We start from the raw sequence: 46537 nt of genomic DNA, 5'->3' as shown, positions 1-46537 counted from the left end.
ACCTGAATCAGCGCCATGCGTCGTTACGGCCTCCTTGAGTGCGAAAGCACACGGCGTCGGCCGCGCCTAGCCTGGCGCTGATTCAGGTGCCGGCGCAGGCCCGTTTCTCTGCCGCCCAGGCTCCTAGCGCGTGTCACGTAGGACGAGGTGCCAGGGGAACCTGCGGCGCCGTCCTACATCCCATGGGCATGCGTTTTTTCCAACCGCCCGCTCCTGCCTCTGCCGTGCTGGCTCTGGCGCTCGTGGCACCGGCCGTGGCCAGTGCCGGAACCATGAAATTCAGCACGCCCTGCGAAGTGCCCGGCCTGCGTGAGGCCATCCTGCAGCAGGTCAACGCCGTGCGTGCGCGCGGCTCCAACTGCGGCGGACAGGTTTACGGCGCAGCCCGCGCCGTCGCCTGGAACGACCAACTGGTGTCGGCCGCCTCGGGCCACTCGCGCGACATGGCGGACCGCAACTACTTCGACCACCGCAGCCTCAGCGGCACCGAACCCGCGCATCGCGTGGATGCCGTCGGCTACAAATGGCGCGGCGTGGCCGAGAACATCGCAGCGGGCCAGTTCGACGCCCATTCGGTGATGCGCGGCTGGCTCAACAGCCCCGGTCATTGCAGCAACATCATGGACCCCAAGTTCACGGAGATCGGCGTGGCTTGCGCGGCGCGGGCCGGCACCGTCTACGGGGGTTACTGGACGATGGTGCTGGCGCGCCGTTAGGTTCAGCCTGCGGCCAGGCGCTCAGCTCGCTTCCAGCACCTGACCCTGGCCCCGGCCGCGGCCCAGCGCCTCCACCAGCTGGGGCAGCGCCTCCTTCAGTGCCGGCTTCAAGGTGTGGGGCGGATTCACCAGGAACACTCCGCTGGCCGTGAGGCCGGGGCGCGGCGCGTCGTCGCCGGGCAGGGCCTTGGCCCGCGCCTCCGACTGCCCGATGTTCAGCGTCGCGTGCAGCCAGGGCTTGCCGGCCTGGTTGGCCAGCGTCTTCAGCCGCTTCGGCAATGAGTGCGCCTCGGGCCGCGGGATCACCGGGTACCAGACCATGTAGGTGCCCGTCGCGAAGCGCGTCAGCGCCTCCTGCACCACGGCCGCGACACGGGCGTAGTCGGTCTTGATCTCGTAGCTCGGGTCCATCAGCACCAGGGCCCGCCGCGAAGGCGGCGGCAGCAGCTTGCGCAGGCTTTCGAAGCCGTCCGCGCGTTCCATGCTCACCATCCGCTTGGCTTCGATCTGTTCGATGTGGCCGGCCAGCGCCTTGCTGTCGGTCGGATGCAATTCGAACAGGCGCAGGCGGTCCCGGGCTTCGTCGCGCAGCACGGCCTGGGCCACGAAGGGCGAGCCCGGGTAGATCTTCAGCTTGCCCGACGGGTTGAAGCCGGCCACCAGCGCCAGGTAGTCGGCGATGAGGGGCGAGGCCGCAGCCGCCGTTGGGCTGGCGGCGAGTTTCAGGTAGCCGTCCGCGGCTTCCCCCGAGGTCCCCGCGAAGTCGCTGTCGAGGCGGTACAGCCCCGCGCCGGCATGGGTGTCGATGACCGTCAGCGCCGTCGGCTTGGCGGTCAGGTGCTTGAGGACGGCGATCAGCACCATGTGCTTCAGCACGTCCGCATGGTTGCCGGCGTGGAAACCGTGGCGATAGCTGAACATGCGGGCATGGTACAGCGGGCGGGCCGCCCGGACTTGCTAGGATGCCTCATGGAGGCCACCAGCATCCCCACCGAGCCGGGCAGCCGGCGCACTGTCCACGACCTGCTGGTGCCGGTCACCGTGGGTGCCCTGCTGGTGATTGCGCTGCTGCTGCGGCTGTTTTTCTGGCGCCACACCCAGCGCACCTGGGAAGACGCGCTCATCACCGTCCTGCACGTGGAGAACTTCTGGGCCGGGCTTGGCCTCACGCACGTGAAGCCCGGAGAGGCGCCGCTGCACGGCTTCACCAGCCCCCTGAGCGTGCTGGTGCCGCTGCTGTCGGGTCTGGTCGACGGTGTGGCGGCGCACGCGCTGGCGTTCCAGAAGGCGGCTTCCGCGCTGGCCGCCGTGGGTGTGGTCTGGCTGGCGCACCGGCTGATGCAGCGGGTCGAGGTGGAACCCGGCATGCGCCTCGCCTGGGTGATTTCGACGCTGGGCTACCTCGCCTTCGAGCACCACCAGGTCCTGTGGGGCATGGCGGGGATGGAGACCACGGTCGTCACGCTCGTGCTGTTCTTCAATTTCCACGCCTATGCCGTGCGCTCGCCGCGGCTGATCGCCGTGGGCATGGCGCTGGCGCTCTACGCGCGGCCCGACTTCCTGTTCCTCAACCTCCTGGGCCTGGGCTTTTGCCTCGCCTTCCTGCGCCGCGAGCTGCCGCGCATCCTGGCCATCGCGTTCATGCTGTACCTGCCGTGGCTGTTGTTCACGTCGCTGTACTACGGCTCGCCGATCCCCAACACCATCCTGGCGAAGTGGTTCGGCTATTCCTACGGCGGGCGCGACTTCCACAAGTTCCTGAGCTTGCTGGTGCCGCTGGGGCCCTCCTTCGCCGGCCACGGCATGGGGCACTGGCGCGAATGGGACAACGGCGCCATTTCCATCCTGGTCGGCGGTCTCTTCGTCGTGGGGGCCTGGCAGGCGGCCGTGCGCCGCGTGGACGCGCTTTACATGCCGGTCGCTTTCGTGCTCGCCTATTGGCTCTACTACCAGTTCGCCGTCGCGGGGGTCTTCGGCTGGTACCTGGCGCCGCTGTCCGCCGCCACCGTGCTGGTGGCCGGCTACGGGCTGGTGTGTGTCTTTCCGCGGCCGTCGGCGGCCACCGTGGTGGCGCTCGGCTACGCGGCGGCGCTGCTGGCCGTCCTGCCGGGCAACATCCGCGCCGAGCGCGGGATCCAGCGCTTCATCGAAACCCCGGTGCGCCAGCAGATGGGGCGATACCTCGGGCAGGTGCTGGGACCCACGGACTACGCCGGCATGGAACCGCTGGGCTACTCGGCCTACTACTCGCGCCGTGCCATCCTGGACTATCCGGGCCTGGCCAGCCGGCAGGTGACCGATTTCCTGCGCAAGAAACCCCGCACGCCCATGTGCGACGTGTTCGCCGAACTGCGCCCGCTCTACGTCGCCCTGCGCCCCTGGGAATGCAAGGACCACCCCTTCCTGGCGCGTGACTACCAGCTGGAGCGCGAGTTCAAGGCCGACCCGCAGGCCGCCAGGATCAAGCGCAACGACCTGAACGTCGACAAGCATTTCCTGGTCTACCGCCGCAAGCCGCCGGCGCCTCCGCCGCCCCCTCCCGTCCCGGCCGAATCGCCCAACGCGCCCTTTCCCTGATTCCTTTGTATAATGCCGGGCTCTGCAGCGCCTTGCGACTCCGCGGCAGAGACGTCGGGCAATTTGCATTGATCGACACATCCACCGCCTAAGAGATCCCCGCCAGAGGGACACCGACCGCGGAAAAGAGTCCTCCCAAACCAAGCTCGAGAGTCTTATGACCACCACTGTCAGCGCGAAACCCGCTGACGTGACGCACGAGTGGTTTGTGATTGACGCCACCGACAAGGTGCTCGGACGGGTAGCCAGCGAAGCTGCCCTCCGACTGCGCGGCAAGCACAAGGCCATTTACACGCCTCACGTCGACACCGGCGACTTCATCGTCGTCATCAACGCCTCCAAGCTCCGGGTCACCGGCGCGAAAGAGACCGACAAGATCTACTACCGCCACACCGGCTACCCGGGCGGCATCCGCCAGCAGACCTTCAAGGAAATGCAGGCCAAGCACCCCGGCCGCGCGCTGGAAAAGGCCGTCAAGGGCATGCTGCCCAAGGGCCCGCTGGGCTACGCCATGATCAAGAAGCTCAAGGTGTACGGCGGCGCCGAGCACCCGCATAGCGCCCAGCAGCCGAAGCTGCTCGAACTCCCTGGAGCCCCCAAATGATCGGTGACTGGAACAACGGCACCGGCCGGCGCAAGAGCAGCGTCGCCCGCGTGTTCATGAAGAAGGGCACCGGCAAGATCACGGTGAACGACAAGGACATCCAGGAGTTCTTCGGCCGCCAGACCTCGATCATGATCGCCAAGCAGCCCCTGATGCTGACGAACCATGCCGAGACGTTCGACATCATGTGCAACGTGCACGGTGGCGGCGAGTCCGGCCAGGCCGGCGCGGTGCGCCACGGCATCACGCGCGCGCTGATCGACTGGGACGCGACCCTGAAGCCGGCGCTGTCGGCTGCCGGTTTCGTCACCCGCGACGCCCGCGAAGTGGAACGCAAGAAGGTCGGCCTGCACTCCGCGCGCCGCCGCAAGCAGTTCTCGAAGCGTTAACCGTTTGATCCCCGACATCGGGGTTTCGTCCGACACAAAGCCGCACAAGTTCGCACTTGCTGCGGCTTTGTTGATTGGGCAGGATGCTCAACCATGCGTTTCAAACTGCTGAGGCGACGGCTCACGATCAGTGCCCCGCGGATGGTGCTGCGCAGCGCCATGCCCTGGCCGCTGCGCTGGGCCGGGGCGGCGGTCGTGCTGGGATTCTGCGGCGCCATCGGCTTGTGGGCCTTCGAGTTCGGCAAGGAAATCGCCGGGCTCGACTCGGGCGCCCGCGAGGAACTGCTCCGGCTGCGTGCCGACTTCGCCAAGCTGCAGGAAGAGCGCGACAAGGCGCAGTCCATCCTCAACACGTCCGGCAGCCTGATCACTGCGGAAAAGGCCGCGCAGGAGCGCCTGGCCCAGCAGATCAAGACGCTCGAATCCGAGAACCGCGCGCTGCGTGACGACCTCGGCTTTTTCGAGAAACTCATCCCGTCCAGCGGTGCCGAAGGCGTGGCCATCCGCGGCCTGCAGGCCGAGGTGCTGGCCGGCACCCAGCTCAAGTGGCAGGTGCTGGTGCTGCAGCCCGTCAAGAACGCGCCGGAATTCCGCGGCAAGCTGGAGCTCAGCGTGTCCGGCACCCTCGAAGGCAAGCCCTGGATGATGGCTTTGCCGGGCGGTCCACTGCCCCTGCAGTTCCGCCAATACCGGCGAATGGAGGGCATGATCGACCTGCCAGCCCATGCCGTGGTAAAAAACGTCTCTGCCAAGGTGGTGGAGGGCGCGGTCAGCCGCGCCGTGCAGAACGTGTCTTTGTAAATCGTTCGTTGAGGAGACCCTATGTTCGGCAAGAAAGCCCAGCCCCCCATCAAGAGCCTGATCGCGCAGGGCACGCGGATCGAAGGCAACATGAAGTTCCACGAAGGCCTGCGCATCGACGGCGAGGTCTTCGGCGACATCCGCGCCTCCGACCAGTCGAGCCTGCTCGTCATCTCCGAGGCGGCCGTGGTGCAGGGCGAGGTCCAGGCGGACCACGTCATCATCAACGGCACCGTGCGCGGGCCGGTGCACGCCCGCGAGCTGCTGGAACTGCAGCCGAAGGCGCGGATCGAGGGCGATGTCTCCTATGTCGCGCTTGAAATGCACCAGGGCGCCATCATCTCCGGGCAGATGCGCCCGCTCGTGATGGGCGCCGAGGACGAAAAGCCCCTACTGAAACTGGCATCGAAGAGCGCCTGATTGGCGCCGCGGACTCGCTGGGCTTACCATAGGGCCCAGCCGTCCCGTTTGCCGAAGGAATCTCCATGAGCGCAGTTGCAGAGAACGTCACCGCCGAAATGCCCCAGCCGCTGCTGTTCAGCGACAGCGCGGCCGCCAAGGTGGCGGACCTGATCGCCGAGGAGGGCAACCCCGACCTGAAGCTGCGCGTGTTCGTGCAGGGCGGCGGCTGCTCCGGCTTCCAGTACGGTTTCACCTTCGACGAAGTCACCAACGACGACGACACCGTGATGACCAAGAACGGCGTCTCGCTGCTCATCGACGCGATGAGCTACCAGTACCTGGTGGGCGCCGAGATCGACTACAAGGAAGACCTGCAGGGTGCTCAGTTCGTCATCAAGAACCCGAACGCCACGACCACCTGCGGTTGCGGTTCCAGTTTCTCGACCTGAGCAACTTCTGAAGTGATCAGCGGGGGTAGATTGCCCCCAGCACACGGGCGCCTTGGGCGCCCGTGGTGCTTTGGAGGTCCAGGTTTTCGCGGCGCACCGCCTTGCGGGCCAGCCAGGCGAATGCCGCGGCTTCCACTTGCAGGGGCGGCAGGCCGTGGGCGGCACTGGAAGCGACCCGCGTGCCCGGCAGCAAGGCCTGCAGGCGCTGCATCAGGTGCGTGTTGAGGGCGCCGCCGCCACAGACGATCACATCGCGCAGGGCGGGCGCGAGGCGCCGCGCATCCGCCGCGCAGGCGCGGGCGGTGAGCTCGGCCAGCGTCGCCTGCACGTCGGCCGGGGCGGAGCCGGCGAACGCGGCCAGCTGCGCGTCGAGCCAGGGGCGGTTGAACAGGTCGCGCCCGGTGCTCTTGGGCGGATCCAGCCGGAAGTAGGGCTCGGCCAGCAACGCCGCCAGCAAGGGCTCGATCACCCGGCCGGAAGCGGCCCAGGCGCCGCCGGCGTCATAGGGCTGCCCCGTGTGCTGCTGGCACCACGCGTCCATCAGGGCGTTGCCCGGCCCGCAGTCGAAACCCTGCATGGCGCCGCTGGCATGCAGCAGGGTCAGGTTCGAGATGCCGCCCAAGTTGAGCACGCCCACGGTCTTGCCAGGACGGCCGAACAGGGCCTGGTGGAAGAACGGCGCGAGCGGGGCGCCCTGGCCGCCCGCGGCCACGTCGCGGCTGCGGAAGTCCGCCACCACGTCGATGTGCGTCAGTTCGGCCAGCAAGGCGGGCTGGGCCAACTGGATCGTGTAGCCGGTGCCGTCGAACTGCTGCGGGCGATGCCGCACCGTCTGGCCATGGGCCCCGATGGCGTCCACGACGGTGGCGGCGACGCCGGCCTGGCTCAGCAGCTGCTGCACCACGTCGGCGTAGATGCGCATGAGGGCGTTGCCCGCCAGCCAGCCCCGGTGCAGCTCATCGGGCCCGCTGGTGTTGAGCGCCATCAGTTCCGTCCGCAGCGCGTCCGGCAGGGGGGCGCTGGCGTCCGCCAGGACCCGCAGCGGCGCGGCGGAGAAGTCGGCCAGCACGCCATCGACGCCGTCCATCGACGTGCCCGACATGAGGCCGATATAGAGCTCGGACATCGGGCGATGTTAGCCCGGAGCGTCCCGAAGAACGCTATTCGCCGAACGCCGATGAGCGGCCGGACAGGCTGGCCGCGGCGACCAGCTGGTGGCGCATGAAACCGGCGAGGCGGTTGAAGTCCGGCCGGGCGTCGGCCGCCAGCTCGGTGGGCGGCTGCCGCCGCGCGACCTCCAGGGGGTCCACGTGCACACCGTTCTCGCGGAACTCGAAGTGCAGGTGCGGCCCGGTGGCCCAGCCCGTCTGGCCGACCGCCCCCAGCCGCTGGCCGCGCGCCACCGCGGCCCCGGGGCGCACGTCGATGCGGCTCAAATGCGCGTACAGCGTGCTGTCGCCGCGGCCATGGTCGACCTGCACCACGTTGCCGTAGCCGCCCATCCAGCCGGCGAACTGCACCTTGCCTTCGCCGACACTGCGCACCGGGGTGCCGACGGGGCTGCCGTAGTCCACGCCCCGGTGCTGCGTCCACGCATGCCGGATCGGGTGGAAACGCATCTTGAAGCCGCTGGTGACGCGGGACACTTCCATCGGCGAGGCCAGGAAAGCGGTCTCCAGGCTCTTGCCGTCGAAGTCGAAATAGCCGCCCGCCGGCTTGCCCGGCGGCTGGAACCAGAGCGCCTGGTGCGTGCGCTTGCGGGTGGTGAATTCGGCCGTCAGCACGCGGCCCGCGCGCAGCGGCTCGCCGTCGGCTTCGAGCATCTCGTAGACCACGTGGAAGCGGTCGCCGCGCTGCAGTCCGCGGTGGAAGTCGATGTCACCGCCGAAGATGTCCACCAGCTGCGTGGCGACCGCATCGGGGATGCCGGCGTCGTCGACCGCCGCGAACAGCGAGGAGCGCAACACGCCCGTGCCCACGCGAACCGAGGTGGTGTAGGGCACGACCTCGACGCGCGAGGCGAAGCCGCCGCTGGCCGATCGCTCGACCACCAGCCGCTTGAACTGCGCGGTGTCGTCGCCGCTCCAGCGCAGGCTCAGGCGCACCAGGTTGCGGTCGTCGTCCGCTTCGGCATGGATCGTGCGTCCCGCCACACTGAGGAGGTAGGTGCGGGCCGCCGTGTCGCGCCGCAGCCAGGCGGCGGCCGCCGGGTCGTTGATCTGGAGGCGGGCCAGCAGCGATTCGACCGTGTCGGAGCCGCGGACCTGGTCGGTGGTGAACAGGTTGAAGCTGTGCACCCCCAGCGCGTCGCTCTGCTGTTGCAGCGGCAGGGGTTCGACCTCCTCCACCAGTTGCTGCACGGGCAGCGCCGAGGCGTCGGGACCGAGTTCGGCGACAGCGTAGGCGCCGCCTCCGCCTCCCAGCATCACGGCGGCCAGCAGCGCGGTGACCTGCTTCGGGTGGTGCTCCAGCGCATGGGCGGCGCGGTTCAGAAATCCATGAATCAAACTCGGTTCCTTCTTCGGGCCCTGTTTGTCCTACAAACAAGTAGGAGGTTCCCCGGCATGCGGCCGAGGTGACGGCCGATGGCGGAAAGCAGCAGGAGTGCCGCCACTTAGAATCGGCAGCGGAAAATCGTGGCGCGAGTATAGCCAGCCCGCAGGCGCCCGAATCTGTAAAAGTCCTTATGAATCAAGCCCTTGTTACAAAAAACCCCCCAGACCCGGCGCGCGTGGACGCGGCCATGGCGGTCACGCTGCGGGGCGTCGAGGAGCTGATCCCGCAGGACGAGTGGCGCAAGAAGCTGGAGCGGTCGGACGCCACGGGCGTGCCGCTGCGGATCAAGTTCGGCCTGGACCCGACGGCGCCGGACATCCACCTGGGCCACACCGTGGTGTTCAGCAAGATGCGCCAGCTGCAGGACCTGGGGCACACCGTGATTCCGCTGATCGGCGACTTCACCACCACCATCGGTGACCCGTCCGGGCGCAACAGCACGCGGCCGCCCTTGACCCGCGAGCAGATCGAGGCCAACGCCAAGACCTACTTCGACCAGCTGCGCACGGTTCTGGACGTCGACCGCGCCGAGGTCCGCTACAACAGCGAATGGTCCGACGCACTGGGCGCGCGCGGCATGATCCAGCTGGCGGGCAAGTACACGGTGGCGCGGATGATGGAGCGCAACGACTTCCACGAGCGGTTCAAGACCGGCTCCTCGATCAGCGTCCACGAATTCCTCTATCCGCTGGTCCAGGGCTACGACTCCGTTGCCCTGAAGAGCGACCTGGAACTCGGCGGCACCGACCAGAAGTTCAACCTGCTTGTGGGCCGGCACCTGCAGGCGGAGTACGGCCAGGAGCCGCAATGCATCCTGACCATGCCGCTGCTGGAAGGCCTGGACGGCGTCGAGAAGATGTCGAAGAGCAAGAACAACTACATCGGCGTCACCGAGGAGGCGAACACCATGTTCGCCAAGGTGCTGTCGATCGCCGACACGCTGATGTGGCGCTGGTTCACCCTGCTCAGCGCGCGGCCGGAGAGCGAGATCGCGAAGCTGAAGGCCGAAGTGGATGGCGGACGCAACCCGAAGGACGCGAAGGTGCTGCTGGCGAAGGAGATCACCGCGCGCTTCCACAGCGTGGCCGCGGCCGATGCGGCGGAGCAGGACTTCATCAACCGCAGCAAGGGCGGCGTGCCGGACGAGATCGCGCAAGTCACGCTGTCCGGCGCCCCGCTGGGCATCGCGCAATTGCTGAAGCAGGCCAACCTGGCGCCTTCCACCAGCGAAGCCAACCGGCTGATCGAGGGTGGCGGGGTGCGGGTAGACTCCGGCGTGGTGAGCGACAAGGGGCTGAAGCTCGGCGCGGGAACCTATGTCGTGCAGGTCGGCAAGCGGAAATTCGCGCGCGTCACCCTGTCATAGAAGGCGTGTTTCTGGGTTGTACAAGGCTTGTACAATCCAGGACATGATCACCAACATCGACATCGATGAAGACCTCGTCGCGGAAGCGATGAAGGTCTCGGGCGCCCGCACCAAGCGCGAGGTGGTGGACAAGGCGTTGCGCGACCTCGTGGCCCGCTCGCAGCGCACACGTTTTCGCGACATCTGGGGCACCCTCAAGGAAGAGGACTTCTGGCCGGACTATGACCCGAAGACGCAGCCAGGGGAGCCGCCCGGGATGTACCGCGTCGAGCAGCCGGTGGCCAGCTACAAGGCACGGCCGGCCGTGGCTGCGCAGGCCCGGCGAACGAAGAAATGATCCTGCTCCCCGACTCCTCGGTCTGGATCGATGCGAGCCGTGGTGCCACCACCAGCGCCACGCGCTTCATGGCGGATCGGGACGAGCAGGAGGAGATCGCCACCACGGGCATCATCTTCCAGGAGGTGCTGCAGGGGATCCGGCACGAAGCGCAATACGAAGTCATGCGCGAGAGGATGTGGTGCACGCTGATCCTGGAGCCCCGCGAGCTCTCGACCTACGAGATCGCGGCGCAACTGCACCGGCGGGCGCGCCAGAAGGGCCTGACCATCCGCAGCGCCAACGACTGCCTGATCGCAGCCATCGCCCTGGAGCACGGGGCACTGCTCGTCCACAACGACCGGGACTTCCTGGCACTGGCGGAGATCGAGCCTGCACTCCTGGTCTACCCAGGCCGCGCGCACTGACGCCCCTGCGAGGCGCTCACTTCGCCCCCGCCGCTTCCAGCATCTTCACCATCTCGCCATAGCCGCGCGACTTCGCCAGTTGCAGCGGCGTCTGGCCTTGCCGGTCTTTCAGCTGCAGGTTGGCCTTGGCATCGATCAGCGCCTTCAGCGTCGCCTGGTGGCGCGCACCGCCGTTGCCCAGCACGATGGATTCGATCACCGCCGTCCAGTGCAGGTTGTTGACGTGGTCCAGCGGCGCGCCGGCTGCGATCAACTGCCGCACCACGCCGTCGTGCCCCAGGTGCGCCGCCGCGATGAGCGCGGTGCCGTCGTAGCGGCTGGTCACCAGCCTGGCGCTGGCGCCCAGGGCCAGCAGCACGCGCAGCGTTTCCTCGTCATCGGCCACCGAGGCGATGGTGACCCCGTCGTAGCGGTCGTTCTCCAGCAGGTTCAGGTCGGCGCCGGCTTTCGCCAGAGCCTGGATGGCGGCGCGCTGCTTCGCGAACGCCGCCACGTGCAGCGGCGTGCGGCCGTTGCCATCGCGCGCGTTCAGGTCGGCCTTGGCCGCGGCAAGTTTCCCGATCTGCGCCACATCGCCGCGGTGAGCCGCGGCGTGCAGGCCCTGGTAGCGTGCGGCTTCGGCGGGCGTGGGACCGGTCTGGGCCGCGGTGGGCAAGGCGGCCAGTGCCGCGCAACCCAAGGCCACGGCCGCCAGGAGCTGGCGAGCGGGCTTCACTTGAGTTGGTCCTTGACCGTGTCCAATGCCGCGACCGCGCACTGCTCGTCCAGGTGACCACCGGGCGCGCCGCCCACGCCCACCGCGCCGATGGTCTCGTTGCCCACCTTGATCGGCACGCCGCCACCGAGCAGCAGGAAGCCGGGGATGTGCACCAGGTTCGCGGCGGCGGCGTTCTTCTGCGCCCCTTCCATCATCGCCAGCGTGTTGTTCTTCGCCGAGGCGGAGGTGAACGCCTTGTCGAGGCTGGCGGCCAGCGTGTGCGGGCCGGCATTGTCGGCGCGCTGGACCGAGCGGACGCCGCCCGCGCGGTCGACGACCGTGGCGGTCACGGCGTAGCCGGCCGCGCTGCAGGAGGCGACAGTCGCCGCGGCGATCTGGTTGGCGAGTGCGAGCGAGACGTTGCGCTCGGTGCGCACGCCCTGGGCGGACGCGCCGGCGGCGAGCAGGGACAGGGCGAGGGCGATGGAAGCTTGCTTGCGCATGATGGGTCTTTCCTGGAGTTCAACCGGTTCGATCAACCGTGACGCCACTGTAGAAATTCGCGTCGCGCCCGAACATTCGTAGCGCTACGCCCGTCCCTCCGTACAACTACGGAGCGGCTTCCACCAGCGCCGCGTAGTGCCGGATCAACTGGGCCAGCGACTCCGCCTGCAGCTTGCCGAAGATGTTCGCGCGGTGCGTCTCCACCGTGCGGGGCGACAGCGAGAGCGACCGCGCGACCTCCTTGTTGGTGAGCCCGGCGACGATCAGCCCCAGCACCTCGCGCTCGCGTTCGGAGAGCTGCGCATAGCGCTCGCGCGCGGTGCGGTCGGCCGCGTGGCGTTCGCGCGATTGGACGTGCTGCCGCACGGCGTTCTGCAGCGCTTCCAGCAGCACCTCGTCGTCGACCGGCTTCTCCAGGAACTCCGCCGCGCCGGACTTGAAGGCGCGCCGGCACATCTCGACCGTGCCATGGCCGGTGAGCATGATGACCGGCTGGTCCACGCCCTCTGCCTTCAGGGTGTCGAGCACGGTCAGGCCGCTGATGCCAGGCATGCGCACGTCGAGCACGATGGCGCCGATGTCCTGCCGGTCGAAGTCGCGCAGGAAGGCCTGCGGGTCGTCCCAGCCGTGCACGCGCAGGCCGACGGTGGAGATCAAAAGCGCCAGGGCGCTGCGCACCGCCGAATCGTCGTCGATCAGGTGGATCAGCGGCGACAGCGAAGGTGCGCTCATGCCGTTCCTGCCAACGGCAGTTGCAGGTGGAAGGCGGCGCCGCGCGGCGTCCCGTGCGCGGCCTGCAGGCGGCCGCCCATGCCGGTGGCCAGGCTCTCGCAAAGGCTCAGCCCCAAGCCCAGCCCCTGGTCGCGCGTGCTGTAGAACGGTTCGAAGACATGCGCCAGCGCGTCCGGCGCGATGCCCGGCCCGCTGTCGATCACGCTCAAGCGGCCTTCGTCCCCTTGCCGGCTCAGTTCCAGGCGCAGCGTGCGCTCCTCTTGCGGCACCTGGTCCAGTGCCTGCAGGGCATTCATCAACAGGTTGTGGATGATCTGCTCCAGCGCCACCGGCTCGGCGCGCACCGCGAACGCGGCGTCGGCCCCGTCCACGCGCGTGGCCACCTGGCGGCGCGCGATCTCGGGGTCCAGCAGGTCCAATGCCTTGCGCACCGCTTCAGCCAGCGACACCGACTGCACCGGTGTGCCCTGGCCGGGCCGCTCCACGGCGCGGCGCAGGCGGCCCAGCACGTCGGACGCGCGGCGCGCCTGGTCCGCCGCCTGCTGCATCGCGCCGCGCGCGGTGTCCAGCTCCGGCGGGTCTTCCGCCAGCAGGCGGCTGGCCGCCTGGGTGTTCGCCAGCAAAGCGGCGAGCGGCTGGTTCAGTTCGTGCGCCATGCCCGCGGCCAGTTCACCCAGCGTGTTCAGGCGCGCCACCTGGCCGAGCCGCAGCAGTTCCTCGGCCCGGCGGCGCGCGGCACGCTGGCGCTGCCAGGCCTGCAGCGCGGCGAGCAAGGCGGCCACACCCAGCGTCCAGGCCAGCATCTGGCCCCAGGGCAATTCGCCCCAGCCGACGGTGCGCACCGCGACCACGTCGAAAGGCTGGCTTTCGGCGGCGAGGTGCTTGCGGAATTCGTAGCGCCACCCGGTGGCGTCCGCGCGGCCTGGCTGCAGCACGAAGCGTTGGCCCGCGTGCTCCAGCGTCAGCTGGACGGGGCTGGTTTCGGGCGGCATCGGCCATTCGGACCACGGCACGACGGCCTTCAAGTCCATGCGCAAGGCGAAGCTGCCCGGTTCGGACGCCAGCACCAGTTCGTAACGGCCTTGCGGCAGGTCCACGCCCGCCAGCACGGCCCGCCGCAACTGGCGCGACTGGGCCTCGGCCGCGGCGAGGCGCGCCTCGGGCCATGCGGCCCCGGCATCGCGCCGCTGCACGGCGAGGATCTGCGGATAGAGTGCCGGCAGGCGCTGCTCGGCGGACTGCCCCGTGCCCGCAGGCTGCAACAGCGCCAGCGTGGCGAGCACCGCGTCGTGCTGCACCACACGCTGGCTGAGCAGGCGGTGCGCGATGCGGGCGTCGGTTTCGAAGGCATCGCGCGCCCGCGCCAATTCCGCGCGCGCCAGCAATACGCAGCCGGTACCCGCCAGCAGCAGGCCGAGCACGATCCACATGGCATGACGGACGAGCAGGCTGCGCATGGCTGCGATTCTGCACGCACAATCCCCGGCATGAACACCTGGTCGCCCGAGTCGCTGACGCCGCAGAAGCTGCTGCGGGCGTCCGTGGTTGTGGCGGCAGTGACGATCGCGCTGAAGTTCCTGGCCTGGTGGCTGACCGGCTCCGTCGGCCTGCTGTCGGACGCGATGGAGTCGATCGTCAACCTGGCCAGCGCGCTCTTCGCCCTGCTGATGGTGAACATCGCCATGCGGCCCGCCGACGCCGACCACCCCTACGGCCACCACAAGGCCGAATACTTCTCGGCGGGGTTCGAGGGCCTGCTGATCATCGTGGCGGCGGTGGGCATCGTCTGGGCCGCACTGCTGCGGTTCAATGACCCGCGGGGCCTCGAGCAGGTCGGGCTGGGGCTGGCGCTTGCCGTGGTGAGCTCCGCCTTGAACGGCGGCCTGGCCTGGCTGATGCTGCGCTCGGCGCGCGTGCACCGCTCGATGGCGCTCGAAGGCGATGCGCGCCACCTGCTCACCGACGTGTGGACGTCGGCCGGCGTGATCGTGGCGGTCGCGCTGGTGGCCCTCACGGGCTGGCTGTGGCTCGACCCCGCGATCGCCATCGCCGTCGCCATGAACATCATGCGCGAAGGCGTGCACCTGATGTGGCGGTCCAGCGAGGGCCTGATGGACCGGGCCGTGGAAGACGAGGTCATGGCCGAGATCGAGAAGACGCTGGCCCAGTTCGACCACCGCACGATCCGCTTCGACCACCTGACGACCCGCCGCTCCGGCCGGCGCCGCTTCGTGGACATGCACATGCACATGCCGGCCAGCTGGACGCTCGGCAGGGCGGCGGCCTTGCGGGGCTCGGTCGAACAGGCGCTCATGAGCGCGGTGCCGGGGCTGCGCGCCACCATCCAGCTGCTGCCCAGTGATGTCGAGGCCCACTTCGACGACGAGAAGGACTTGATCTGATGCTGGCCGTCGCGCAACGGGTGAGTGAAGCGAAAGTGCTGGTGGACGGGCGCGTGACCGGGGAGATCGGTCATGGCTTCCTCGTGCTGGTGTGCGCCGAACGCGGCGACAGCGAGGCGCAGGCCGACAAGCTGCTCGCCAAGATCCTGAAGCTGCGCGTCTTCAGCGACGACGCCGGCAAGATGAACCGCAGCGTGCAGGACGTGGCGGGTGGCCTGCTGCTGGTCAGCCAGTTCACGCTGGCGGCCGACACCAGCGGTGGCAACCGGCCGAGCTTCACGAATGCCGCCGCGCCGGAGGAGGGCCGGCGGCTCTACGATTACTTCGTGGCGCAGGCGCGGGCCGCGCATCCGGTGGTGCAGACCGGTGAGTTCGCGGCCGACATGAAGGTGCACCTGGTCAACGACGGGCCGGTGACGATCCCGTTGACGGTGCGCTAGTACGGATTCTCGAAGCCCAGCGCCCCCAGCAGCAGGATCTCCAGCGCCTCCATCTCGAGCGCATCCCGTTCGCCGCTCTCGTGGTCATAACCCTGCGCATGCAACGTGCCGTGCACCAGCAGGTGCGCGTAGTGCGCTTCCAGCGTCTTGCCCTGCGCACGGGCTTCGGCGGCCACCACGGGGCCGCACAGCACGAGGTCCGCGGCCACCTGCGGTTCGCGCGTGTAGTCGAAGGTCAGCACGTTGGTCGCGTAGTCCTTGCCGCGGTACTGAAGGTTGAGCGCACGCCCTTCGTCCTCGCCGACGATGCGGACCGCGATCTCCCCGGGCCGCAGCAAGGCCTGCGCGATCCAGGTTTTCACCTTGGGCGTCTTCAACACCGAACGATGCACCGCCGCGTCGGCGAAGCGGCCGAACTGCAAAGTGAGATCCAATGGAAGCCCTGGATTCCCGCCCGAGCCTGCCCTCCGCGAAGGCGGGGGGCGGGAATGACGGCTTGTCATGCGTCCTTGCCGCGGGCGGCGTCGTATGCATCGACGATGCGTGCCACCAATGGATGCCGCACCACGTCGGCGCTGGTGAACCGCGTGTGGGCGATGCCCTTCACGCGCCGCAGCACGCGTTCGGCATCGACCAGCCCCGACAGGTGGCCCTTGGGGAGGTCGATCTGGCTGATGTCACCCGTCACCACGCACTTGCTGCCGAAGCCGATGCGGGTGAGGAACATCTTCATCTGCTCCGGCGTGGTGTTCTGCGCTTCGTCGAGGATGACGAAGGCATTGTTCAAGGTGCGGCCGCGCATGAAGGCGAGCGGCGCGACTTCCAGCGCGTTGCGCTCGAAAGCCTTCACCACACGCTCCATGCCCATCAGCTCGTACAGCGCGTCGTAGAGCGGCCGCAGGTAAGGGTCCACCTTCTGCGACAGGTCGCCCGGCAGGAAGCCGAGCTTCTCGCCGGCCTCGACCGCGGGACGCGTGAGCACGATGCGCTGCACCGCGCTGCGCTCCAGCGCATCGACCGCGCACGCGACCGCCAGGTAGGTCTTGCCGGTGCCGGCGGGGCCGATGCCGAAGGTGATGTCGTGGCTGGCGATGTTCTCGAGGTACACGCTCTGGTTCGGCGTGCGCGCCTTCAGGTCGCTGCGCCGCGTCTGCAGGACCATCGCACCGTCTTCGTCCTCCTGCAGTGGCGCATCGCCGGCCACCATCAGCTGCACGCGCTCGCGGGGGATCGTGCGGCCGGCCATCTCGTACATCGCCTGCAGCACGTTCATCGCGCGCTCCGCCTTGGCCTTGGGACCCTCGACGCGAAAGTGCTCCTGGCGGTGGCCGATGCGGACCTGCAGGGCTTCCTCGATGGTGCGCAGGTGCTCGTCGAGCGGTCCGCACAGGTGGGACAGGCGGGTGTTGCTGGCCGGGGTGAAGCTGTGACGGAGAATCATGGGCATGCTTTGGGTCTTGCGAAGGATTGTCGCCGTTCTCTGCCTGCTGGTGGCCGGCGGTGCGCCGGCCGCCGTGCTGGAACTGAACCAGGCGCAAGCGGCGATCGGCACCCCGGCGGGGCCCACCGGCGAATGGCAGCCGGTCGCCCTGCCGCACAACTGGGAAACCACCTTCCCGGGCCATACCGGCGACGTCTGGTATCGCCTGCGCTTCGAGGCGCCCCTGGACGCCGGGCTGCTGGGTGTCTACGTGCAGCGCGCCTGCACCAACCTGGAGGTCTCGCTCAACGGCGAACTGGTGGGCAGTGGCGGCCTGATGTCCGCGCCCGTCGCCCGCAACTGCTACTACCCGCACTTGCTTCCCTTGCCGCGCGCGCTGCTGCGGCCCGGCACGAACGAACTGGTGGTGCGGGTGACCGGCTTTGCCGCGCGCGAGGTTTCGGCTCGCCAGCGGGCCGCCGGCTTGTCGGCCCTGCAGATCGGGCCCCGGGAGGAACTGCAGCCGGCCTACGACCGCCAGCTGTTCTGGAACATCACCGTGGCGCAGATCATCGCTGCCACCATCGGCGCGCTCGGCGTGTCCATGCTCGGCCTGGCGGCGCTGCGGCGCAAGGACACGTACCTGTTCTACTTCGGCCTGTTCTCGATCGGCTGGAGCCTGCTCAGCGCGCGGCTCTTCGTGCAGAACGTGCCATTGGGACACCTGCAGACGGAGATCCTGATCTGCAGCGCGTTCCCGCCCATCCTGGCGTGCGCCTATCTGTTCCTGATGCGCTACCTGGAGCGGCGGAGGCCGTGGGTCGACGCCCTCCTCTGGCTGCAGGCGCTGGTGGTCCCCGTGGTCCTGGCCCTGGCCGGGCGCGAGCACCTGCTGCGCGCCGCGAGCACGGTCTACAACCTGACGGCGGTCGAATTCGCAGCTTGCGTGATCTGGTTCTTCGTGGTCGCCTGGCGCCGCCGCCGCCGCGAGTTCTGGCTCATGGGCGGCGTGCTGGCCGTGGCCCTGGTGCTGGTGGCTCTGGAGATCGCGCTGCAGAACGACCTGCTGCCGCTGCCCAAGATCCACCTGATCCACTTCGCGATGCCGTTCGTGTTTGCGGTGATCGGCGTGCGCCTGATCCAGCTGTTCGTGCAGGCGCTGCACCAGGCGGAAACCGCCAACGTGGTGCTGGAGCAGCGCGTGGCGGAAAAGTCCCGCGAGCTGGAGCGCAACTACGAGCAGCTGACCACGCTGCGCGCGGCGCAAGCCGCGCAGACGGAGCGCCAGCGCATCGCGTCCGACCTGCACGATGACCTGGGCGCCAAGCTGCTCACCATCGCGCAGGCCAGCCTGCATGTGGACGACCGGGAGCGCGTCGCCGGCATGGCCCGGCAGGCGCTGGACGAGATGCGCCTGTCCGTGCGCGGCCTGACCGGCGAGCCGTCGCTGGCGGCCGACGTGCTGGCCGACTGGCGGGCCGAGACGGTGACCCGGCTGGTGGCCGCCGGCATCGAGGCGCATTGGGAAGCGGGTGAGCCGCCGGACGGCCTGGTGCTGCCCGCCCGCACCCACGTGCAACTGACGCGCGTGCTGCGCGAAGCGATCTCCAACACCATCCGGCACAGCCGTGCTCGCCACTGTGCCGTGCGCATCGCCCTGGTAGGCGCAGCCCTGCGCATGGAGGTGGAAGACGATGGGGCCGGCCTGCCGCCGGGGGTGGCCCAGGCCGGCCGGGGCCATGGCCTGTTGAGCATCGAACGGCGCATCCGCCAGTTGCGCGGTGAGTACACGCTGGGCGGCGGCGCGGCGGGCGGCACCCGCCTGTCCCTGACGGTACCGCTCGCGCAATCCGCTAACATCGATCGCACATGAAGCACGCCCTGATCGTCGAAGACCTGCCCGACATCCGCGCCTGGCTGGGAGAAGTGGCGATCAGTGCGTTCCCCGAACTCCAGGTGACCAGCGCCGCGCGCCGGGACGAGGCGCTGCGATGCATCCAGGGCGGCCGGTTCGACCTGGCCCTGATCGACCTGGGCCTGCCGGACGGCAGCGGGCTGGACGTCGTCGCCGCCCTGCGCCGCGCGCAGCCGCAGGCGCTGCCGGTGGTGGTGACCATCTACGACGACGACGACCACCTGTTCCCCGCTTTGCAGGCTGGCGCTTTCGGTTACCTCCTGAAGGAGCAACCGCGCGAAACCCTGGTGGCCCAGCTGCTGCGCATGGTCGATGGCGAACCGCCGCTCTCGCCACCGATCGCGCGCCGCGTGCTGGCGTATTTCGCCACCGCGGCCGAAATGCGGCAGGCGGCCATGCGCCAGCTCGAGGAACAGGTGCACCTGACCGACCGAGAGACGGAGGTGCTGCAACGCGTCGCGAAGGGCTACACCCTGCCCGAAATCGCGCAGCAGTTCGGCCTGTCGCGCCACACCATCGCGGACTACATCAAGCAGATCTACCGCAAGCTCAACGTGTCCTCCCGCGCCGAAGCCGCGCTCGAAGCCGCACGGCGCGGCCTGGTCCGCCCATGATCGGCCGCCTGAACGGCGTGCTGGCCGACAAGAACCCGCCGCAGGTGCTGGTGGATTGCAGCGGTGTCGGCTACGAGGTCGACGTGCCCATGAGCACTTTCTACAACCTGCCGGGGCTGGGCGAGAAGGTCACGCTGCTCACCCATTTCGTCGTGCGCGAAGACGCGCAGGTTCTCTTCGGCTTCGGCACCGCCGGCGAGCGCGAGGCTTTCCGCCAGCTCATCAAGATTTCCGGTGTGGGTCCGCGCACCGCGCTGGGCCTGCTGAGCGGCATGAGCGTGGGCGACATCGCGCAGGCGGTGACGGCGCAGGACGCCAGCCGCCTCGTCAAGGTGCCGGGCATCGGCAAGAAGACGGCGGAGCGGCTGCTGCTCGAACTGAAGGGCAAGTTCGGCGCGGACCTGGGCAATGCCGCGCTCGGCGGCGCCAGTGACGCCCAGGCCGACATCCTGCAGGCCCTGCTGGCGCTGGGCTACAGCGACAAGGAAGCGGCGGCCACGCTCAAGTCGCTGCCGAAGGACATCGGCGTCAGCGACGGCATCAAGCAGGCGCTGAAGGCGCTGGCGCGCTAGGCCCGCAGCCGTGGCGATCCACACCGACGATTTCGCGCCCGCGCCCGACAAGCGCGTGGTCTCGGCGGCGCCCGCGTCACCGGCCGAAGAGGCCATCGAGCGCGCGCTGCGCCCCAAAGGCCTGGCGGAGTACGTGGGGCAGGCCAAGACCCGCGAGCAGCTGGAGATCTTCATCGGGGCGGCGCGCAAGCGCGGCGAGGCGCTCGACCACGTGCTGCTGTTCGGCCCGCCCGGCCTGGGCAAGACGACGCTGTCGCACATCATCGCCAACGAGCTGGGCGTCAACCTGCGCTCGACCTCGGGGCCGGTGCTGGAGAAGCCGAAGGACCTGGCGGCGCTGCTGACCAACCTCGAGAAGAACGACGTCCTGTTCATCGACGAGATCCACCGGCTCTCGCCGGTCGTCGAGGAAATCCTCTACCCGGCGCTGGAGGACTACCAGATCGACATCATGATCGGCGAGGGCCCCGCCGCCCGCTCGATCAAGCTCGACCTGCAGCCGTTCACGCTGGTGGGCGCGACCACGCGGGCCGGCATGCTCACGAATCCGCTGCGCGACCGCTTCGGCATCGTCGCGCGGCTGGAGTTCTACACGCCGGAGGAGCTCGCGCGCATCGTCACGCGCAGCGCGGGATTGCTGAAAGCCCCGCTGGACGCCGAGGGCGGCGCGGAGATCGCGCGCCGCTCGCGCGGCACCCCGCGCATCGCCAACCGGCTGCTGCGCCGCGTGCGCGACTACGCCGACGTCAAGGGCACGGGCCACATCAGCCGGGAGATCGCGCACAAGGCACTGGCCATGCTCGACGTCGACCCGCAGGGCTTCGACGTGATGGACCGCAAGCTGCTGGAAGCCGTGATCCACCGCTTCGACGGCGGACCGGTCGGGCTCGACAACGTGGCGGCCTCCATCGGCGAGGAACGCGACACCATCGAAGACGTGATCGAGCCCTACCTCATCCAGCAGGGCTACCTGCAGCGCACGCCGCGCGGGCGCATCGCCACGCTCGCGGCGTACCGGCACCTGGGCGTGGTGCCGCCGAAGAGCGCGGGAGAGCTGTTCGGCAGTTGAGTCGCGCGAAAGCGACGCGGCTTGTTGCCCGCGTGCTGCCGCGGTAAAGCCGGTTGGAACATTTGTGAAGTCTGGCAAAGGCGTTGGCCCGCTGTATTCCTCCTGGCCATGATTGCGTTCCATGACGAACCCCCCGGATCACTCCCTCACGCGCCGCGGCTTCGCCGCGGGCATCGGCGGCTCCGCGCTGCTCGCCCTGGCGGGCTGCGGCGGCGGCGGCTCGGACCCCGCGCCGGCACCCACTCCCGCGCCGACCCCGGCGCCCACGTCCGCGCCGACACCGGCCCCGACGCCCGCGCCTTCCGCCGCCGGCATCGCCTTGCTGGCTGGCGGATTGGGCGGCCCCGGTTCGCTCGAAGGCCACGGTGCGGACGCCCGCCTCTCGCGGCCCCAATGGCTGGCGGTGGCGCCTTCCGGTGATGTGTACTTCGCCGATGGCATCATGGTCGGCAAGGTCACGGCCGCCGGGGACGTGCGCTACCTGGCCCAGTTCCCGTACATCTCGATGAGCGGCATGGCGGTCGACGCCCAGGGCACGCTCTATGCCGCGGCGGGCGGCATGGGTGCCATCTACCGTCTCGTGGAGCGCACCGGGGAAGCGTCCGTGTTCGAGCTCGTGGCGGGGCTGCCCCAACCCTTTCCCAATGGCGGCTTCGTCGATGGCGACGGCGCCACCGCGCGCATGAAGCTGCCGGGGAGGCTGGTCTACGACGGCCAGGATTTCTATTTCATCGATGCAGGCAATCTCGCCGTCCGGAAGATGGCGCCCGACGGCAGGGTCACGTCCGTGGCTGGCGGCCCCACCAACACCGCATCGGTGGACGGGACGGGCGCGGCAGCGGGCTTCTCGGCGTTGCACGGCCTGGTGCGGCTCGCCGGCGGAGATTTCCTCGTGCTGGATGGCGACCGCTGGCGCCGCATGACCCCCCAGGGCCAAGTGACGACCCTGCCGGGGACGGTCCCCGAATACGCGCGCAGGGCGACCGTTGCCGCCGGTGCCGACGCCGTCTATGCCCTGCGCGAGGCCAGCGTCGTGCGGCTTGGGCTGGACGGCTCGGTGCGCACCGTCGCCGGCGTCTGGGACGCCGCCGGCTACGACGAAAACCCGGGGACCGGCGCCCGCTTCAATACCCTGACAGGGCTGGCGGTGCTGGCCAACGGTGACCTGGTGCTCGCGGACACCGGCAATGCGGTCATCCGCCGCATCACCGCTGGGGAGGGAGCCCACGTGGCGGTCATCGGCCGCGCGCCGCGGAATGGCCGCGCCGACGGCACCGGCGCGGCCGCGCGGTTCGACCAGCTGAACGGGTCGATGGCCCTGGATGCCGCCGGCAATCTGTATCTGCTGGACGTGCAACGGGAAAACGTACGCAAGGTGACGCCGCAAGGCATCGTTTCCACGCTCTTCTCCGGCTTCCCATCGCAAGGCGGACTGGCGATCGACGCGGCCGGCAACTTGTATGGCGTGCGCAACCGCGCCATCGTGCGCGTCGCGCCGGATGGCTCGCAGAGCATTTTCGCGGGGCAGCCCGGGGTGCTGGGCTTTGCCGACGGGCCGGCGCTGGAAGCCACCTTCGCCCGACCGCAGGGGCTGGCATTCGACCTGCAAGGCAACCTGTTCGTCGGTGACGCGCCCGACATCACGTCCACCGGCTGGTTTGCGCACACGTCCAGCTACAAGTACGGCAACACGATCCGCAAGATCACGCCGGCCGGCGTGGTGTCGACCTTCTCCGGTGCGCGCGGCCGAGAATTCATCTTCGGCGCGGGCACGCCAGGCGACCTGTCTGCGGATTACCACGCGCCATCGGTGCTGGCCGTCGATGCGACCGGCCGTGTCCACGTGCTCGACACGCGGCTGGGCAATGTCCGGCGCATCGGACCGGAAGGTGGCGCGCCGACGCTGCTCGCGCCGGTGGCCGGCGCCGGAACGACGGGCGCGTTGACGGCGATGGCGGTGCGCCCCAACGGCGAAGTGTTCTTCACGCTCACCAATTCCGATGGCGTGACGGGGTTCTCGCGCGTCACCCTGTTCAAGCTGGACGCTGCCGGTGGCGCGCCCCGGCTGGTCGCGGGCCAGGCGCAGGCGTTCCGGCACGGCGTCCGTCTTGGCGCCTTGCCGGGCGCGCTGAACTTCGTCCAGGGCCTGATGGCCTCGGGCGACGTGATCTACGCGCTGAGCGAGAACTCGGTGCTCACCCTCCGGGAGGGTTGATCCAACGAGTACCACGAACCCTCGCTCCTCGCCTTCGACGGCCGGGCACGTTGCACCATGTCATGGTCGTGCTGGCCGCGCCGGACGGCGCGCTCTACGTGATGAGCGAGAACGCGGTGCTGCGGGTCCAGCCGCCAGCGGTGTAAGAGCGACGCGCCTGGGACGACTACCGGCATGCAACGCCGTCAAGCCATGAAACGCATCACCCTGTTCGGCCTGGGCGCCGCCCCGGCCCTTGCCGCTGCCGCGCCCCCGCCCAAGCTGCACCTGCCGGAGGAGGAATGGCGCCGCCGCCTGACGCCCGCGCAATACGACGTGCTGCGCCGCGCCGGGACCGAAACGGCCCGCTCCAGCCCGCTGAACCACGAGCATCGCAAGGGCACCTACCACTGCGCCGGCTGCGAACTCCCGCTGTTCTCGTCGGAGACCAAGTACGACAGCGGCACCGGGTGGCCGAGCTTCTACGCGCCGCTGCCCGATGCGCTGGAGACGTCGATCGACTTCTGGCTGATCATTCCGCGCACCGAATACCACTGCGCGAAGTGCGGTGGCCACCATGGCCACGTGTTCGGCGATGGGCCCAAGCCGACTGGCAAGCGCTATTGCAGCAACGGGGTCGCGCTGAAGTTCATCCCCGGCGCGGCCTGAGCTCCGGCTTCACCAGCTGTTGCGCAGCTCGCGCAAGCGCGTGAAGACGGTCTTGGCGTCGGGTTGCTCCGGCAGATCCGGAAACTTCTCGCGCAGCGCGGCGATCACCTTGGGGCTGTCCAGCCGCATGAAGGTGTTGATGCGCTTCTCCTCGGCCAGCGTGGTGACGATGGACTGTGCCGGGTCGTGGCCCACCACCTGCGGCAGCAGCGCCTGCGCCGCTTCGTTGCCCGGCTCGCGCGCGAGGGTGAACCTCAGGTTGTTCTCGATGTAGTCGTGGCCGGGATAGACCCGCGTGTTGTCGGGCAGGCGCGTGATCTGGTCGGCGAAGGTTTGGAACAGCGCGTCCACGCTGCCGCCGTTGTGCACGTTGCCGGCGCCGGCATTGAACAGCGTGTCGCCGGAGAAGAGGGCCGGCTCGTCCGTGTGCGAGCGCAGGCAGATGTGGCAGAAGGTGTGGCCGGGCGTGTCCAGGCATTCCAGCTCGACGCGCTTGCCGACCTTGATCACGTCGCCGGCGCGCACGCCGCGGTCGACACCGGGGATCAGCTTGGCCGCCTTTTCATGCGCGATCACCTTGGCGCCGGTGGCGGCGACCACGGCCGCGTTCCCGCCCACATGGTCATGGTGCTCGTGGGTGTTGAGCACCTGGGTGATCTGCCAGCCCTTGACCTTGGCGGTGGCCAACGTCTTCTCATGGTCCAGCGGATCGATGGCCAGCGCTTCCCCGGTGTCGGGGCACGCCACCAGGTAGTTGAAGTTGCGCAACGCGTTGCCGGTCCAGATTCGTTCGACGATCAATTGCTGCTCCTGGGCATGTCCTGCCACGCATGGTAGCGTGCTGCCCCATGAGCGCGAATGACCCTGCCGGCCATTTCTTCGACGTCGTCATCGTCGGCGCCGGCCTGTCGGGCATTGCGGCCGCGCACTACCTGCAGGCACTTTGCCCCGGGCGCAGCTACGTCATCCTGGAAGGCCGGCAGGCGATCGGCGGCACCTGGGACCTGTTCCGTTATCCCGGCGTGCGGTCCGACTCCGACATGTTCACGCTGGGCTACAGCTTCCGGCCGTGGGCGAGCAACGCCAGCTTCGCGCCCGGCCCGGCGATCCGCGACTACGTGCGGGACACGGCGCGGGAAGAAGGAATCGACCGGCACATCCGGTTCGGTCACCGCGTCACCGGCGCGGCATGTGGTTCGGAGGCGGCGCGCTGGACCGTGACTGCGAAGACGGATGGCGAGTCCGCGGGTGAAGCGCGCTTCACCTGCCGCTTCCTCTTCTTCTGCAGCGGCTACTACGACTACGAGCAGCCCCACGACCCGCCGTGGCCCGGCCGCGAGACGTTTCAGGGACGGATCGTGCATCCGCAGCACTGGCCCGCCGACCTGGATCACGCGGGCCGCCGGGTGGTGGTCATCGGCAGCGGGGCGACGGCGGTCACCCTGGTGCCGGACATGGCGCGCACCGCGGCGCACGTGACCATGCTGCAGCGCTCCCCCAGCTACATCGTCCCGCTGCCCACGCGCGATCGCATCGGCGCGGTACTGCGCCAAGTGTTGCCGGCCGGGCTCTCGCATCCGCTCATCCGTTGGAAGAACATCCTGCTGAGCACCGCCTTCTACCAATACTCGCGGCTGCGGCCGGCGGGGGTGAAGCGCGCGGTGCTGCGGATCGCGCGGAAGTTCCTGGGCCCGGTCTTCGATGTCGAGCGCCACCTCTCGCCGAGCTACGACCCCTGGGACCAGCGCCTGTGCATCGCGCCGGACGCCGACATCTTCCACGCCATCCGCGGCGGCAAGGCGGACATCGTGACCGGCGAGATCGCCTGCTTCACGCCCGGTGGCATCCGCCTGGTTTCCGGCGAGGAGCTGCCGGCCGACGTGATCGTCACGGCCACCGGGCTCACGCTCAAGGTGATGGGCGGCGCGGCGCTGACCATCGACGGTGTGCCGCTGGACCCCGCAGGGACGATCGTCTACCGCGGCGCCCTCTACAGCGGCGTGCCCAACATGGCCGTGGCTTCTGGCTACACCAATGCCTCATGGACGTTGAAGTGCGAACTCGTCGCCCGCTATGTCTGCCGCCTGTTGAACGAGATGGAAGCGAAGCAGCTCGACGTCTGCGTGGCCGTCAACGACGATCCGGCGCTGCCGCTGCAGCCGTTCCTGAACCTCAGCTCGGGTTATGTGCAACGCTCGGCGCACTTGCTGGCCAAGCAGGGCCAGCGGCGGCCCTGGCGCCTTTACCAGAACTACTTCCTGGACCTGATGGCGCTGAAGTTCTCGCCGCTGCGCGATGGCGTCATGCGGTTCTCGAAGCGGAAGGCTCCAGCGGCTGCGCCAGTGGAGCCGGCCCCGCGCTGACCGGCGTCCCGGGCTGCGCATGGCGCGCGATCAGCACCTGCGCCGTGTAGTAGGTGGCCAGCACCCAGAACTGCGCCAGCGGCAACGGCATGGCGAACTTGTTGATGGCCAGCAGCGAATCGCTCAGCATGAAGAACACGGCACCGATCGCGACACCGAGCGACGCACCATCGCGCAGCACCGTCGCCCGGCCGATCGCTTGCGCGGCCATGAGTGCAATCACGACGGCGTAGCAAGCCACCGCCACCTGCAGCACGGCGTTGAGTGACGGGAACAGGAAGGCGTACATCGCGCCGGCCGCGGCCAGCGTGGCGGCGAGCGCGGGCTTGCTGGCGAACCAGGGCGCGTCCTGGCGGAACAATGCGATGTAGCAAAGATGCGCGAGCAGGAAGGCGACGAGGCCGGGGATGAAGAGGCCGGGCAGCATCAGCAGCACGTCGCCGACCAGGGAGAAGGCGAGGCCGGCGATGAGCAGACCCTTGAACCGGGGCGAGGAAGAGCCACGCCGCCACACGAACGCGATCGCCAGCACCATCGCCAGCGGCTTGAAGACGCGGTACAGGTCGATCAAGCCGGCGGCAGCGGTCGCGGTGGCGAGCGCCGCCACTTCGATCAGCACGGCCTCCAGCATCGTGATCCGCCCTTGCATCACCGCCCCGATGGCCCACAGGCCGGCGGTCAAGGCCGCAAGCCAGACGGCGGCCTGCGACAACGCCATTTGGTCCACGTGCCAAAGGAACACCGCGACGCCCTGCAGCAGCACCACGAACTGGATCCCGCCGAACCAAGCCACCGCAGAAGTCATGGGTGGGTCATAGCGTTCCATCCGCTCCAGGTCGAACGCAGGCTTCGGAAACCTTGCGGCCACGTCCGCGGGGCGCCAGCCGGGCGGCTTGAACCAGACCCGCAGCTTGTCCAGCCAGTTGCGGGCATGCCAGCTGTCCTTCGCCAGGCCCCAATAGACTTCGGCATTCGACCAGAGGGGGTCCCAGCTGTTCAATGGCGCCCGGGTGCCGTACACGCATTTGGTCCCTTCTTCCTTGAAGCTTCCGAACATGCGGTCCCAGATGATCAGGATGGCGCCGTAGTTGCGATCGAGATATTCGTCGTTCACCGCGTGGTGCACCCGGTGGTTCGAGGGCGAACAGAACCAGCGGTCGAACCAGCCGAGCTTGGGCACGTGCTCGGTGTGGACCCAGAACTGGTACAGCAGATCGACCAGCGCCACCACGCCGAACACCAGGGGTGGCACGCCGGCCAGCGCCATCGGCAGGTAGAAGATCCACCCGAACAACACGCCGGAACTCGTCTGGCGCAATGCCGTGGAGAGGTTGTACTCCTGGCTCTGGTGGTGCACCACATGCGCCGCCCAGAACAAGGCGGTTTCGTGGCCGGCCCGGTGCAGCCAGTAGTAGCAGAAATCGTAGAAGACAAGGGCCAGCAGCCAGCCCGCTGGCGACATCCAGAACGCGTCGTTGCGCCACAGCGCCGCCGAGGAGAACACGACGGTGTAGATGCCGAGCCGGAACAGCACCTTGCTGATCTCGCTCAGCATGCCCAGGCTGATGCTGTTGATGGCGTCGTTCAGCCGGTAGGTGTTGCGGCCCTTGTGGACGCCCCAGGCGAACTCGAGCGCGATGAGCAGGAAGAAAACAGGGGTCGCCAGGACGATGACCTGGCTCGGCGAGAGCTGCATGCCCCGATTTTCCTTGTCTTCAGGTCAGCGCGCCTCTGGCATCAACCCGGATGATCCGCTCCACCTTGCCGTTGGCCAGCCCCCCGCCCACGCCCACCAGGTGGTTGTGCAGGTTGACTGTCGGGTCGCAGTGGCCCGGGATCAGCCAGATGTCGTCGCCGATCTGCGGCACGCGCTGGTTCTTGCCGGTGGGGCGCAGGATGCCGTGCTCGTCGCCGCCGTTCGCGTATTTCAGCTCGCCGGTCTCGTCCACCGTCAGCACCGTCGGCAGGCCGGAATCGACGGCGTGGCTCTTGTGGCCGGCGTCGCAGACGGCATGCCGCACGCCGGAGCTGACCACCTGCGATTTGACGAACAGCGCATGCTCGAACGCCGGCTGCGCCGGGTCGCGCTCGTTCGCGGCGTAGTCGCCGTCCATGAAGAGGAAGGAGCCGGGCTGCAGTTCGCCGAAGGCGCCGCTCGCGGCTTCGCAGACCATGCTGCCGGTGCCCGCGCCGGTGATCAGGTCCACCGGCACGCCTTCGCTTTCGATCAGCTTGCGGGTGAACAGGACGTCCTGCACGACCACGCTGATGGCGTCGCGGCGTTCGGCTGGCGTGCGCATGTGCTGCGCCTTGCCGTGGTACGCCTGCAGGCCCGCGAAGCGCAACGCGGGGTGCTTGCGGACCTCCAGGGCCAGTTCCACGGCTTGCCGGCCGGGGGTGACGCCGCAGCGGCCCTGGCCGACGTCGAGTTCCACATACACGTCGATCACCGCCGCGCCGCCGCCGTTGCGCCGCTCGTTCATCGCCTGCGACAGGCGGCGCACGCCCTCCACGCTGTCGACGGCGATGGCGAGTTGCCCGTGCTCCACGGTGAGGCGGTGCGCCAGGTCGGCCACGCGCGCCAGCTTCTGCGGCGCGATCACCACGTTGCTGATGAAGATCTGCGTGACGCCGCCGGCCGCCATGGCCTCGGCTTCGCTGGTCTTCTGCACGCAGATGCCCGAGGCGCCTGCCTGCATCGCCAGCTTGGCGAGGGCCGAGCTCTTGTGCGTCTTCGCGTGGGCCCGCCAGCGGATGTCGTGCTTGCGCGCGAACTCCGCCATGCGGCTCAGGTTGCGCTGCATCGCGTCGATGTCGACGACGAGCGACGGGGTGTCGATGGCGCTGACCGGCTGCCCGATCAGGCGGCGGAGGTCTTCAGAAAGAGGTGTTTTCGTCGTGGGCTGCATGGTCCAGGTGCTGGGTGTCCGACCAGCCCACGAGAGTAAACCCCTCGGGCGTCCACAGCAACCTGTTAATGGCCCCGTTGGGCAACTGCCACGTGCGCGGTGAATTCACTTCCTGCCCCGTCGCGACGCGGTAGAGCGTGTCGAGCACCCCGCCATGCGCCACCACGGCGATCTGCTCCCCGCCGTGCCGCGCCGCCAGGTCGCTGATGGTGCGCGTCACCCGCTCGCGCAGCTGCAGCAGCGATTCACCGCCTTGGGGCGGCTCCCATTCGGGGATCCGCTTCTTCCAGTTCTGGGCGTGGTCGGGCCAGGTCTGGTGGATCTCGTCGAATGTCTTGCCTTCGAACATGCCGAAGCGGCGCTCGCGCAGGCCGGGGTGGGCCACCACCGGGATGCCGGCGGCGTCGGCGATGGCGCGCGCCGTTTCATGGGCCCGGCCCAGGTCGCTGGAGTAGACGGCGCTGAGGTCTTCGCCGGAGAGGGCGTCGCCCACTCGGCGGGCCTGCCAGCGGCCGGTGTCGTTCAGCTGGATGTCCAGCTGGCCCTGGATGCGCGCGTCCACGTTCCAGGAGGTTTCTCCATGCCGGACGGCAATGATGCGCGTGGCTTCCATAACGCCACATTGTATGGAGCGCGCTTTACATGAGACGACCAATCGGTTGCGAGTTGTTAGCGTCAGCGGGCGGCGGCGCCCACCTGGATGTCGACCCGCCGCGGACCGGTTGGCGGGTTGGGGAAGCCCTGCAGCGCAGCCTCGAACATGGCCGGTAGTACGGATCGGTTATCGAGCCAGGGCCCGTCGTTGGCGGCATGGCTCTCGAACACGACGCGGTTGGCCGGCAGCTCGCGCACGACGACGCTCACTTCGCGCTGGAACCACGGTTGCTCCATGTACGGGAAGGGGCGGTGGAAGCCCCAGCCGCGCCCACCGATGCCGAAGCCCCAGCCCCAGGGCTGCCAGGGGTCGGCCCAGGGCGACAGGGTGCGCTGGATGCGAGCGGACACTTGCACGCTGTAGCGCGGCGCCGCGTCGTCACGCTGCAGTCCCGCCTTGTGCAAGGCAGGATCGGCGTAGGCCTCCAGCGTGGCCTGCGAAGGCTCCGCGAGCTGCGACGGCAGGCGATCGAAGCGGTAGCTGAACGGCGGCGTGGCGGCAGCGCCCGCCGTGGTGAACGACTGCACCCGGTTGTCGAGCAGGTAGCCCGTGGCGCAGCCGCCGAGCAAGGCCGTGGCCGCGAACGCGATGAGCAGCAGGCGGACGATGCGTGCCATGAAGCGCCTCCCGAGCGCGCGAGGCGCACCCCTGGCGTGCCTCAGAGTTGGATGACTTGCAGGCTGGGCAGGCCGGCGGCGGCGGGAAACTCCTCGCTGTCGAACGCCTTGTCGCCGTCGTCGCTGGCCACGCCCGTGGCGGTGAGACCCTTGAAATCGTGCAGTGTTCCGTCGGCCAGGTGGGACGGCACCACGTTCTGCAGGGCGTGCAGCATGTTGTCCAGCCGCCCGGGATGCTTGCGCTCCCATTCGCGCAGCATCTGCCCGACCTGCTTGCGCTGCAGGTTCTCCTGGCTGCCGCACAGGGTGCAGGGGATGATGGGGAATTCCCGCAGCTCGGCCCAGCGGGCCAAGTCCTTTTCGGCGACGTACGCCAGCGGGCGGATCACCACATGCCGGCCGTCGTCGCTCTGCAGCTTGGGCGGCATCCCTTTCAGCTTGCCGCCGAAGAACATGTTCAGGAACAGCGTCTGCAGCAGGTCGTCGCGGTGGTGGCCCAGGGCGATCTTCGTTGCGCCGAGTTCGGTCGCCACGCGGTACAGGATGCCGCGGCGCAGCCGGCTGCACAGGCTGCACATGGTCTTGCCGGCCGGGATCTTGTCCTTGACGATCGAGTAGGTGTCCTGGTTCTCGATGTGGAAGGGGACGCCCAGCGCCTCGAGGTAGTCCGGCAGCACGTGTTCCGGGAAGCCCGGCTGCTTCTGGTCGAGGTTGACGGCCACCAGGCTGAAATTGACCGGCGCGCGCGCCTGCAGCTTGAGCAGGATGTCGAGCAAGCCGTAGCTGTCCTTGCCACCCGACAGGCAGACCATCACCTTGTCGCCCTCGCCGATCATCCCGTAGTCGGTGATGGCCTGGCCGGCCAGCCGGCACAGGCGCTTTTCGAGCTTGTGGTTCTCGCGCTCGATCTTGCGTTCCGCCGGCAGGGGCGGGGTCTCATGGTCGATCCAGACGGCACTCATGGAGCCATTTTCGCATCCGGGCGCAAGCGGCGCCGGATGACGGACCGGCGGGCGATTGTCCTGCGCCGGGATCCGGCCACTGCACTTACGGTCGAGTCACAACTTTTTGTTGGAGACCCCATGTTCAAACAGCTCTTGCTCGCCGCCGTTGTCGCGGCGTCGTTCGGCACGATCAGCGCTCCGGCGCTGGCGCGCGACATCATCGTGCAGGTCGCGCCCCCGCCGCCGCGGAATGAAGTCGCGCCGAAACCGCGCCGCGGCTCGGTCTGGGTTCCCGGCCACTGGGAATGGAACGGCCGCCGTCACGTCTGGGCGCAAGGCCACTGGGTGCGCGAGCGCCGCGGCTATGCCTACAGCGAGCCGCGCTGGGAAGAGCGCAATGGCCGCTGGCACTACCAGGCCGGCAACTGGCGCCGGGGCGACCGCGACGGTGACGGCATCTCCAACCGCAATGACCGGGACAAGGACGGCGACGGCGTGCGCAACTCGCGCGACCGCAACCCGAACAACCCGAACAAGAGCTGACCCCGCGCCGCCCGCGAGGGCGGCCTGAGCGCTACTTGCGGGGCGGTGCCACGGCGGCGCCCTCGATCCGGTGCCGTTGCAGTGCGGCGGCGACGAAGCCTGACGCCTTCATCTCCTCGATGAAGGCGCTCAGCCACGCCTGCGCCGCCAGCCGGCCCTTGGGCACGCCCATGGCCTGCTCGATCACCATGAAGCGCCCCGGCAGCAGCCGCACGCCGCCGACCCGCTTCGCATCCGCCTCCAGTTGCTGCTTCACCCCCGCAGCCACTTCGAGGTTCTGCGCCATGAACAGGTTGGTGACCTCGGGCGACGTCGGCGCGCGCACGAGCGTGGCTGCCTTGAGTTCGCGCGTGAGGTACAGGTCGTAGGCACTGCCGCGTCCCACCGCCACGCGGTTGCCGGCGCGGTCGACGTCCTCGTTGCGGCGCAGCGGCGAAGCCTCGCGCACGAGGTACGCGCCTTCGATGATCACGTAGGGCGCTGTGTAGTCCATGTCGGCCCCGCGTACCGGGTCGATCGCCACGAACGCGAGATCCACCTGCCGCGATTTGATGGCCTCCACGACGTTGCCCGCGGAATTGAACAGCACCAGTTCGACCGGGATGCCCAGGCGGCGCGCGGCTTCGCGCGCGAGGTCGATGGAGACACCCACGGGTTCACCTCCCGGTCCCCGATTGGCGAGGATCGGATTGCCGAAATTGATCGCAGCGCGCAGCTTGCCCGTGGAAGAGAGTTCAGCGGCGGCAGCCGCCGCGGACGGCGACGAGCTTGTGCTGGCGCAGCCGGCCAGCAACAGGACGCCGCCCGCGCAGAAGGCGCGGCGGTCGATGGCGGAATCGCGGTTCATGTGGTTCTCCATGGCATTCATTCCACCTTGACGTTGGCGCTCTTGACCAGATTCACCCAGAACTTGCTGTCCTCGGTGAGAAAGGACTTGAACTGTTCCGGCCCGGGCGAGATGGACACTTCGGTGCCTTCGCGCGCCAATGCGGCTTTCACTGAAGGCTGCTGCATCGCGGCGATCGTCGCGTCGTAGATCTTCTTCACCACGGCGGGCGGCGTGCCGGCCGGCACGAACATGCCGTACCAGAACTCCAGGTTGTACTCCGGCAGGCCCGCTTCCTTCATGCCGGGCAGATCTGGCACGAGGGGTGAACGCTCGGTGGTGCTGACCGCGATGGCGCGCAGGCGGCCGCCGCTCACCTGCGGCAGCACCGAAGGCGAGGTGCCGAAGGTCACCTGCGTGTCGCCCGCCATCACCGACTGGATCGCCGGCGCGCCGCCACGGTACGGCACGTGCGTCATCTGCGCGCCGGTGAGCATGGTGAAGAGCGCGGCGCCCAGGTGCGGCGCGGAGCCGTTGCCCGAGGTCGAATAGTTGAGCTTGCCCGGATCCTTCTTCGCGGCCGCGATCAGTTCGGCCACGGTGCGGATGCCGGTGGCCGGATTCACCGCCAGCACCAGGGGCGACGTTGTCATCTTCGTCACCGGCGCCAGTTCCGCGGGTGTGTACCCGAGCTTCGGATTGAGCGCGGGATTCACCGAGATGCTGCTCGGGCTGGCAATCAGCAAGGTGTAGCCGTCCGCGGGCGCCTTCGCCACGAGTTCGGCGGCGACGCTGGAGCCGTTGCCCGGTTTGTTGTCCACCACCACGGTCTGGCCCAGGGCCTTGCCGAAGGCGTCGCTCATCGCGCGGGCGACGTAGTCGGCGGCCCCGCCCGGCGCGAAGCCGATCACCAGGCGCACCGGTTTGCTCGGGTAGGGCGCGGGCTGCGCCCAGGAAACGCAGGCGCACGCGGCGAGGGCGAGCGCGAGCACGAAAGGCCTTCTTTTCATCGTGGGTCTCCCTGGATCCTGAGGACGATCTTGCCGACATGGCCGCCGTCTTCCATGCGTGCCTTCGCTTCGGGCAGTCGGGCGAAGTCGAAGACCTGGTCGATCTGCGGCGTGATGCGTCCGGCCGCGAAGTGCGGCAGGATTTCGGCCACGAAGCGCGGGACCGCGGCCGAACGCTGCTCCTTGGTCCGCAATTTGTTGGAGACGCCGAACAGGGTCAGCCGCTTTGCATGCAGGGCTTCGAGGTCAATGTCCGCGTGCACCACACCATCGACATAGCCGACGGTGGCCAGGCGGCCCTCGAACGCCAGCGTGCGCACGCTCTCTGTGAACACCGTGCCGCCGACCGTGTTGACCACGAGGTCCGCGCCCTGGCCCCTGGTGGCTGCCATCACGGCCGGAGCGAAGTCGGGCTGGCGCGTGCACAGCCCGACGTCCAGCCCCAGGTCTCGCAGGGCGTCCAGCTTCGTCTGCGAGCCGGATGTGCCGATCACCTGCGCGCCCAGCACCTTGCCCAGTTGCAGCGAGGCCACGCCCACGCCCGACGAAGCGCCGTTGATCAACAGCCATTCGCCGGCCTGCAAGCGGCCCTGCAGCACCAGCATGTCGAACGCCACCAGGAACGTCAGCGGGATGCTCGAAGCCTGCTCCCAGTTCAGCGTGGGCGGGATCGCCATGGCTTCGCCGGCTTCCATCAGGGCGTATTCCGAGAACGCGCCGGCACAGCGGCCCATCACCCGGTCGCCGGGGGCGAAGCCGCTGACCTCGGCGCCCACGCTGACGACCTCGCCGGCGCCCTCGCCGCCGATGGCCTTCCAGCTGCCCGGCTTGCCATGCAGGCCGTGCCCGAGCAGGAACTCGCCGCGGTTCAGCGAGGCCGCGCGCAGGCGCACCAGCAATTGCTTGGCGCCCGATACCGGAACAGGCGTGTCACGCCGCTCCAGCACCGTGGCCGTGTCTGTCATCTGCATCCACCAGGACTGCATGATCTTCCTTCCTAGCGGCCGGTGAACACCGGCTTGCGCTTTTCCATGAAGGCCTTGCGGCCCTCGGCGTAGTCGGCGCTTTCGAAGCAGCCCTTGATCAACGAGGCGCAGAGTTCGTTGTCGACTTCCGGCGAGACCTTGAGGATCTCGCGCGTGATCGCCTTGCCGGCCATCACGGTCAGCGGCGCGTTCTCGGCCAGGGCCGCGCTGTACTCCGCCAGCAGGCCCGGCAAGCCGTCGGGTGGGCAGGCCCGCGACACCAGGCCCAGCGCCTTGGCTTCCACGCCGTCGATGCGCCGCGCCGTGAAGAACAGGTCCTTGGCAGCGCCCGGGCCGATCAGGTCCACCAGGTTCTTCATCGCCGAATAGCGGTAACCCAGGCCGAGCCGCGCCGCCGGGATGGAGAACACCGAGTCGGTCGAGGCGATGCGGATGTCGCAGCTGATCGCCACATTGACGCCGCCACCGATGCAGAAGCCGCGGATGCAGGCCAGCGTCGGCTTCGGAAAGTCGTGGATGCCCATCAGCGTGGTCTCGGCCATCTTCTCGTAGTACGCGACGGCTTCGCGCGCGGCGCGCATGTCCTCGAACTGCGAGATGTCGGCGCCGGAGACGAAGGCCTTGTCACCGGCGCCGGAGAACACGACCAGCCGCACGCGGTCGTCGTCGCGCGCGATTGCCAGCAGAGGGGGCACGGCCTCCCACATGTCGACCGACAGCGCGTTGTGCTTCGCCGGGTTGTTGAAGCGGATATGCAGCGTGCGGCCTTCGAGCCAGGTCTGCACGCGCTCGGTGCTGGAGGTGTAGATGTTTTCGACTGTGGGTTCGGCCATCAATAGACTCCGGCGGCTTTCATGCGGGTGAGGTCGTCCTGGCCGAGCCCGAGCTCGCGCAGGATCTCCTCGGAGTGCTCACCACGGCGCGGCGCCGCGCGGGCCACGGTGCCGGGCGTGCGCTCCAGCTGCACCGGCTGGCCGACCAGGCGCTGCGGACCGTGCCACTTCGACACGATGTCCTTCACCATGCCCAGGTGCCGCACCTGCGGCTCGTCGAACACTTCGCGCATGTCGTTGATCAGGCCGCAAGCGACGCCGCCTTCGTTGAGCTGTGTGATCCAGTGGCTGCGGTCCTGTTGCGCGAGCCGCTGGTTGATCTCTGCATTCAGCGCATCGCGGTTGACCGAACGCGAGGGCTTGTCGTGATAGCGCTCGTCCGTGATCCATTCCGGCGCGCCCAGGATGTTGCAGAAGCGCTCCCAGATCTTGGAGCCGAACACGGCGATGTTCATGTAGCCGTCGCGCGCCTTGTAGACGCCCGTCGGAATGCTGGTGGGGTGGAAATTGCCGGCCTGGGTGGCGACCTCGCCATCGATGAGATAGCGCGAGGTCTGGAAGTCCATCATGTAGACCATGGCTTCCAGCAGCGAGGTGTGCAGCCATTGGCCTTTGCCTGAAGCTTCGCGTTCCAGCAGCGCCACCAGGATGCCTTGCGCAGCGAAGATGCCCGCGCAAAGGTCGGCGATGGGGATGCCGACGCGCATCGGCGCCTGGCCCGGCTCGCCCGTCACCGACATCAGCCCGCCCATGCCTTGCGCGATCTGGTCGAAGCCGGGCCGCGTGGCCAGCGGCCCGGTCTGGCCGAAGCCGGAGATGCTGGCGTAAACCAGGCGCGGGTGGTCCGCGGCGAGCGACTCGTAGTCGATGCCGAGGCGGTACTTCACGTCCGGACGGAAGTTTTCCACCACGACGTCGGCGCCGGCGATCAGCCGCTTCAGCGTCGCGATGCCTTCGGCCTGCTTGAGGTCGAGCGTGATCGAGCGCTTGTTGCGGTGCGTGTACTGGTAGTCGGAGCCATCCTGGCCGCCCAGGGTGTCGTCGCCGCGCATGTGTTCGGGCATCTGGACCTGGATGACGTCGGCGCCCCAGTCGGCCAGTTGCCGGCAGGCCGTCGGGCCGGCCCGCACTTGCGTGAGGTCGATCACGCGGAAGCGTTGCAGCGCGGCGGAAGCAGGCAGGTGCGGCATGCTCAGGGCCGGCACAACGCCGTCAAGGCGCGGACATCCGCCATCGCGGCCAAGCCGCGCCATTGCGCCGTGATGTCGCGGCTGCGAGTTCCACCCAGCACGGGCACCACCAGGTCCGCGAATTTCGCTTCGAGCTGCGCGTCGGACAAGGGGTTCTCGAGCGAGCCGATGGCGTGTTCGACCTGGACTTCGACACGCCGGCCGTCATGCAGCACCGCGGCCACCTGGACGGAAGCTTCGTCGACCGAATCGTCCACCGTGGCGCGCACCTTGTTGCGCAGCGCGACCACTGCCGGATCGTTGACGACGGCGTCCGAGAACTCTTCTTCGCCCGCCCGGCCATGGATCAACCCGACCGCGCAGCCGTGGTACACGCTGAACTTGCCCTGCAAGCCGTCCTTGGGTTCCTTCTTGCCCGTGAGTTCCAGCACCAGCGAATGCACCCGCAGTTCGATGCGCTCGACCTGGTCGGCCGTGACTCCGCGGTCGCGCAGCTGGACGCAGGCGTCGATGCTCGGGTGGATGACGATGCCGCAGGCGAAAGGCTTGTAGGTGTTGAAGGAGATCTCGAAGCGCTCACCCAGCTCGTCGGTCACTTCGTTCCACGCGCGCTTGTCCGAAGCCACCTGCACGAAGCCGCGCGGTGCCTCCAGCGCTCGCGGGCTGGCGGTGAAGCCCTGGCTGGCGAGCAGGGCCGACATCAGGCCGGCGCGCGCCGCGCCCCCGGGGTGAAACGGCTTGGTCATCGTGCCGAACTGCTCGCGCAGGCCGACGGGTTGCGAGGCGGCGATGCCGAGCGCCATCGCGGCCTGCTGCTCGTCCAGCCGCAGCAGGCGCGCGCAGCCGGCCGCCGCGCCCAGCATGCCGGTGGAGCCGGTGATGTGCCAGCCGCGGTCGTAGTGGTCGGGGTACATCGTGTTGCCGATGCGGCAGGCGACGTCGATGCCCAGCACGAGCGCGTCGATCACGTCCCGGCCGGACGCGCCGCGGTGCTCGGCCAGCGCCAGCACGGCCGAGGCCACGGGCCCCGCCGGGTGGATGATGGTCTTCAGGTGCGTGTCGTCGAAATCGAAGGTGTGCGAGGTGATGCCGTTGACGAGGGCGGCGCTGGCCATGTCGACTTTTTCCGCGCGGCCGAGCACGGAGGCCTGGGGCGCGGGGGCGAGCATCTGCACGGCGGCGATCGCCGCGTCGGCGGCTTCGTGGCGGGCCGCGCCGATCGCGCAGCCGAGCCAGTTGTAGAAGGTGCGATGCGCTTCATGCTCCACGGCATCGGTCCAGCCGCGCGAGGCATGGCCGGCGACGAAGCGCGCGAGGATGGACGTGATGGGCGGGGCCGCCGTGTCGGCGGCGACTTGGGTATTGCGGGCCAAGGGGATCTTTTCAGGAAGTGATGGGTGAACTACTCGTCGAGCCGGATGTTGCGGGCCTTGGCCAGCGCCGTCCAGCGGGCGATGTCGGCGCGCATGTACTGGCCGAACTGCTCCGGCGTCATCGGCCAGGGATCGACCGCTTCGCCGGCGAGCTTCTCGGCCAGGTCCGGCGCTTTCAGCACGGCCACCTGGGTTTCGTTCAGGCGCCGCACGATGTCGGCGGGCATGCCGGCCGGGCCGACCGAGCCGTACCACTGCATCGCGTCGAAGCCCTTGAAGCCGACTTCGTCCATGGTCGGGATGTCCTTCAGCTGCGGACTGCGCTGCGTGCCGGTGACGCAGAGCGCGCGCATGCGGCCCGAACGCAGGTGCGGCAGCGCCGCGGCAAGACCGGGGAACATGGCCTGCGTCTGGCCGCCCAGCACGTCGTTGATGGCGGGGGCGATGCCGCGGTAGGGGATGTGCAGCATGAACGCCCCCGTCTCCTGCTTGAACAGCTCCATGGTCAGGTGGGTGAGCGAGCCGGGCCCGGCCGAGCCATAGCTGAGCTTGCCTGGATTGCGCTTGACGTAGTCGATGAACTCCTTGACGTCCTTCGCCGGCACGTTGGCGTTGATGGCCAGCACGTTGGGCGTGGCGCCGATCATGCCGATGGGCGTGAAGTCCTTGACGGCGTCGTAGGGCACGCGACGGGTGGCCGGCGTCGTGCCGTGCGTTGCCACGTAGCCTTGCAGCAAGGTGTAGCCGTCGGGCGCCGCGCGTGACGCGGTCTGGCACGCCACCACGCCGCCACCACCGCCCTGGTTGTCCACCGTGAAGGGCTGGCCGAGCGCCTTGCCCCAGCGTTCGGTGACGACGCGGGCGATCATGTCGCTGCCCCCGCCAGGCGCGACCGGCACGATGTAGCGGATGGGTTTGGCGGGATACGACTGCGCGAGCGCGAGGCCGGGCAGGGCGACGGCGGCCGATGCGGCCTGCAGCAATTGGCGGCGCTTCATTCGGGATGTCTCCTTGTTGGAATGTGGGCATCATCCGCGCGCGCGCGCATGCTGTAAATTGCAAGTTTCTGAGCTTTTGGTGCATTTGCCGGACGAATGCGCCGGTCCCATGATCAAGCCTTCGCTCGCCGACCTCCGCGCCTTCGTCACCGTCGGCGAACTGCAGAGCTTCGCCGCCGCGGCGAAAGCACTCCACCTTTCGCCGCCGGCACTGTCCCGGCGCATCAGCCACCTGGAAGAGCTGCTCGGCGTGCGCCTGTTCGACCGCACCACGCGCAGCGTGGCGCTCACGGTGCTGGGCCAGCGCTTCCTCGGCGAGGTGCGCGGCCTGGTGGAGGACCTCGACCGGTCCGTCTTCAGCCTGCGCGACGCGGCGGAGCTGGAGGCCGGCGACGTCACGATCGGCTGCGTCTTCTCGGCCGTCCACCACTTTCTGCCGCCGGTGATCCGCGCCTTCCGCGCGCAGCATCCGCGCGTGCTGGTCCGCATCATCGAGGAGGGCGCCGACGAGGTGCTGGCCAGCGTGAAGCACGGCGAGGCCGACTTCGCGGTGAACTACATCGGCATGCAGGACCCGGAGGTGGAGTTCACGCCGCTGCTGAAGGAGCCCTATGTGCTGGCGGTGCCGGCGGGACACCCGCTGGCCAAGCGGCGTTCGGTCCGCTGGCAGGAGCTCGCAGAGTATCCGCACGCGCGCGTTTCGCATGCGTCGCGCAACCGCCTGCTGATCGACCAGGCGCTGGCCGAGCTGCCGCCCCTGCCGCGCCCCATCATCGAAGTGCGCCACGTCTCCACGCTGATCGGGCTGGTGGAAAGCGGGCTGGGCCTGGCCGTCGTGCCCAAGCTCACGCTGCCGCAACGGCCGGCTTCGGTCGTCGGCGTGAAGCTGGAACAGCCCGAGATCAGCCGCACGCTGGCCATCGTGCGGCGCAGTGGCCGGGGGCTCTCACCGGCGGCCGCCGCCTTCGCGAAACTGCTCACGGACGCCGGCCGTGGCAAGCGGAAAACCATCCGGCGCGACTGACGCCATTCATGCCTGGACTGCATGAATCCGTCCAAAAGTTGCAATATACAGAGCGGGCGGCCGCCTCCAAGATGCGCGGCAAAAGGAGACAAGCCCATGCTCAGAAGTCTGCTGCAGGCCGCTGGCTGCTCGCTGTGCGTGATGGCCGCCGCGGCGCAAGCCGAGGTCGTCCGCTTCGAAGTGCTGGAGAGCGTTCCGGTGTTCGAGGGGCGCAGCTTCGGTGCCGTCGGCCCCTACGTGCGGGTCACGGGGCGCGCCACCATCGCGCTGGACCCGGCGGACCGCCGCAATGCCGTCATTGCCGACATCGACAAGGCACCCCGCAACGCGGCCGGCAAGGTCGAAGCGACCACGGACGTGGTGCTGCTGCGGCCCGCGGACCCCGCGCGCGGCAACGGCACCTTGTTCGTCGACGTTCCCAACCGGGGCCGCAAACGGGCCCCGCAGCTCTTCGACGACGCGAGCGATGCGGGCTCGAACGCGATCGACAAGGCGGCGGACGCCGGGCTCGGCTTCATGCATGGCCAGGGCTACACCATCGCGTGGGTCGGGTGGCAGGCGGACATTCCCTCGCAGCCGCGCCAGATCGCGCTGGCGGCGCCGGTGCTGCAGGGTGTGACCGGGGCGGTGCGCGACGAGTTCATCTTCGACCACATGCGCAGCCCGGCGCAGCAGACCCTGTCCTACCCGGTGGCGGACCCCGGCTCGCTCGCGGTCACCGTGCGGGCGCGCTGGGACGCGCCACGAGAGAAGCCCGCCGGCCTCGCCATTCGCGCGACCGGGGCCCAGACGGTCGAGATCACGCGGCCGGCGACCGGCTTCGATGCCGGTGCGCTCTATGAAGTCACCTACACCGGCCGCGACGCCATCGTGCTGGGGCTGGGCTTCGCCGCGACCCGCGACGTGGTGGCGTTCCTGCGCAAGGACACGAGCGCCGCCAATCCGCTGGCGGCCCGCCTGCCGCAGCGCGCCATCGGTTTCGGCGTGTCGCAGTCGGGCCGCTTCCTGCGCGACTTCCTGCATCTCGGCTTCAACGAAGACCTGCAGGGCGCCAAGGTGTTCGACGGGTTGATGCCCCATATTGCCGGCGCCCGCCGCATGGCGACCAACGTCCGCTTCGGCAACCCTGGGCGCAACGCGCGGCACCCGCAGGACCCGTCCTGGCAGGCCGACACCTTCCCCTTCACCTACGAGCCGCTGGCCGACCCTTTGAGCGGCAAGCGCGACGGCATCCTGCAGCGCTGCCGCGCCAACAACACGTGCCCGCGCATCATCCACACCGACAGCGAGCACGAATGGTGGGCGTCCCGGGCGTCGCTGGTGGTCACGGACGCGGCGGGCAACCACCTCGACCTGCCGGCGGACGTGCGCGCCTACATGATCACCGGCACACCGCACTTCACGGAAGCGACGGACAAGGTGCGCCGCGCGCCCACGATGGCGCTGCCCGTCAATCCGATGCACGCGGGTGCGCCGATGCGCGCACTGCTGGTTGCCATGCAAGGCTGGATCACGACCGGCACGGAGCCGCCCGCCAGCCGGGTGCCGATGCGTGCCCACGGGACTTTGGTCGCGGCCGCGGACGCCGTCCCCACGAACATCCCGGGCCTGCCGTATGCCGCGATCTACACCGGCGCGGCGTTCACGGATCCCAACGTGTTCCCGGCCAAGGTGCTGGGCAGCTACCCCGTGTTCGTGCCGCGGGCCGATGCCGATGGCATGGCCATCGCCGGCATTCGCCTGCCGGCACTGGCCGCGCCACGCGCGACGTACACCGGCTGGAACCCGCGGCCCGAAGGCTATGGCGCGGGCACGCTGTTCGCGCTGCAAGGGGCCGTCGTGCCCTTCGCGACGACGCGCGCCGAGCGCGAGGCCGCGCGCGATCCGCGGCCTTCACTGGCGGAGCGCTACCCCGACGATGCGGCCTATGTGGCGGCGGTGCGAGCAGCGACCGCGCAGATGGTCGCGGAACGGTTGCTGCTGCCGGAAGATGCGCAGCGCGCCGTGGAGGCAGCTGCGCGTGACGGGCTGTCCAAGTTGCGCTGAGCTTTGACTTTCAACGAGCCATGAGGAGCACCATGAAACACCTGAAACGCTGGGCCGCGGCCACCGCTTTCGCGGCGCTGCTGGCCGCGCCGTCCTTTGCCCAAGTCGTCAAGGTCACGCCGCTCGGCGGCATCGAAGGCGAGTTCTGTCCGCAGGACCGCGCCCTGATCTTCGAAGACCCCAACGGCACGCGCATCCTTTACGACCCGGGCCGCACCGTGGCCGGCGCGAACGACCCGCGTCTTGGCAAGATCGACGTCGTCCTGGTGAGCCACATGCATGGCGACCACGCCGGCAATGCGCACATCAAGGAGCCCAACGCCGGCACCTGCGAGCGGCCCGACATCAGTGTTTCGGCGGCGCCCAACACCAGCGTGGTCAACATCGCACTGGCCAAGAAGGCCAAGATCGTGACCGGCAGCGAGATGCCCGCGTTCTTTGCGGCCAAGCTGCGGGCCAATGGCGGCAACGCCGCTGATTCCATGCTGGCCCGGTTCGGTGGCAGCGTGACCGTGGGCGCCGTCCGCATCGCCACGGTGACGGCCCTGCACAGCAACGGCGTGGACCCCGACTACATCGGCGGGCCCTTCGGCCAGTTCCTGAAGGACGCGGGCATCGCGGGGGACGTGGGCCCCGCCACCGGTTACGTGCTGCGTTTCAGCAACGGGCTCGTCGCCTGGCTGTCGGGCGACACGGGCATCACCGCCGATCACGAGATCGTGCGGACCCACTACAACGCGAAGCTGGCCGTCATGAACATCGGCGACGGCTTCACGACCGGGCCTGCCGAAGCGGCGTTCGTGGTGAACGACATGGTGAGGCCCGCCGCCGTGATCGCGTCGCATGCCAACGAGGTCGGCACCGTGGGCGGCAAGGTGCGCGCCGGCAGCAAGACCGAGGCGTTTGCCCGGGCGGCGAAGATGCCGGTGCACATCCCGCTGTCGGGCCGGACGATGGAGTTCGACGCCGCCGGGAAGTGCACTGCGGGCTGCTGATCGTCCGGCGGCCGGTGGATCAGCCCAGCGCGATGCGGCGCCGCCAGGGCAGGCGCTCGTCCGCCTCGTAGTCGGCGACCACCCACGTCCGGGTCGGGTGGTCAGCCATGTCTGCGAGGAATTCGCGAATGATCCGGGCCGACGCCGCATCCAGCGCGGCGAACGGCTGGTCCAGGCAGGTCACCGTGGCACCGCTGGCCAGCAGGCCTGCGAGAGCCACCTTGCGCCGGCTGCCGGTCGAGAGCATGAAGAGGCGCTTGTCGCGATGGTCGCTGAGGTCCAGTGCGGCGATCAGTTCCTCCAGCAGCTCCGCGTTCCAGCGAGCGCATCGCGCCGCCAGGGCTTGCCACACCTGCGCGGGCGTCAGTTCGTCTTGCCCGGGCAGGAACAGGTCGAGCCAGAGCACGTCGCCGCCGAGCGCCCGCAGCCAGCGCGTCTTGCCGGACCCTTCGTCACCGGTCACGGCGACCAGTCCGGGCGGAAGGGCGGGGTCCGTCGCTGATGCCATCCGCCAATGATGCCGTGAGTTGACAGGGGCGATTTTCGATATTAGAGTGATATCACTTTTCCGGAGACGCCCCTCATGTCCGCTCCCGCCGCCATTGCCCATTCCTACGATCGAACCGAGGACGAATACCGCTCGCTGAGTGGCTACGCAATCGTCTTCATTGCCGCTGCCATCCTCGCCGCCGGCCTGTTCGTTCTCGCCCGGCAGGCGGCGCCCACCGCGGTGGGTGTCGCATTGTTGCTGGCCGGCATGGCGTTGCTGCCGGGGCTCTACATGCTCCAGCCCAACGAAGGCATCGTCCTCACCCTGTTCGGCAAGTACCAGGGCACCGATCGAACCGAAGGCCTGCGCTGGACCAATCCCCTGCAAAGCGGCCGCAAGATCTCGCTGCGGGCGCGCAACCTGAACACCGCGCCGCTGAAGGTGAACGACAAGCGCGGCAACCCGGTGGAGATCGGCGCCGCGGTGGTCTGGCGCGTGGTGGACACCGCACGCGCCGTGTTCGAGATCGACGACTACACCAAGTTCGTCAGCATCCAGGCCGAAGCGGCGATCCGCCACCTGGCGACGCTCTATGCCTACGACAGCGGCGAGGACCTGGACGCGGACGAGACCACGTTGCGCGCCGGGCTCGACACCGTGGCCGATGCGCTGAAGGCGGAGCTGAACCTGCGCTTCGCCAGCGCCGGCGTGGAGGTGCTCGATGCCAAGCTGACCCACCTGGCCTACGCCCCCGAGATCGCGCAGGTGATGCTGCGCCGCCAGCAGGCCACGGCCATCGTCAGCGCGCGCCACCAGATCGTGGCCGGCGCGGTGGGCATGGTGGAGGCCGCGTTGCGGGGCCTGTCCGAACGCAACCTGGTCGTGCTCGACGACGAACGCAAAGCGGCGATGGTGTCCAACCTGCTGGTGGTGCTGTGCTCGGATCACGATGTGCAACCGGTGGTCAACACCGGCACGCTGTACACCTGAGAAGCTGAGACCCAAGCCGCATGGCGAGTCCCGGCAAGAAGGCGTTTCCGCTGCGCATCGATCCCCTGCTGTGGGAGGAGGTCGAGCGCCTCGCCGCGCAGGAGCTTCGCAGCGCGAACGCGCAGGTGGAGTTCCTGCTGCGGGAAGCGCTGGCGCGGCGCGGGCGCCTGCCGGGTGCGGCGGCGGAACGGGCACGAAAGGAGAACCCCAAGTGAATGAACTGAGGCGTGCTGCGCGGCGCCGGTGGCTCGCGATGCTGGGTGCCGTGCCGCTTGGTGTCCTGCCGTGGACCGCGTCCGCGCAATGGCGCCCCTCGACCGCGGACGAACGGACGGCCGACACGCGCGCCTTCGCGGCGCTCGAAGATCCGCTCGCGCGCCGCTGGACCGACGTGCAGAGCGTGGCCATCGTGCTGGGCGGACGCCTGCGCCACGAGTTCCACCGTGACGGCGCTCCGGACACCCTGCGCAACGTGCAATCCGTGGAGAAGAGCGCACTGACAGCGTTGGTGGGCATTGCGATCGGACGCGGAGAAATCCGCAGCATCGACCAGCCCGTGGTCGCGCTGGTACCGGAGTGGGCCGCGCTGAACGCCGACCCGCGCACGCGCGACATCACGGTGAAACACCTGCTGACCCTGAGCGCCGGCTTCGACCTGGGATCGGCGACCTCCATCACGGGCAAGCTGCCGCCGGCCCAGGGCTGGGCACGCCCGCTGATTGCGGCGCCGGGCGAACGCTTCGCCTATGACAACGCGATCGTCGTGCTGCTGGGTGCCTTGCTCGAGCGCGCCACCAGCATGCCGCTGGCCGACTACGCACGGCGCCATTTGGTGGAGCCGTTGGGCATGGCCGAGCCCCGCTACGCACCTATCCTGCACATGCGGACGGTCGACATGGCGAAGCTGGGCCAACTGTTCCTGCAGCAGGGGCGCTGGGGTGACCGGCAACTGCTGCCGGCCGGGTACGTGGCCGATGCGACCCGCCCGCAGAACCGCGGCGGCGCTCCGGTGAACATGCCCCTGGGCTATCTCTGGTGGATCCTGCCGAATGAGGCGCCGCGCCGAACCTACATGGCGAGCGGCTACGCCGGCCAGGTGATCTGGGTGCATCCGCCACTGGATCTGGTCGTGGCGATCACTTCGACGGTATCCGCCGACAGCCAGCGCAGGGCGCATTTCCTGCAGCTGCTGCAGGAAGGCATCCTGCCCGCGGCGCAGAAGGCCGGCTGACGGGTCCATGCAACTGGTCTGGCCCGCTCCCGAATACCTGCGCTCCTATGCCGATGCGCTTCGGCGTGGCTGGTCGCCGAACAACCTGCGGCCGCAAGTGGCGGACGAAGAGCTCGCCGCGATCCGGCAGAACCCGGATGCTTTCTTCGACCGGTTGGTGAACTTCCAGGGCGGCGGCGAAGGCGTCATGCTGCCCGACGGCTCGGTCGTGCCGAGGCTGCCGGGCTATCGCAAGTGGATGTGGGACGGCGAGTTCTGCGGCAGCATTCAGTTGCGCTGGGCCGACGGCACGCCGGAACTGCCGGCGTACTGCCTGGGCCACATCGGGTACGGCGTGGTGCCCTGGAAGCAGCGGCTTGGCTACGCGACTCGTGCGCTGGGCTTGATGCTGCGGGAAGCAAGAACTCGTGGACTACCGCACGTGGAAATCACCACGTCGCCGGAGAACCTGCCTTCGCAAAAGGTGATCGCTGCCAATGGCGGAGTGCTCGTCGAGGAATTCGAGAAGCTGGCGTCCCTGGGCGGAGGCCGCGAGCTCCGGTTCCGTGTTGGGCTCTAGGTGTGAAGTGTCAAGAGGTTGTTTGTAGCTGAGAGCCTGGAGATTGGCGGTTTGCAGCCGATCCCATGGTGCTGTCGGTGCCAGTTGTAGAAGTGGTTCCACTGCGGCAAAGCGGCTCGACGC

General features: G+C 68.8%; 50 protein-coding genes and 1 pseudogene. 27 read left to right on the top strand and 24 right to left on the bottom strand.

The genetic code is table 11. From position 1 onward, the window contains the following. Positions 1 to 188: 188 nt before the first annotated feature. On the top strand, positions 189 to 716 hold the full coding sequence (locus FN976_RS27660; protein WP_255440880.1) for a CAP domain-containing protein: 528 nt from the start codon (positions 189 to 191) through the stop codon (positions 714 to 716). A 21-nt stretch (positions 717 to 737) separates the two neighbouring features. Here the strand turns inward: FN976_RS27660 and FN976_RS27655 are convergent, their stop codons facing one another. Continuing rightward, complete coding sequence (locus FN976_RS27655) at positions 738 to 1637, bottom strand: 23S rRNA (adenine(2030)-N(6))-methyltransferase RlmJ (RefSeq protein ID WP_145897124.1); 900 nt, start codon at positions 1635 to 1637, stop codon at positions 738 to 740. Between the two features lie 48 nt (positions 1638 to 1685). On the opposite strand from FN976_RS27655, the gene FN976_RS27650 reads away from it, so the two are divergent. From FN976_RS27650 to erpA, 6 genes are all read left to right on the top strand, one after another. After that, entirely contained in the window at positions 1686 to 3293 is a 1608-nt protein-coding gene (locus FN976_RS27650; protein WP_145897122.1) for a DUF8728 domain-containing protein, read from the top strand. 157 nt (positions 3294 to 3450) lie between these two features. Next, positions 3451 to 3897: a 50S ribosomal protein L13 gene (rplM, locus tag FN976_RS27645; RefSeq protein WP_145897120.1), complete on the top strand. Its 447-nt coding sequence runs from the start codon at positions 3451 to 3453 to the stop codon at positions 3895 to 3897. Further along, positions 3894 to 4286, top strand: a complete 393-nt coding sequence (gene rpsI, locus FN976_RS27640; RefSeq protein ID WP_145897118.1) for a 30S ribosomal protein S9 — start codon at positions 3894 to 3896, stop codon at positions 4284 to 4286. Before rplM ends, rpsI begins: the two co-directional genes overlap by 4 nt. Positions 4287 to 4379: 93 nt before the next feature. Next, entirely contained in the window at positions 4380 to 5087 is a 708-nt protein-coding gene (locus FN976_RS27635; RefSeq protein ID WP_145897116.1) for a DUF6776 family protein, read from the top strand. Between the two features lie 21 nt (positions 5088 to 5108). Further along, positions 5109 to 5507: a bactofilin family protein gene (locus FN976_RS27630; RefSeq protein WP_145897114.1), complete on the top strand. Its 399-nt coding sequence runs from the start codon at positions 5109 to 5111 to the stop codon at positions 5505 to 5507. Positions 5508 to 5572: 65 nt separating this feature from the next. Further along, positions 5573 to 5938: an iron-sulfur cluster insertion protein ErpA gene (gene erpA / locus FN976_RS27625; RefSeq protein WP_145897112.1), complete on the top strand. Its 366-nt coding sequence runs from the start codon at positions 5573 to 5575 to the stop codon at positions 5936 to 5938. A gap of 16 nt (positions 5939 to 5954) precedes the next feature. On the opposite strand, the gene FN976_RS27620 is transcribed toward erpA, so the two are convergent. After that, positions 5955 to 7064 carry an anhydro-N-acetylmuramic acid kinase gene (locus FN976_RS27620; protein WP_145897110.1) on the bottom strand — a complete coding sequence of 370 codons (1110 nt, stop codon included), beginning with the start codon at positions 7062 to 7064 and terminating at the stop codon, positions 5955 to 5957. A 34-nt stretch (positions 7065 to 7098) separates the two neighbouring features. Beyond that, a complete protein-coding gene (locus FN976_RS27615; RefSeq protein WP_255440879.1) occupies positions 7099 to 8445 on the bottom strand; it encodes a M23 family metallopeptidase in 1347 nt (448 codons plus the stop codon). A 179-nt stretch (positions 8446 to 8624) separates the two neighbouring features. Between FN976_RS27615 and tyrS the strand changes: the two genes are divergently transcribed. The 3 genes from tyrS to vapC are packed head-to-tail and all read left to right on the top strand — an operon-like array spanning position 8625 to position 10604. After that, positions 8625 to 9860 carry a tyrosine--tRNA ligase gene (gene tyrS, locus FN976_RS27610; protein WP_145897108.1) on the top strand — a complete coding sequence of 412 codons (1236 nt, stop codon included), beginning with the start codon at positions 8625 to 8627 and terminating at the stop codon, positions 9858 to 9860. A 43-nt stretch (positions 9861 to 9903) separates the two neighbouring features. Further along, positions 9904 to 10197, top strand: coding sequence for a type II toxin-antitoxin system VapB family antitoxin (locus tag FN976_RS27605; RefSeq protein ID WP_145897106.1), 294 nt, complete (start codon positions 9904 to 9906; stop codon positions 10195 to 10197). Then, the gene (vapC, locus tag FN976_RS27600) at positions 10194 to 10604 is read left to right on the top strand and encodes a type II toxin-antitoxin system VapC family toxin (protein ID WP_145897104.1); all 411 of its coding nucleotides are present in this window, start codon (positions 10194 to 10196) and stop codon (positions 10602 to 10604) included. Before FN976_RS27605 ends, vapC begins: the two co-directional genes overlap by 4 nt. A gap of 16 nt (positions 10605 to 10620) precedes the next feature. Here the strand turns inward: vapC and FN976_RS27595 are convergent, their stop codons facing one another. The 4 genes from FN976_RS27595 to FN976_RS27580 form a co-directional block, all read right to left on the bottom strand. After that, positions 10621 to 11319: an ankyrin repeat domain-containing protein gene (locus FN976_RS27595; RefSeq protein ID WP_145897103.1), complete on the bottom strand. Its 699-nt coding sequence runs from the start codon at positions 11317 to 11319 to the stop codon at positions 10621 to 10623. Continuing rightward, complete coding sequence (locus FN976_RS27590; protein WP_145897101.1) at positions 11316 to 11804, bottom strand: GlcG/HbpS family heme-binding protein; 489 nt, start codon at positions 11802 to 11804, stop codon at positions 11316 to 11318. Before FN976_RS27590 ends, FN976_RS27595 begins: the two co-directional genes overlap by 4 nt. A gap of 106 nt (positions 11805 to 11910) precedes the next feature. Next, on the bottom strand, positions 11911 to 12537 hold the full coding sequence (locus FN976_RS27585) for a response regulator transcription factor (protein WP_145897099.1): 627 nt from the start codon (positions 12535 to 12537) through the stop codon (positions 11911 to 11913). Then, the gene (locus FN976_RS27580; protein ID WP_145897097.1) at positions 12534 to 13994 is read right to left on the bottom strand and encodes a sensor histidine kinase; all 1461 of its coding nucleotides are present in this window, start codon (positions 13992 to 13994) and stop codon (positions 12534 to 12536) included. Before FN976_RS27580 ends, FN976_RS27585 begins: the two co-directional genes overlap by 4 nt. Before the next feature lie 30 nt (positions 13995 to 14024). On the opposite strand from FN976_RS27580, the gene FN976_RS27575 reads away from it, so the two are divergent. Both FN976_RS27575 and dtd read left to right on the top strand, forming a co-directional pair. After that, entirely contained in the window at positions 14025 to 14939 is a 915-nt protein-coding gene (locus FN976_RS27575) for a cation diffusion facilitator family transporter (protein WP_145897094.1), read from the top strand. Further along, positions 14939 to 15379 carry a D-aminoacyl-tRNA deacylase gene (dtd, locus tag FN976_RS27570; protein ID WP_145897092.1) on the top strand — a complete coding sequence of 147 codons (441 nt, stop codon included), beginning with the start codon at positions 14939 to 14941 and terminating at the stop codon, positions 15377 to 15379. Before FN976_RS27575 ends, dtd begins: the two co-directional genes overlap by 1 nt. On the opposite strand, the gene ybeY is transcribed toward dtd, so the two are convergent. Together ybeY and FN976_RS27560 are read right to left on the bottom strand one after the other, a co-directional pair. After that, on the bottom strand, positions 15376 to 15813 hold the full coding sequence (ybeY, locus tag FN976_RS27565) for an rRNA maturation RNase YbeY (protein ID WP_255440878.1): 438 nt from the start codon (positions 15811 to 15813) through the stop codon (positions 15376 to 15378). The two genes, dtd and ybeY, sit on opposite strands and share 4 nt — an antisense overlap. Positions 15814 to 15878: 65 nt before the next feature. Beyond that, positions 15879 to 16820, bottom strand: a complete 942-nt coding sequence (locus tag FN976_RS27560) for a PhoH family protein (RefSeq protein WP_145897128.1) — start codon at positions 16818 to 16820, stop codon at positions 15879 to 15881. A 4-nt stretch (positions 16821 to 16824) separates the two neighbouring features. Here FN976_RS27560 and FN976_RS27555 point away from each other — a divergent pair, with 4 nt between their 5' ends. From FN976_RS27555 to msrB, 6 genes are all read left to right on the top strand, one after another. Continuing rightward, complete coding sequence (locus FN976_RS27555) at positions 16825 to 18672, top strand: sensor histidine kinase (RefSeq protein WP_186511245.1); 1848 nt, start codon at positions 16825 to 16827, stop codon at positions 18670 to 18672. Beyond that, positions 18669 to 19328: a response regulator gene (locus FN976_RS27550; RefSeq protein WP_145897086.1), complete on the top strand. Its 660-nt coding sequence runs from the start codon at positions 18669 to 18671 to the stop codon at positions 19326 to 19328. The genes FN976_RS27555 and FN976_RS27550 overlap by 4 nt, the downstream gene beginning before the upstream one ends. Further along, on the top strand, positions 19325 to 19900 hold the full coding sequence (ruvA, locus tag FN976_RS27545; protein WP_145897084.1) for a Holliday junction branch migration protein RuvA: 576 nt from the start codon (positions 19325 to 19327) through the stop codon (positions 19898 to 19900). The genes FN976_RS27550 and ruvA overlap by 4 nt, the downstream gene beginning before the upstream one ends. A gap of 10 nt (positions 19901 to 19910) precedes the next feature. Next, positions 19911 to 20969, top strand: a complete 1059-nt coding sequence (gene ruvB / locus FN976_RS27540) for a Holliday junction branch migration DNA helicase RuvB (RefSeq protein WP_145897082.1) — start codon at positions 19911 to 19913, stop codon at positions 20967 to 20969. Positions 20970 to 21090: 121 nt separating this feature from the next. Beyond that, positions 21091 to 23184 carry an NHL repeat-containing protein gene (locus FN976_RS29670; protein ID WP_186511243.1) on the top strand — a complete coding sequence of 698 codons (2094 nt, stop codon included), beginning with the start codon at positions 21091 to 21093 and terminating at the stop codon, positions 23182 to 23184. A gap of 174 nt (positions 23185 to 23358) precedes the next feature. Continuing rightward, complete coding sequence (gene msrB, locus FN976_RS27525) at positions 23359 to 23832, top strand: peptide-methionine (R)-S-oxide reductase MsrB (RefSeq protein ID WP_145897075.1); 474 nt, start codon at positions 23359 to 23361, stop codon at positions 23830 to 23832. Between the two features lie 9 nt (positions 23833 to 23841). On the opposite strand, the gene FN976_RS27520 is transcribed toward msrB, so the two are convergent. After that, on the bottom strand, positions 23842 to 24633 hold the full coding sequence (locus tag FN976_RS27520) for a hydroxyacylglutathione hydrolase (RefSeq protein ID WP_145897073.1): 792 nt from the start codon (positions 24631 to 24633) through the stop codon (positions 23842 to 23844). Positions 24634 to 24680: 47 nt separating this feature from the next. On the opposite strand from FN976_RS27520, the gene FN976_RS27515 reads away from it, so the two are divergent. After that, positions 24681 to 26195, top strand: a complete 1515-nt coding sequence (locus tag FN976_RS27515) for a flavin-containing monooxygenase (protein ID WP_145897072.1) — start codon at positions 24681 to 24683, stop codon at positions 26193 to 26195. On the opposite strand, the gene FN976_RS27510 is transcribed toward FN976_RS27515, so the two are convergent. The 5 genes from FN976_RS27510 to ttcA form a co-directional block, all read right to left on the bottom strand. After that, positions 26134 to 27891, bottom strand: coding sequence for a lysoplasmalogenase family protein (locus FN976_RS27510; RefSeq protein ID WP_145897070.1), 1758 nt, complete (start codon positions 27889 to 27891; stop codon positions 26134 to 26136). The two genes, FN976_RS27515 and FN976_RS27510, sit on opposite strands and share 62 nt — an antisense overlap. A 19-nt stretch (positions 27892 to 27910) precedes the next feature. Further along, complete coding sequence (locus FN976_RS27505; RefSeq protein ID WP_145897068.1) at positions 27911 to 29104, bottom strand: DSD1 family PLP-dependent enzyme; 1194 nt, start codon at positions 29102 to 29104, stop codon at positions 27911 to 27913. After that, the gene (locus tag FN976_RS27500; protein ID WP_145897066.1) at positions 29073 to 29717 is read right to left on the bottom strand and encodes a histidine phosphatase family protein; all 645 of its coding nucleotides are present in this window, start codon (positions 29715 to 29717) and stop codon (positions 29073 to 29075) included. The genes FN976_RS27505 and FN976_RS27500 overlap by 32 nt, the downstream gene beginning before the upstream one ends. A 62-nt stretch (positions 29718 to 29779) precedes the next feature. Continuing rightward, positions 29780 to 30376, bottom strand: a complete 597-nt coding sequence (locus FN976_RS27495; protein WP_145897064.1) for a DUF4136 domain-containing protein — start codon at positions 30374 to 30376, stop codon at positions 29780 to 29782. Positions 30377 to 30417: 41 nt separating this feature from the next. After that, entirely contained in the window at positions 30418 to 31338 is a 921-nt protein-coding gene (ttcA, locus tag FN976_RS27490; protein WP_145897062.1) for a tRNA 2-thiocytidine(32) synthetase TtcA, read from the bottom strand. A 120-nt stretch (positions 31339 to 31458) separates the two neighbouring features. Here ttcA and FN976_RS27485 point away from each other — a divergent pair, with 120 nt between their 5' ends. Then, the gene (locus FN976_RS27485) at positions 31459 to 31863 is read left to right on the top strand and encodes a YXWGXW repeat-containing protein (protein WP_145897060.1); all 405 of its coding nucleotides are present in this window, start codon (positions 31459 to 31461) and stop codon (positions 31861 to 31863) included. Positions 31864 to 31894: 31 nt separating this feature from the next. On the opposite strand, the gene FN976_RS27480 is transcribed toward FN976_RS27485, so the two are convergent. Genes FN976_RS27480 through FN976_RS27450 form a run of 7 tightly spaced genes read right to left on the bottom strand, consistent with a single transcriptional unit; the run spans position 31895 to position 39079 of the window. Further along, the gene (locus FN976_RS27480; RefSeq protein WP_145897058.1) at positions 31895 to 32710 is read right to left on the bottom strand and encodes an ABC transporter substrate-binding protein; all 816 of its coding nucleotides are present in this window, start codon (positions 32708 to 32710) and stop codon (positions 31895 to 31897) included. 17 nt (positions 32711 to 32727) lie between these two features. Beyond that, entirely contained in the window at positions 32728 to 33699 is a 972-nt protein-coding gene (locus FN976_RS27475; RefSeq protein ID WP_145897056.1) for a Bug family tripartite tricarboxylate transporter substrate binding protein, read from the bottom strand. After that, positions 33696 to 34685 (bottom strand): quinone oxidoreductase family protein, encoded by a 990-nt coding sequence (locus FN976_RS27470; RefSeq protein WP_145897054.1) that lies wholly within the window; start codon positions 34683 to 34685, stop codon positions 33696 to 33698. Before FN976_RS27470 ends, FN976_RS27475 begins: the two co-directional genes overlap by 4 nt. 11 nt (positions 34686 to 34696) lie before the next feature. Continuing rightward, positions 34697 to 35518, bottom strand: a complete 822-nt coding sequence (locus FN976_RS27465) for an enoyl-CoA hydratase (RefSeq protein WP_145897052.1) — start codon at positions 35516 to 35518, stop codon at positions 34697 to 34699. Continuing rightward, the gene (locus FN976_RS27460; RefSeq protein WP_145897050.1) at positions 35518 to 36708 is read right to left on the bottom strand and encodes a CaiB/BaiF CoA transferase family protein; all 1191 of its coding nucleotides are present in this window, start codon (positions 36706 to 36708) and stop codon (positions 35518 to 35520) included. Before FN976_RS27460 ends, FN976_RS27465 begins: the two co-directional genes overlap by 1 nt. Before the next feature lie 2 nt (positions 36709 to 36710). After that, the gene (locus tag FN976_RS27455; protein ID WP_145897047.1) at positions 36711 to 38081 is read right to left on the bottom strand and encodes an MmgE/PrpD family protein; all 1371 of its coding nucleotides are present in this window, start codon (positions 38079 to 38081) and stop codon (positions 36711 to 36713) included. 29 nt (positions 38082 to 38110) lie between these two features. Further along, positions 38111 to 39079, bottom strand: coding sequence for a Bug family tripartite tricarboxylate transporter substrate binding protein (locus tag FN976_RS27450; protein ID WP_145897045.1), 969 nt, complete (start codon positions 39077 to 39079; stop codon positions 38111 to 38113). A 109-nt stretch (positions 39080 to 39188) separates the two neighbouring features. Here FN976_RS27450 and FN976_RS27445 point away from each other — a divergent pair, with 109 nt between their 5' ends. The 3 genes from FN976_RS27445 (at position 39189) to FN976_RS27435 (ending at position 43144) form a co-directional block, all read left to right on the top strand. Next, on the top strand, positions 39189 to 40103 hold the full coding sequence (locus tag FN976_RS27445; protein ID WP_186511241.1) for a LysR family transcriptional regulator: 915 nt from the start codon (positions 39189 to 39191) through the stop codon (positions 40101 to 40103). A gap of 96 nt (positions 40104 to 40199) precedes the next feature. Further along, complete coding sequence (locus FN976_RS27440) at positions 40200 to 42149, top strand: alpha/beta hydrolase domain-containing protein (protein ID WP_186511239.1); 1950 nt, start codon at positions 40200 to 40202, stop codon at positions 42147 to 42149. A gap of 32 nt (positions 42150 to 42181) precedes the next feature. Then, on the top strand, positions 42182 to 43144 hold the full coding sequence (locus FN976_RS27435) for an MBL fold metallo-hydrolase (RefSeq protein ID WP_145897041.1): 963 nt from the start codon (positions 42182 to 42184) through the stop codon (positions 43142 to 43144). Positions 43145 to 43163: 19 nt separating this feature from the next. Here the strand turns inward: FN976_RS27435 and FN976_RS27430 are convergent, their stop codons facing one another. Next, positions 43164 to 43652 carry an ABC transporter ATP-binding protein gene (locus FN976_RS27430; protein WP_145897039.1) on the bottom strand — a complete coding sequence of 163 codons (489 nt, stop codon included), beginning with the start codon at positions 43650 to 43652 and terminating at the stop codon, positions 43164 to 43166. A gap of 75 nt (positions 43653 to 43727) precedes the next feature. Between FN976_RS27430 and FN976_RS27425 the strand changes: the two genes are divergently transcribed. Genes FN976_RS27425 through FN976_RS27410 form a run of 4 tightly spaced genes read left to right on the top strand, consistent with a single transcriptional unit; the run spans position 43728 to position 46414 of the window. After that, positions 43728 to 44624 carry an SPFH domain-containing protein gene (locus FN976_RS27425; protein WP_145897037.1) on the top strand — a complete coding sequence of 299 codons (897 nt, stop codon included), beginning with the start codon at positions 43728 to 43730 and terminating at the stop codon, positions 44622 to 44624. A gap of 20 nt (positions 44625 to 44644) precedes the next feature. After that, positions 44645 to 44839, top strand: coding sequence for a type II toxin-antitoxin system antitoxin (locus FN976_RS27420; RefSeq protein WP_145897035.1), 195 nt, complete (start codon positions 44645 to 44647; stop codon positions 44837 to 44839). Beyond that, a complete protein-coding gene (locus tag FN976_RS27415) occupies positions 44836 to 45855 on the top strand; it encodes a serine hydrolase domain-containing protein (protein ID WP_145897033.1) in 1020 nt (339 codons plus the stop codon). Before FN976_RS27420 ends, FN976_RS27415 begins: the two co-directional genes overlap by 4 nt. A gap of 7 nt (positions 45856 to 45862) precedes the next feature. Then, the gene (locus FN976_RS27410) at positions 45863 to 46414 is read left to right on the top strand and encodes a GNAT family N-acetyltransferase (protein WP_145897031.1); all 552 of its coding nucleotides are present in this window, start codon (positions 45863 to 45865) and stop codon (positions 46412 to 46414) included. Here the strand turns inward: FN976_RS27410 and FN976_RS29610 are convergent. After that, positions 46411 to 46537 (bottom strand): annotated as a pseudogene (locus FN976_RS29610) (IS481 family transposase); the annotation flags it as partial. The gene FN976_RS27410 and the pseudogene FN976_RS29610 overlap by 4 nt on opposite strands.

Origin of the sequence: Caenimonas sedimenti, assembly GCF_007833165.1 — a bacterium.
Classification (GTDB): Bacteria; Pseudomonadota; Gammaproteobacteria; order Burkholderiales; family Burkholderiaceae_C; genus Ramlibacter; species Ramlibacter sedimenti.
Note: the sequence above shows the minus strand (reverse complement) of the source record. Positions and strands in the feature narration are given on the sequence as shown.

What these genes read in the sequence shown, in the direction of transcription:
- FN976_RS27505 (WP_145897068.1), bottom strand. Translation starts at nt 29,104, where the DNA reads ATGCAGCCCACGACGAAAACACCTCTTTCTGAAGACCTCCGCCGCCTG.
- FN976_RS27440 (WP_186511239.1), top strand. Translation starts at nt 40,200, where the DNA reads ATGCTCAGAAGTCTGCTGCAGGCCGCTGGCTGCTCGCTGTGCGTGATG.
- FN976_RS27510 (WP_145897070.1), bottom strand. Translation starts at nt 27,891, where the DNA reads ATGCAGCTCTCGCCGAGCCAGGTCATCGTCCTGGCGACCCCTGTTTTC.
- FN976_RS27550 (WP_145897086.1), top strand. Translation starts at nt 18,669, where the DNA reads ATGAAGCACGCCCTGATCGTCGAAGACCTGCCCGACATCCGCGCCTGG.
- FN976_RS27420 (WP_145897035.1), top strand. Translation starts at nt 44,645, where the DNA reads ATGGCGAGTCCCGGCAAGAAGGCGTTTCCGCTGCGCATCGATCCCCTG.
- FN976_RS27560 (WP_145897128.1), bottom strand. Translation starts at nt 16,820, where the DNA reads ATGATTCTCCGTCACAGCTTCACCCCGGCCAGCAACACCCGCCTGTCC.
- FN976_RS27500 (WP_145897066.1), bottom strand. Translation starts at nt 29,717, where the DNA reads ATGGAAGCCACGCGCATCATTGCCGTCCGGCATGGAGAAACCTCCTGG.
- FN976_RS27660 (WP_255440880.1), top strand. Translation starts at nt 189, where the DNA reads ATGCGTTTTTTCCAACCGCCCGCTCCTGCCTCTGCCGTGCTGGCTCTG.
- FN976_RS27620 (WP_145897110.1), bottom strand. Translation starts at nt 7,064, where the DNA reads ATGTCCGAGCTCTATATCGGCCTCATGTCGGGCACGTCGATGGACGGC.
- FN976_RS27425 (WP_145897037.1), top strand. Translation starts at nt 43,728, where the DNA reads ATGTCCGCTCCCGCCGCCATTGCCCATTCCTACGATCGAACCGAGGAC.
- FN976_RS27460 (WP_145897050.1), bottom strand. Translation starts at nt 36,708, where the DNA reads ATGCCGCACCTGCCTGCTTCCGCCGCGCTGCAACGCTTCCGCGTGATC.
- FN976_RS27485 (WP_145897060.1), top strand. Translation starts at nt 31,459, where the DNA reads ATGTTCAAACAGCTCTTGCTCGCCGCCGTTGTCGCGGCGTCGTTCGGC.
- FN976_RS27410 (WP_145897031.1), top strand. Translation starts at nt 45,863, where the DNA reads ATGCAACTGGTCTGGCCCGCTCCCGAATACCTGCGCTCCTATGCCGAT.
- FN976_RS27465 (WP_145897052.1), bottom strand. Translation starts at nt 35,518, where the DNA reads ATGGCCGAACCCACAGTCGAAAACATCTACACCTCCAGCACCGAGCGC.
- FN976_RS27635 (WP_145897116.1), top strand. Translation starts at nt 4,380, where the DNA reads ATGCGTTTCAAACTGCTGAGGCGACGGCTCACGATCAGTGCCCCGCGG.
- FN976_RS27515 (WP_145897072.1), top strand. Translation starts at nt 24,681, where the DNA reads ATGAGCGCGAATGACCCTGCCGGCCATTTCTTCGACGTCGTCATCGTC.
- dtd (WP_145897092.1), top strand. Translation starts at nt 14,939, where the DNA reads ATGCTGGCCGTCGCGCAACGGGTGAGTGAAGCGAAAGTGCTGGTGGAC.
- FN976_RS27585 (WP_145897099.1), bottom strand. Translation starts at nt 12,537, where the DNA reads ATGAGCGCACCTTCGCTGTCGCCGCTGATCCACCTGATCGACGACGAT.
- erpA (WP_145897112.1), top strand. Translation starts at nt 5,573, where the DNA reads ATGAGCGCAGTTGCAGAGAACGTCACCGCCGAAATGCCCCAGCCGCTG.
- FN976_RS27605 (WP_145897106.1), top strand. Translation starts at nt 9,904, where the DNA reads ATGATCACCAACATCGACATCGATGAAGACCTCGTCGCGGAAGCGATG.
- FN976_RS27445 (WP_186511241.1), top strand. Translation starts at nt 39,189, where the DNA reads ATGATCAAGCCTTCGCTCGCCGACCTCCGCGCCTTCGTCACCGTCGGC.
- FN976_RS27430 (WP_145897039.1), bottom strand. Translation starts at nt 43,652, where the DNA reads ATGGCATCAGCGACGGACCCCGCCCTTCCGCCCGGACTGGTCGCCGTG.
- FN976_RS27435 (WP_145897041.1), top strand. Translation starts at nt 42,182, where the DNA reads ATGAAACACCTGAAACGCTGGGCCGCGGCCACCGCTTTCGCGGCGCTG.
- rpsI (WP_145897118.1), top strand. Translation starts at nt 3,894, where the DNA reads ATGATCGGTGACTGGAACAACGGCACCGGCCGGCGCAAGAGCAGCGTC.
- FN976_RS27575 (WP_145897094.1), top strand. Translation starts at nt 14,025, where the DNA reads ATGAACACCTGGTCGCCCGAGTCGCTGACGCCGCAGAAGCTGCTGCGG.
- ttcA (WP_145897062.1), bottom strand. Translation starts at nt 31,338, where the DNA reads ATGAGTGCCGTCTGGATCGACCATGAGACCCCGCCCCTGCCGGCGGAA.
- FN976_RS29670 (WP_186511243.1), top strand. Translation starts at nt 21,091, where the DNA reads ATGACGAACCCCCCGGATCACTCCCTCACGCGCCGCGGCTTCGCCGCG.
- FN976_RS27555 (WP_186511245.1), top strand. Translation starts at nt 16,825, where the DNA reads ATGCTTTGGGTCTTGCGAAGGATTGTCGCCGTTCTCTGCCTGCTGGTG.
- FN976_RS27495 (WP_145897064.1), bottom strand. Translation starts at nt 30,376, where the DNA reads ATGGCACGCATCGTCCGCCTGCTGCTCATCGCGTTCGCGGCCACGGCC.
- FN976_RS27630 (WP_145897114.1), top strand. Translation starts at nt 5,109, where the DNA reads ATGTTCGGCAAGAAAGCCCAGCCCCCCATCAAGAGCCTGATCGCGCAG.
- FN976_RS27580 (WP_145897097.1), bottom strand. Translation starts at nt 13,994, where the DNA reads ATGCGCAGCCTGCTCGTCCGTCATGCCATGTGGATCGTGCTCGGCCTG.
- vapC (WP_145897104.1), top strand. Translation starts at nt 10,194, where the DNA reads ATGATCCTGCTCCCCGACTCCTCGGTCTGGATCGATGCGAGCCGTGGT.
- tyrS (WP_145897108.1), top strand. Translation starts at nt 8,625, where the DNA reads ATGAATCAAGCCCTTGTTACAAAAAACCCCCCAGACCCGGCGCGCGTG.
- FN976_RS27480 (WP_145897058.1), bottom strand. Translation starts at nt 32,710, where the DNA reads ATGAACCGCGATTCCGCCATCGACCGCCGCGCCTTCTGCGCGGGCGGC.
- FN976_RS27655 (WP_145897124.1), bottom strand. Translation starts at nt 1,637, where the DNA reads ATGTTCAGCTATCGCCACGGTTTCCACGCCGGCAACCATGCGGACGTG.
- ruvA (WP_145897084.1), top strand. Translation starts at nt 19,325, where the DNA reads ATGATCGGCCGCCTGAACGGCGTGCTGGCCGACAAGAACCCGCCGCAG.
- rplM (WP_145897120.1), top strand. Translation starts at nt 3,451, where the DNA reads ATGACCACCACTGTCAGCGCGAAACCCGCTGACGTGACGCACGAGTGG.
- FN976_RS27450 (WP_145897045.1), bottom strand. Translation starts at nt 39,079, where the DNA reads ATGAAGCGCCGCCAATTGCTGCAGGCCGCATCGGCCGCCGTCGCCCTG.
- FN976_RS27650 (WP_145897122.1), top strand. Translation starts at nt 1,686, where the DNA reads ATGGAGGCCACCAGCATCCCCACCGAGCCGGGCAGCCGGCGCACTGTC.
- msrB (WP_145897075.1), top strand. Translation starts at nt 23,359, where the DNA reads ATGCAACGCCGTCAAGCCATGAAACGCATCACCCTGTTCGGCCTGGGC.
- FN976_RS27470 (WP_145897054.1), bottom strand. Translation starts at nt 34,685, where the DNA reads ATGCAGTCCTGGTGGATGCAGATGACAGACACGGCCACGGTGCTGGAG.
- FN976_RS27590 (WP_145897101.1), bottom strand. Translation starts at nt 11,804, where the DNA reads ATGCGCAAGCAAGCTTCCATCGCCCTCGCCCTGTCCCTGCTCGCCGCC.
- FN976_RS27475 (WP_145897056.1), bottom strand. Translation starts at nt 33,699, where the DNA reads ATGAAAAGAAGGCCTTTCGTGCTCGCGCTCGCCCTCGCCGCGTGCGCC.